A 57,671-nucleotide genomic window follows, 5' to 3' on the forward strand; every position below is an offset into this window, starting at 1 on the left:
AGACCCACACGGCGGCCACGAATGCGGCACCCACGGGGTTGCCTGCGGCGATCTGGATCCCGAGGATCACCGACTCCGGGACGCCGTCCACGACGGAGCCGACGACGATGCCCATCGCCTTGCCCTCGCCCTTGTCCCCGAACCGGCGTTCGACCAGGCGGTCGCCGACGAGGAAGATCACGACGCCGGCGGCCATCCCGAGCATGAGCTCGACGTTGCTCAGCGCATCGGCCTCCGGGACGAGGTCGAAGGCGATCGCGGCCGTCAGCGCTCCGGCTCCGAAGCCTGCCGCGAGACCGATGAAGCGCCGTGAGAACCGCACCCAGCACACCAGCACGCCGGCGATGATGAGCGAGGACTGGGCGAGGATGCCCACTGCGAAGGCGCCGAGCACCCCGTCCATGCGTCCCCCCTTGCCCGAGCGCGACCGCGGTGGCTCGTGCGAGCCAACGCCCCGTCTCGCCCATTGTGGCGCTCGCCCCGCGCGACCGCTAGGGCTCCGTCGTGACGCCGGGGCCGGGAGCAGCCGCGCCGCGCGTCGGTGACGCGCGCGGCGCGAGGTGCACGCGCATCGGCGCTCTACGTGGTGTGATGGCCTCATGGGAGGCGACCACGCCGCAGCGATGATGCTGACAGGTCCCGAGGCTGAGGGGATCCTGTCAGCCGCGCTGGCGACCTCGCACACGGAGCTGGAGAGCTGGAGCCTCGACGCCGTCAACGCCCGCCCGGGGGCCGAGACCTCCGCCGGCTTCGACGTCGTGGCGAGCGGCGAGCGCATGTACCTCGTGGCGAGTACCGTCAGCCTCACCGACGAGCAGCGAGCGGCGTGCAAGGCCGTGCGGCTGTCCTCGGAGGTGGGGGAGGTCCACGTGTGGCGCCACCCATCGGATCCCTACCTCCCGGGCCTCGCGGCGGCGTCCGTCCCGGACGAGCTCGCGCCGCGGCTGTCGGAGGCCACCGGGCGAGACATCGTCATCGACTCGCTCGACATGCTCGTGCTGCGGCCCATGCGGCGTGCGGTCCTGCGCGCCCAGACGACGGCGGAGGACGGGCGCAGGACCTGGTACGTGAAGGTCGTCCGACCGGACCGCGCCGAGGCGATGCTGCGCCGGCACCAGCTCACCGAGCTCGCGCCGCTCGCGGTCGACGCCGGGGACGGGATCGTCGTGGTCCAGGAGGCGTCGGGGGTGCCGATGACTCGCGCGCTCCACCGTCCCGACGGGTCCGATGCGGCGTCGATCGACCCCCGGATGATCCTCGAGGCCATGGACAACCTTCCGCATGACGCCCTCGCGCTGACGTCCCGGCCAGCTGTCGCGGACCGCGTGGCCGAGTACGCGGCCATGGCGATCGACGAGGGGCTCGACGGACCGCGGGTCACGGCCCTGTGCTCGCGCATCGAGGCGGTGCTCGCGAGCGTCCCGACGTCGCTGCCCGTGCCGACCCATGGCGACCTCCACCCGGCGAACGTCTACCTCGACAGCGCCAGCGACCCGAGCAGGGTGGTCGCGCTCATCGACCTCGACACCCTCGGACCCGGCCGCGCGATCGACGACTGCGCGTGCATGGTGGCGCACCTGCTCGTGCTGCCTGAGCTCGATCCGAAGGGCTACACGCACGTCCCGCGCGAGGCTGCCCGCATCTACGAGGCCTTCGCGGCGAGGCACGACGAGCGGGAGCTGCGTGCCCGCGTGGCGGCCAACGTGCTGTCCCTCGCGGCGGGCACGGACGACTCCGCCCACGCCCAGGCGTGGCTCGACGTGGCCGAGCGCGTGGCCGAGCGCCGGCTGCTCACCTGAGAGCGCATCGGCCCTCCGTCGTCCCCTCGCTGGAGTCTGGCTGAGCTCGTGCCTGAGGCCAGCGCAAGGGTTCCGCCTCGCTGGTGGAAGCCGGGGAATCGACGAGGACAGAGCACCGCGCGCGCGGCGTCGATGCGGTCGCGCCCGGCACGGGTCGGTAGCATCGTCGGGTGACCCGCGCGCGCGACGTGCGCGCTCCACCCACCACTGAAGGAGTCCACCGGTGCCCAGCATCAACCTGACCGTCGACGGCGACCAGCGACAGGTCGAGTCGACGACGACGGGCACCGACCTCTTCGGCGAGCGCCGCGAGGTGCTCGTCATGCGTGTCGACGGCGCGCTGTGGGACCTCGCCCGCACCCTCCCGGACGGTGCGAGCGTCGAGGCCGTGACCATCGACGAGCCGGACGGGCTCATGGTGCTGCGCCACTCGACCGCCCACGTGCTGGCGCAGGCGGTGCAGCAGGTGAACCCCGACGCGAAGCTTGGCGTGGGCCCGCCCATCGAGAACGGCTTCTACTACGACTTCGACGTCGCCGAGCCCTTCACCCCGCAGGACCTCAAGGCGCTCGAGAAGGCGATGCAGCGCATCGTCAAGGAGGGCCAGACCTTCGTGCGCCGTGAGGTGACCCGCGAGGAGGCGCTCGCCGAGCTCTCCCACGAGCCCTACAAGTGCGAGCTGCTGACCCACGACACCGCGGGTGCGGAGGGAGCCTCCGTCGAGATCGGCGAGGGCGACATCACCATCTACGACAACGTGCGCCGGAACGGCGACCGCGCCTGGGGCGACCTGTGCCGCGGCCCGCACGTGCCGTCCACCAAGGTCATCGCGAACGGCTGGTCGCTCATGCGCTCGGCCGCCGCGTACTGGAAGGGCTCCGAGAAGAACCCGCAGCTCCAGCGCGTGTACGGCACCGCGTGGCCCACCAAGGAGGAGCTGACCGCGTACAAGGAGCGCCTGGCCGAGGCCGAGCGCCGCGACCACCGCAAGCTCGGGTCCGAGCTCGACCTGTTCTCGTTCCCCGACGAGATCGGCTCGGGCCTCGCGGTCTTCCACCCCAAGGGCGGCATCATCCGCATGGAGATGGAGGAGTACTCGCGCAAGCGCCACGTCGAGGAGGGCTACGAGTTCGTCTACACGCCCCACGCGACCAAGGGGCAGCTGTTCGAGGTCTCGGGCCACCTCGACTGGTACCGCGACGGCATGTACCCGCCGATGCACCTCGACGAGGAGCGCGACGCGGACGGCAACGTCACCAAGCAGGGCCAGGACTACTACCTCAAGCCCATGAACTGCCCCATGCACAACCTCGTCTTCGACTCCCGAGGGCGGTCCTACCGCGAGCTGCCGCTGCGCCTGTTCGAGTTCGGCACCGTGTACCGCTACGAGAAGTCGGGCGTGGTCCACGGCATGACCCGCGCGCGCGGCTTCACGCAGGACGATGCCCACATCTACTGCAGCCGCGACCAGATGAAGGCGGAGCTCACCACCACGCTCGAGTTCGTGCTGGGCCTGCTCAAGGATTATGGCCTCGAGGACTTCTACCTCGAGCTGTCGACCCGCAACCCGGACAAGTCGGTGGGTTCGGACGAGATCTGGGAGGAGGCGACCGAGACCCTGCGCGAGGTGGCCGTGGACTCGGGGCTCGAGCTCGTGCCGGACCCGGGCGGCGCCGCGTTCTACGGACCCAAGATCTCCGTGCAGACGCGCGACGCGATCGGCCGCACCTGGCAGATGTCGACCATCCAGCTCGACTTCAACCTGCCCGAGCGCTTCGAGCTCGAGTACACGGCTCCCGACGGCTCGCGCCAGCGCCCGGTGATGATCCACCGCGCCCTGTTCGGCTCGATCGAGCGCTTCTTCGCGATCCTCACCGAGCACTACGCCGGCGCGTTCCCCGTGTGGCTCGCGCCGGTGCAGGTGCGCGCGATCCCCGTGGCCGAGGCGTTCAACGACTACCTCGACGACGTCGCCAGGCAGTTGAAGGCGCACGGGATCCGCGTCGAGGTCGACACCTCGGACGAGCGGTTCCCCAAGAAGATCCGCACCGCCTCGAAGGAGAAGATCCCCTTCGTGCTCATCGCCGGCGGCGAGGACGCGGACGCGGGCGCCGTCTCGTTCCGCTTCCGCGACGGCAGCCAGGACAACGCGGTTCCCGTCGAGGAGGCGGTCGCGCGCATCGTCGAGGCCGTGCGCACCAAGGCACAGGTCTGATGCCCGAGCAGGTCGACGGCGAGCTCATGGGCGGGGAGCCGGACGGCTTCGAGCGCCTGTGGACCCCGCACCGGATGGCGTACATCGAGGACGGCAAGGACCGCAAGACCTACGAGGGCGCGCACGACTGCCCGTTGTGCGCGAAGCTCGACATGCCCGACCGCGACGCGCTCGTGGTCCACCGCGGCGAGACCTGCTACGTGGTGCTCAACCTGTATCCGTACAACCCGGGCCACCTCATGGTGTGCCCGTACCGTCACATCGGCTGGTACACCGAGGCCACGGACGCGGAGCGCGACGAGATGGGCGTGCTGACCCAGCAGGCGATGCGCGTGCTGTCCGCCGTGTCGGGCACCCAGGGCTTCAACATCGGCATGAACCAGGGAGCGATCGGGGGAGCGGGCATATCCGAGCACCTCCACCAGCACGTCGTGCCGCGGTGGATGGGCGACTCGAACTTCCTGCCGATCATCGGCCGCACCAAGGCCCTGCCGGAGCTGCTCGACGACACGTGGTCGAAGGTGTCGAACGCCTGGGACGAGGTGCGCTGATGCTCGGCTGGCTGCGCCCGTTCATGGGCAAGCTGTGGGCGGCGCCCGCGAAGGGGCTGCTGCGCCTCGGCGTGCATCCGAACGCCGTGACCATCGTGGGCACCATCGGCGTCGTCTTCGGCGCGTGCTTCTTCTTCCCGCAGGGCGGGACGATGCTGTTCTGGGGCGTCATGGTCATCACGTTCTTCGTCGTGACGGACATGCTCGACGGCACCATGGCGCGCCTGTCGGGCAAGACCTCGCGGCTCGGCGCGTACCTGGACTCGACGCTCGACCGCGTGGCCGATGCGGCCATCTTCGGCGCGCTCGTGTGGACCTTCCGCGTGGACGACCCGGCCACGGCGATGGCCGCGCTGCTGTGCCTCACCTTCGGCTCGTTCGTTCCGTACGCCCGCGCGAAGGCGGAGTCGCTCGGCATCGACGCCAAGGGCGGCATCGCCGAGCGCTCGGACCGCCTCGTGATCGGGCTGACCGCCACCGGGTTCGTGGGACTGGGCCTGCCGCTGTGGGTGCTGACCGTGGTCCTCTACCTGCTCGCCGCGGCTGCCGCCTTCACCGTGGTGCAGCGCACCATGATCGTCGTGCGTGAGAACCGCAAGGACTTCGACCTCACCACCGACCACCGCCGCGACGCCGAGGACTTCGCGCACCACCCCGAGTCGCGCCCGGGGACCGCGGAGATCCCCGTCGTGGGAGGCGCCGATGCGGTCGCCGGGTCCGGGTCGGAGGCCGACGCCAGCACGGCACGCGCCGATGCGGTCGCCGGGTCCGGCTCGGAGGCCGCCCACGGCGGCACGGCACGCGCCGATGCGGTCTCCGGCTCGGGCGAGGAGGCGCGGCCGGGCGCTGGCTCTGCCGAGGTGGACGGCGCCGCCGTGCGCGCGGCGAGCGAGGACGACACGGCCACGCGATGAATGCGCTCCTGACCGCGTGGCGTGCCTCGCGACTGCTGCCGGTGGGCGCCGTGAGGGTGCTCGCCTCGGCGGGCGCATCGTTCGCGTGGCGGCGCCCCGGCAAGGCGGTGCGCCGGCTGGAGGACAACCTTCACCGCATCACGGGGCTCGAGGACGACGCGCTGCGTGCCCTCTCGAAGGAGTCGCTGCAGTCGGTGTCGCGCTACTACGCGGAGGCTCTCACGCTCGACCGCTTCAGCACCTCCCAGGTCGACGCTCGCGTGCGCATGGAGGGCTACGAGGGCGTGAAGGACCTGCTGTCGACGACGGACCGGGGCGTGGTCGCCGTCCTGTCCCACAGCGGCAACTGGGACCTCGTCGGCGCGTACGCGTCGCCGCGGATCATCCCGGTCACGGCCGTCGCGGAGATCCTCAAGCCGCGGGAGATGTACGAGCAGTTCGTCCAGATGCGCGAGGGCGTCGGGATCCACGTCCTCGGCCACGAGGGCGGCTCGACGTTCCGGGAGCTGATCCGCATCGCCAAGCGCGAGCGCACCCTCATCTGCCTGCTGTCGGACCGTGACCTGTCAGGCTCGGGCATCGAGGTGGAGATGTGGGGCCACGGGGTCAAGGTCGCGCCCGGCCCTGCCGCTCTTGCTCTCGCCGCCGACGTGCCGATCGTGCCCGTCTACACGCACTACGAGCGGCTCAGCGGGGAGCGACGCCGTGCGGCCGGGTCGCCGTGGGGAGTCGTGCTGCGCTTCGGCGAGGCCATCGAACCGGGCACCGTGGAGGGCGAGCGCGAGGACCGGGTCGGTCGCCTGAGCCAGCTCTGGGCGACGTGGATGGCGGACCAGATCTCGGGCCATCCCGAGGACTGGCACATGATGCAGCGCTTCGGATGGGTGTCGGAGGACGCTCGGGCGTCGGCGGGCGGGAGCTCATGAGGGTCGGCATCGTCTGCCCCTATTCGCTCGACCGGCCGGGCGGCGTCCAGCTCCATGTGATGGACCTGGCGGAGGCCCTGCAGTCTCGCGGTCACGAGGTCTCCGTGCTCGCGCCGGCGGCGCCCGCGACCGAGGTGCCGGACTACGTCACCACCGCGGGCCGCTCGATCCCGGTGCGCTACAACGGCTCGATCGCGCGCATCAAGTTCGGGATGGTCGCCGCGATGCGTGTGCGCAAGTGGCTGCGCGAAGGGGACTTCGACGTCGTGCACCTGCACGAGCCGGGAACGATGTCGCTGTCGGTCATCGCCATGTGGGCGCGGCTCGGTCCCACCGTCGCGACGTTCCACACCTCGAACGAGCACTCGCGCATCATGCGCAACGCGAAGCCCTTCATCAAGCCGGGCTACGAGGAGCTCGACGCGCGCATCGCCGTGTCGCCTTCTGCGGACCGCACCATCAAGCGCCACCTGCGCGTCGCCGCGACGCACATCATCCCCAACGGCGTCGACACGACGACCTTCGTCGAGGCCGAGCCCGTCGACGAGTGGCGGGGCACCAAGCACGTCCCGACCGTCGGGATCCTCGGGCGCATGGACGAGCCGCGCAAGGGCCTGGACGAGTTCCTGGGCGCGATCCCGTACGTGCGCCGGCAGCACCCCCGCGCGCGCTTCCTCGTCGCCGGACGGTTCTCCGACCGAATCGCCGCGAAGGCGGCGCGGGCCGGCGCCGAGGTGGTGGGCGAGCTCGACGAGGGGATGAAGGCGCGCTTCATGAGCTCGGTCGACGTGTACTGCGCGCCCAACCTCGGCGGCGAGAGCTTCGGCATCGTGCTGGTCGAGGCGATGGCGTCGGGCGCCGCGGTGGTCGCGAGCAGCCTCACGGCGTTCCGCGACGTGGCCACCGACTCGGACGGCGAGATGTGCGTCGCCCTCCACACCGTGGGCGACTCGGTCGAGCTGGCCGCTCGCGTCTCGACGCTGATCGACGACCCGCGCGCGCGCCGCGAGCTGGCCGCGCGAGGGCAGCGCCGCGCTGGCACCTTTGACTGGCGCCAGGTCGCTCCTCGCATCGAGGAGACCTACCGCGACGCGATTAGACTGGACGCAGAATTCCACCCCCATCCCGCAAAGGACACCCCCGCATGAGCGACACCCCTGAGAGCACCACCCCGCAGGTCGGCACCGACCTCGTCAAGCGCGGCATGGCCGAGATGCTCAAGGGCGGCGTGATCATGGACGTGGTCACCCCCGAGCAAGCGAAGATCGCCGAGGACGCCGGCGCGGTCGCGGTCATGGCGCTCGAGCGTGTGCCCGCGGACATCCGGGCGCAGGGCGGCGTGTCGCGCATGAGCGACCCGGACATGATCCAGGGCATCATCGAGGCCGTCTCCATCCCCGTGATGGCGAAGGCCCGCATCGGCCACTTCGTCGAGGCGCAGGTCCTCGAGAGCCTCGGCGTGGACTACATCGACGAGTCCGAGGTCCTCACGCCCGCCGACTACGCCCACCACATCGACAAGTGGAAGTTCACCGTTCCCTTCGTGTGCGGCGCGACCAACCTGGGCGAGGCGCTGCGCCGCATCTCCGAGGGCGCGGCCATGATCCGTTCCAAGGGCGAGGCCGGCACCGGCGACGTGTCGAACGCCACGACCCACATGCGCACGCTGCGCTCTGAGATCGCGCGCCTGACCTCGCTGCCCAAGGACGAGCTGTACGTGGCCGCCAAGGACCTCCAGGCGCCCCTGCCCCTGGTCCAGGAGGTCGCCGCGACCGGCAAGCTCCCCGTCGTGACGTTCACCGCCGGCGGCATCGCGACGCCTGCTGACGCCGCGATGATGATGCAGCTGGGTGCCGAGGGCGTGTTCGTCGGCTCCGGCATCTTCAAGTCGGGCGACCCGGCGGCGCGCGCCGCTGCGATCGTCAAGGCCACGACCTTCTACGACGACCCGAGCGTCATCGCCGAGGTCTCGCGCGGACTCGGTGAGGCGATGGTGGGCATCAACGTCGACGAGGTCCCCGAGCCGCACCGCCTCGCCGAGCGTGGCTGGTAGCCCAGCCACCCCTGACGACGGAACGGCCGATGCGCGGGTGACCACCGCATCGGCCGTCACCGACTCGTCCCTCGACGAGCGTCGCCCGGCCCCGCCCGCTTCGGCGCCTGCTGAGGGCGCCCCCGCGCTCGACGGGCGCGAGGTTCCCGAAGTCCTGCCGATCGCCCGAGAGGGCGCCCGGGTCCTCGTGGTCGACGCACAGGCACGGATGCTCGTCCTGCGCGGGCACGACCCCCATCAGACCGAGCGGTCGTGGTGGTTCACGCCGGGTGGAGGCATCGAGGCGGGGGAGAGCGCACGCGAGGCCGCCGTGCGCGAGCTCGCGGAGGAGACCGGTATCCGGTGTGCCCCCGAGGACCTCGTGGGGCCGGTGTGGGAGCGCACCGCGCTGTTCGACTTCATGAGCCGGCCCTACGTGCAGCACGAGGTGCTGTTCGTGCTCCGCGTGGAGGACGACGAGGTGTCGAGCGACGTGCGATGGACCTCCACGGAGGAGGAGACCATCGACGAGGTGACGTGGCTCACGCACGCGCAGCTCGCCGGCGCGGACATCGAGGTGTTCCCGGCGGAACTGCGCGGGGACTGGCAGACGTTCCTGAGGTGGGACGGACGAACGATCGACCTGGGAGAGGCGAACGAGTGACGACGGTTGGAGTGCTGGCGCTGCAGGGTGACGTGCGGGAGCACGCCGCCGCGATCACGCGCCTGGGGGCCGGGGTGACGCTCGTCAGGCGCCCGAGCGAGCTGGACGCGGTCGACGCGATCATCCTGCCAGGCGGGGAGTCGACCACGATCGACAAGCTCCTGCGCGCGTTCGAGCTGCGCCAGCCGCTGATCGACCGGATCGATGCGGGGCTGCCGGTGCTGGGCTCGTGTGCCGGGATGATCCTGCTCGCGACGGATCTCATCGACGGGATTGAAGGACAGCAGACGCTCGAGGCGATCCCCATGACGGTGCGTCGCAACGCGTTCGGCCGCCAGGTCGACTCGGCGGAGGCCTCGCTCACCTGGCTGCCGGACGGCTCGCCCATGAGCGCGACGTTCATCCGCGCCCCGTGGGTCGAGTCCTATGGTGCGGAAGTCGAGGTGCTCGCGACCGCCGTGGACGCCGAGGGCGCCGAGCACGCGGTCGCCGTGCAGCACGGTGCCCGGCTCGCCACCGCCTTCCACCCGGAGATCTCCGACGAGCTGCGCGTGCATCGGCGACTGCTCGACCTGACCTGACGCGACCTGGCCTGCGCACGCGCGAGGCCGCACACTGAACACGACACCAGAGAGTCGACGAGACCACCGAGTCGACGACACCACAGACAGAGGAGGCGAGGCGGATGGCGAGCATGGGACGCCGATCCGAGCGCCGCGCGGCGGCTCAGTCGCCGGCACCCCTGCTCATCCTCGCCGCGTGGGACCGCGAGGTCGCCGCGTTCTGGGAGGTGGCGTCGCGAGAGGAGCCCGACGCGGTGCTCGACGGTGCGCGCGCCCTCGCGGCCCAGCGTCCCGCGGGCGACGCGCCCGCCCTGTTCGAGCTGGCCTCCGCGCACGACTACGTGGGCGACGAGCTCGCCGCCGTGCCGCTGTACGAGCAGGCGCTCGACGCCGGGCTGAGCGGCCGAAGGCGCGACGAGGCCGTGATCCAGCTCGCGAGCTCGCTGCGCAACGTCGGACGGCCCGCCGATGCGCTGGCGCTGCTGGACTCGGTGGCGCCCGGCGCGGGAGACGAGCTCGGAGAGGACCTCGCACCGGCAGGTCAGGCCTTCCGAGCGCTGGTCCTGCGCGACCTCGGACGCGGGGACGAGGCGGTGACGGTCGCGCTCACGACGCTCGCCCCCACGCTTGCCCAATACGGCGGCGCCGTGGCTCGCTATGCCGCCGGCAGCGACCAGTAGCGCGCCGTGCGTCGCGGGCGCGAGGCGGTGTGCCGCGCCTGAGTAGACTGGACGGCAGTCTCAGTCGTCTGTCGAAGAGGGAGCACACGTGTCCGGTCACTCCAAGTGGGCCACCACCAAGCACAAGAAGGCGGTCATCGACGCCAAGCGAGGCAAGCTCTTCGCCAAGCTCATCAAGAACATCGAGGTCGCCGCGCGTACCGGCGGTGGCGACCCGGCCGGCAACCCCACGCTGTTCGACGCGATCCAGAAGGCCAAGAAGTCCTCGGTGCCGAACGACAACATCGACCGCGCCGTCAAGCGCGGCTCCGGCGAGGATGCCGGCGGCGCGCAGTACGAGACGATCATGTACGAGGGCTACGGGCCTAACGGCGTCGCGATGCTCATCGAGTGCCTCACCGACAACCGCAACCGCGCCGCGATGGAGGTCCGCACCGCGCTGACGCGCAACAACGGCACGCTCGCGGATCCGGGTTCGGTCGCCTACCTGTTCTCGCGCAAGGGCCAGGTCGTCGTCTCGAAGGAGTCCGGCGCGACGGAGGACGACCTCATGGAGGCGACCCTCGAGGCGGGCGCGGAGGAGATCGAGGACGCCGGCGAGGTGTTCGAGATCACGTCCGAGGCGACCGACGTTGTCGCGGTGCGCACCGCGCTGCAGGACGCTGGCATCGACTACGAGTCGGCCGAGGCGGCGTGGGTGCCGTCGATGAAGGTCGATCTCGACGTGGAGGGCGCGCGCAAGATGCTGCGCCTCATCGACGCCCTCGAGGACTGCGACGACGTCCAGAACGTCTTCGCGAACATGGACGCGTCGGACGAGGTGCTCGAGGCCGCCTCGGCCGAGTAGCGCGAGGCCCGCGTGAGGATCCTGGGCGTCGACCCTGGCCTGACGCGCTGCGGACTCGGTGTCATCGACGCCGCTGGCGCTCGCAAGGTCGCACTCGTCCACGTCGAGGCTGCCACGTCCGCGGCGGGGGACCCGACGCCGGCGCGCATCGCCCGCCTGGCGGCCGCGGTCGATGCCGTCCTCGACGAGCACCGGCCCGATGCCGTCGCGCTCGAGCGGGTGTTCGCGCAGCACAACGTGCGGACCGTCATGGGCACGGCGCAGATCTCGGGAGTGGTGATGCTCGCGGCCGAGCGTCGCGGTCTGCCCGTGGCGCTGTACACCCCGTCGGAGGTGAAGGCCGCCGTCACAGGGGACGGCCGCGCCGCGAAGCCGCAGGTGGGGTTCATGGTCGCGCGCATCCTCGGCCTTGCGGAGCCGCCGCGACCGGCCGACGCCGCGGACGCTCTCGCCATCGCGATCGCGCACGCCTGGCGCGGCGGAGCAGCACCGTCGGGCTCCGGCGCGTCCACGGACGCGCAGCGGCGCTGGGCCGAGGCCGAGCGCGCCGCGCGTCGGCGCGGCTGAGATATGGGTGCGCACGTCGACGGCCTCGTCTGGCGGTGGCGAGGTTCCACGTGTGCTGCAGTGCTCGCCGGGCCGTGACGAGTTCGAGGTGCGCGGCGGTGCTCGGCGCGCGGCGATGAGCCTCTCCGCGCCCTGAGGCGTTCGTGTGTCGGTGCCGAGGTCGAGGTCCGCTCCCTCCCGCGGCTGAGCGTGCGCTCCGACATGCTCGCGGTTCAGCGGGCAGGCTGGCAGGCCCGTGGCGCGGCGTGCACCAACGGGTCGCGCGCATCGGCGCGTCGGGAGGCTCGAGACCTCCGGGCGTCCCGTACGGTGTTCGTACACATGTTCGAAGGGAGCCCTCGGTGATCGCACAGCTGTCCGGCACGGTCCTGTCCGTGCGCGGCACCTCCACGGTGGTCGAGGTCGGGGGCGTCGGCATGCTGGTGCAGTCGACCCCGGCGACCCTCGCTGAGCTGCGCGTTCGCCAGGAGGTTCGCCTCCACACCACGCTCGTCGTGCGTGAGGAGTCCCTCACGCTGTTCGGCTTCCTCGCCGAGTCGGAGCGCGACGCGTTCGAGGCTCTGCAGTCGGTCCAGGGGGTGGGCCCGCGCCTTGCCCTCGCGATGCTGTCGGTGCACGCTCCCGAAGCGCTGTCGCGTGCCGTCGCCGACGGCGACCGCAAGGCGCTCGAGAATGTGCCCGGCATCGGCGCGAAGGTCGCCGCGCGTCTGCTGCTCGAGCTGGGCGGGAAGCTGTCGCTGCCCGACGCGGCCGCACCCGCCGGCACGACGGATGCGCGCGGCCAGGTCGAGGAGGCGCTCGTGGCACTCGGATGGAACGCGAAGGCGGCGGCGAGCGCGGTCGAGGCGGTCGCCACCGCGCCCATCGCCGAGTCCGAGGTGCCCGCGACCCTCAAGGCGGCGCTGCAGGCGATGGGAGCGTCGCGTGGCTGAGGACGATGCGATGCTCGATGAGGGCTCGTTCGAGCGCGTGGTCGATGCGGACGCCGACGCGATCGAGCGCTCGGCCGAGGCGGCGCTGCGGCCCGCATCGCTCGCCGAGTTCGTCGGCCAGCGGGTGGTGCGCGAGCAGCTCGACCTCGTGCTGAAGGCGGCGGCGAGCAGGGGAGCGGTCTCCGACCACGTCCTGCTCTCGGGACCACCCGGGCTGGGAAAGACGACGCTCGCGATGATCGTGGCGGCGGAGATGGGGGCGACTCTCCGCGTCACCTCGGGCCCCGCGATCCAGCACGCGGGCGACCTTGCGGCGATCCTCAGCTCGCTCGACGAGGGCGACGTGCTGTTCCTGGACGAGATCCACCGGCTGGCCCGTCCCGCCGAGGAGATGCTGTACCTCGCCATGGAGGACTTCCGCGTCGACGTCGTGGTCGGCAAGGGACCCGGCGCGACGTCGATCCCGCTCACCCTGCCCCCGTTCACCGTCGTGGGCGCGACCACGCGTGCTGGCCTGTTGCCGGCACCGCTGCGGGACCGGTTCGGCTTCACCGCGCACCTCGACTTCTACGAGCCCGACGAGCTCCAGGCGATCATCGAGCGCTCCGCGGGCAAGCTCGGCCTCGACGTCGCCGGGGACGCCGCCTCTGAGATCGCCGGCCGCTCGCGCGGCACTCCGCGCATCGCCAACCGCCTTCTGCGTCGCGTGCGCGATTGGGCTCAGGTGCACGGAGACGGAACGGCGGACCTGCACGCGGCTCGCGAGGCGCTGAGCGTGTACGAGGTCGACGAGCGCGGTCTCGACCGCCTGGACCGCGCAGTGCTGGGTGCGCTGTGCACCCGCTTCGGGGGAGGTCCGGTGGGCCTGTCCACGCTCGCCGTGTCCGTGGGCGAGGAGCCCGAGACGGTGGAGACCGTGGCGGAGCCGTTCCTCGTGCGCGAGGGCCTCATGAGCCGCAGCCCCCGGGGTCGTGTCGCGACCGCGGACGGGTGGCTGCACCTGGGGCTCACGCCCCCTGCGGAGGCCGCGGCGGGGGAGCAGGCGCGGCGCCTGTTCGACTGAGGCGGTTCGACCTGGGCGGCGATGCGCCCTAGAATCGCGGGGGCTCGTCTCGAGCTCCGTGAACAGCTAAGGGAATTCTGTGTCGAAAGTCACCAAGGGCGCGCGTCGGTCACTGATCTGGCTCGCCGCCATCCTCGTCGCGATCTACGGGCTGCTCGCCGTCGGCGTCCTGACGGGCAACGCGTCCTGGACGCCCGGCCTCGCGCTCGACCTCGCCGGCGGGCGTCAGATCATCCTGACGCCTGTGCTCGACGAGGGCGCCACGCAGGAGATCGACCAGTCCGACCTTGACCAGGCGGTGTCGGTGATCCGCCAGCGCGTCGACGCGTCCGGCGTCGCCGAGGCCGAGATCACCACCCAGGGCAACAACATCGTGGTCGCCCTGCCGGGAACGCCCGACGATGCGACCGTGGACCTCGTGGCGCAGGCCGCGCAGCTGCAGTTCCGGCCTGTGCTGCTCGTGGGCGACCCGTCGCCCACCACTACCGACGACGAGACGGTGACCGAGAGCGACGAGACGCCTGTCGCCGAACCGTCGGCGAGCGCATCGGCCACCCCCGAGCCCACCCCGAGCGCTTCTGAGGTCGCGAACCTGATCACGGACGCCGAGCCCGAGCCGAGCGCGAGCCCCAGCGCCGTGCTGCTCGACGCGGCGGTCCCCGAGGCGAGCCCGTCGCCGTCGGCCGAGACCACCGACGAAGCGGCCGCCGAGCCCGAGGACGCATCCTCGTTCGCCTGGCTCACCGAGGACGTCATGGCCGACTACGCCGCGCTCGACTGCCTCGACGTCGAGAACTACGGCGGCCGCACGATGGGCGACCCTGACGCCGGCTACGTGGCGTGCTCGTCTGCTGACTTCGCCAAGCTCGCCATGGGCCCCGTCGAGGTCACCGGTGACGACCTCGAGACCGCGTCGAGCGGCCCCGAGATGAGCCAGACCGGCTCGTTCACCGGCGGCTACGAGGTGCGCCTCCAGTTCAACAGCGAGGGCGCGGCGAAGTTCGCGGACGTCACGACGCGGCTCGTCGGCCTCGAGGACCCGCGCAACCAGTTCGCGATCGTGCTCGACGGCGTCGTCATCTCGCATCCGGTGGTCCAGTCGCGCATCACGAACGGCGAGGCGTCCATCTCCGGCAACTTCACCCAGGAGCAGGCCGAGCAGCTCGCCAACCAGCTGAAGTTCGGTGCGCTGCCGCTGAGCCTCGAGGTTCAGTCGAACCAGCAGATCTCGTCGACGCTCGGTGCCGACCAGCTCGAGAAGGGCCTCATCGCCGGCCTCATCGGCCTGGTGCTCGTCGCCCTGTACTCGCTGGTCCAGTACCGCGCGCTCGGCTTCGTGACGATCGCGTCCCTGATCATCGCGGGTGCGACGACGTTCGGCGTGATCTCGCTGCTCTCGTGGGGCTTGGGCTACCGCCTGTCGCTCGCGGGCATCGCCGGCCTCATCGTCGCGATCGGCATCACCGCGGACTCGTTCATCGTGTACTTCGAGCGCATCCGCGACGAGCTGCGCGAGGGCCGGTCGCTGAAGTCCGCGGTGGACCACGCGTGGACGCGTGCCCGCCGGACGATCCTGATCTCGGACGCGGTTTCGCTGCTCGCGGCCGTCACGCTGTACATCCTCGCGGTGGGCGGCGTGCGCGGCTTCGCGTTCACGCTGGGTCTGACGACCGTGATCGACGTCATCGTCGTGATGCTCTTCACCCACCCGGTGATGGTGCTGCTCGCGCGCACCAAGTTCTTCGGTGAGGGCCACAAGTGGTCCGGCCTCGACCCGCGCCAGCTGGGCCGAGACACGATGTACAAGGGCCGCGGCCGCGTTCGCACGGGTGCCGCCGCTCCGAAGGACGGCCTGACGCTTGCCGAGCGCCGGGCTGCCGAGCGCAAGGCCGCCGAGGGTGGCGCCGTCGCGGCCGACGAGGTGGGGGAGCCCACGGCCGCCGAGGTCGCCGCCGTCAACGACGCCGCCGAGGTGAGCGAGGCCGATGCCGACGACGCCCCGGCGAACGACAGGAAGGGCGACGTCTGATGCGCGCGAACCTTGGCACGTGGGGCAACAAGCTCCACTCCGGTGAGAAGACCTACCCGATCGTCGCGCAGCGTCGTCGCTGGTTCGCAATCTCGGGCGTGCTCATGGCGATCGCCATCATCCTGCTCCTCGTCAAGGGCCTGAACCCCGGCATCGACTTCACCGGTGGCACCCAGTACGTGGTGCCGGACGTCGCCAACCCGACCGCCGCACCCGCGGAGGAGGCCGTCGCGGAGATCGCCCCCGACCAGGAGCCCCGCATCACCGTCCTCGGCGAGGACGACATCCGCGTGCAGCTCGGCGTGCTCGACCAGGATGACCAGCGCGCGCTCAACGCCGCGCTTGCCGAGTCGTACGACGTCCCCGAGGACTCGATCAGCTTCGACCAGATCGGCCCGACGTGGGGCGCCTCGGTCGGACAGGCCGCGCTCCAGGGCCTCGTGATCTTCCTGCTGCTGGTGTTCGGCGTCATCGCGCTGTACTTCCGCGCCTGGCGCATGGCCGCCGCGGCGATCGTCGCGCTGCTGCATGACCTGCTGTTCACGGCAGGCATCTACGCGCTGTCGGGCTTCGAGGTCACGCCGGCCACCGTCATCGGCTTCCTTACGATCCTCGGCTACTCGCTGTACGACACCGTCGTGGTGTTCGACAAGGTGCGCGAGAACACCGCGAACCTGCAGTCGCAGCACCGCTACACCTACGCCGAGTTGGCCAACCTCGCCATCAACCAGACCCTCGTGCGGTCGATCAACACGTCTGTGGTGGCGCTGCTGCCGGTGGCGTCGATCCTCTTCATCGGGTCGTTCGTGCTGGGCGCGGGAACGCTCAAGGACATCGCTCTTGCGCTGTTCGTCGGCATGGCGGTGGGCACGTTCTCCTCGATCTTCGTCGCGACGCCGCTCGAGGTGTCGCTCCGTGGCTCGGAGAAGGCGATCCAGGAGCACACGGCCAAGGTGCTCGCGCTGCGCGAGCAGGGCGGCGCCGACGTGGCCGTGCGCGAGGACGGCACCGTCCGCGTGGGCGCGCTGCAGCCGGGTCAGCACCAGGGCGTGACGTCGCAGCCCAAGCGCAAGGGACGCAAGTAGCCGCCAGTAGACTGGTCCCCACCCCCAAGGGAAGGAGGACCGGCGTGACCGAGACGCGTTCGTCTGCGCCCTCCGGCCCCTTGGCGTTCCTCCGACGTCCCACCAAGGAGCCGACGGCCATCGATGGCCTGCTCGACACCTACCGGCGGATGTACCCGCGCGCCAAGACCACGCTCATCGAGCAGGCGTACAAGGTCGCGGACCGCGCGCACGAGGGACAGAAGCGCAAGAGCGGCGAACCGTACATCATCCATCCCATCGCGGTGGCGCAGATCATCGCGGACATGGGGCTGCCCGACAGCGTGATCGCAGCCGCGCTGCTCCATGACGTGGTCGAGGACACCGAGTACCCGCTGTCCCAGCTGCGCGAGGAGTTCGGCGACGAGGTGGCGTCCTTCGTCGACGGCGTCACGAAGCTCGACAAGGTCAGCTACGGGGACGCCGCACAGGCGGAGACCGTCCGCAAGATGGTCGTCGCGATGGCCAAGGACATCCGCGTCCTGGTCCTCAAGCTCGCGGACCGGCTGCACAACGCCCGCACCTGGAAGCACGTCTCGCCGGAGAGCGCCCGCCGCAAGGCGCAGGAGACGCTCGAGATCTACGCGCCGCTCGCGCATCGCATGGGGCTCAACGCCATCAAGTGGGAGCTCGAGGACCTGTCCTTCAAGACGCTCTACCCGAAGATCTATCAGGAGATCGTCGACGTCGTCGCTGAGCGCGCCCCCGAGCGTGAGCGCGTGCTGGCGGAGATCACGGCCGAGATCGACCGCGAGCTCAAGAACATCAAGATCCGCGGTGTCATCACCGGGCGGCCGAAGCACTACTACTCGGTGTATCAGAAGATGATCGTGCGCGGCCGCGACCTCAACGATATCTACGACCTCGTGGGGATCCGCATCCTCGTCGACTCGGTGCGCGACTGCTACGCCGTGCTCGGCGCGATGCACGCGAACTTCCAGCCGGTGCCCGGCCGGTTCAAGGACTACATCGCGATGCCCAAGTTCAACCTCTACCAGTCGCTGCACACGACGGTGATCGGGCCGCGCGGCAAGCCGGTGGAGCTGCAGATTCGCACGCACGAGATGCACCGCCGCGCGGAGTACGGGCTCGCGGCGCACTGGCGATACAAGGACCGCGGAGGGTCCGGCGGCGGCCAGGGCGAGATGGGCTGGCTGCGTCAGATCGCCGACTGGCAGCAGGAGACGGCCGACCCGACCGAGTTCCTCGACTCGCTGCGCGGGGAGATCTCGCGCGCCGAGGTGTACGTCTTCACACCGCGCGGCAAGCTCCTCGCTCTGCCGCAGGGCGCGACCCCCGTGGACTTCGCGTACGCGGTCCACACCGAGGTGGGTCACAAGACCATCGGCGCCAAGGTCAACGGCCGGCTCGTCCCGCTCGACTCGACGCTCGACAACGGCGACACCGTCGAGGTCCTCACCACCTCGGACCAGAACGCGCACCCCAAGCGGGACTGGCTCGACTTCGTCCAGTCGACGCGAGCGCGCAACAAGATCCGCCAATGGTTCACCCGCGAGCGGCGCGAGGAGTCGATCGAGACCGGCCGCGACATGCTCGCGCGCGCGATCCGCCGCCAGCACCTGCCGATGCAGCGCCTCATGTCCAAGTCGACGCTCCTCGCGCTCGCCAAGGAGATGCACTACGACGACGTGGACTCGCTCTACGCCGCGATCGGCGAGCACAAGGAGCAGCCGGGCGACGTCGTCGCCAGGATGGTCGAGGCCGTCGGCGGCACCGAGGGAGCCGACGAGGACGTCACCGAGATCACGCGGCCCGGCACGTCGGCGCAGCGCGCTCGACGCGGCGACCCCGGCATCTCGGTCCACGGCCTGTCCGACGTTGTCGTCAAGCTCGCGAAGTGCTGCACGCCGGTGCCGGGCGACGCGATCCGCGGCTTCGTGACTCGCGGCAACGGCGTCAGCGTGCACCGCGCCGACTGCCAGAACATGGCCTCGCTGGGCGGCCAGCAGGAGCGGTTCATCGACGTCCAGTGGACGGGCCAGTCGAATGCTGCGTTCCTCGTTCAGATCGAGGTCGAGGCGCTCGACCGCAACCGCCTCCTGAGCGACGTGGTGAAGGCGCTGTCGGACTATCACGTCAACATCCTCGGCGCGAACGTGTCGACCAGCCAGGACCGCGTCGCGCTCAACACGTTCACGTTCGAGATGGCGGACCCGTCGCACCTGGGTGCCGTGATGGCGGCGGTGCGCCGCATCGACGGCGTCTACGACGCCCGGCGCGTCACGGGAGCCAAGCGGCCTTAGGCCGTGAGGACGTGCCCTGGGACGGCGCGTTCGGCTGAGGTGGCTGGAGCGCCAGCGACCCGAGGTCCTGCAATCGCGCCGCGGCGCGGTGGTCCTCCGTCAGGCGGCAGGACCGCCAGCGGCCCGAGCTCGTGCAGTCGTGCCGCACCGCGGTGGTCCCACCTCAGGCGGCAGACTCGCGAGCGGCCTTGGGCGCAGCGCACGCCGCATCCGCGCCTCCGAGGGAGGGGGCCGCGCCGATGGCCCTGACCACATCACTCCACGCGGCGGAGAGTCCCTCGGGCACGCGGACCCTGCACGTCTCGTCGACGACGGCCTCCAAGCGCGCGAGGCTGGTGGCGCCTGAGGCGACGGCGGCGCGCACGGCGGTAAGCGCATCGGCCGTCCCCGACCACCGGAGCGCGTCGACGAGTGCCACCTCGAGCGGGGCGATGCGCGCGGGCGACCCGTCGTCAACGTGTGCCAGCCCGACCGCGTGCTGCTCAAGGGCCAGGGGGAGCCTGGCGGAGCGAACCCGCCGGCCAGCCGCGGTGCGCACCTGAAGCACCGTGGGGAGCGCTCCGCAACCGTGGGCCCACGCGGCGGCGAGGCCCGTGGCCTGCGCCCCGCACGGCACCAGCGTGGCGAGGAGCGTGCGACGCAGCGGGGGAGCGTCGATGACGTCGGCGGGTAGTGCCCGCCCCGGCAGCACCGATCTGATCACACCGTCGCGCGCCATCCGTCCGTAGGCGACGCGCCCAACAGCTTCCGGAGTGACGATGAGCATGGGTCTCACCGTGCCATCGCGTCCGCCGCCGCGCACAGGACGGCCCGGCGCGCTGTGGACAGCGGGCCGAGCCGGGAGCCTGGGGACGAGGTGACGAAGACGACGCCTTCTAGGACACCACGCCCTGGATCTGCTCGAGCCACGCGCGGCGCGCCTTGAGCGCCTCCTCGGCCTCCTTGATCTTGCGCTTGTCGCCCTTGTCCTTGGCCGCCTCGAGGTCGGCCTCAAGGTCGGCGATCGCGGACAGCAGCTGTGCGGCCGCACCGGTCGCACGCGCCTCGATCTCGGGGTTGCGCGAGTTCCACGCCTTGTCCTCGGCGTCGCGCACGGCCTGCTCGACCGCGCTCATGCGCTTGTTGAGGCGCGCGACGTCGCCTCGCGGGACCCGGCCGGCTGCCTCGAACTTGTCCTGGGCGGCGCGCAGGGCCTGCTTCGCGGCGTTGAGGTCGGTGATCGGGAGCACGGACTCGGCCTCCGCGATCGCCGCCTCTTTGGGCGCGACGTTCTCGGCGAGAGCCTCGTCCTCGGCGTCGGAGGCGGAGCGGCGAGCGTCGAAGAACGCGTCCTGCGCGGTCTGGAATCGCTTCCACAGCGCGTCGTCCACGCTGCGGCGCCCGCGGCCGGCCTGCTTCCACTCGCCCATGAGGTCGCGGAAGGCTCGCGCGGTGCGGTCCCAGTCGGTGGACTCGGCCAGGCGCTCGGCCTGGGCGACGAGGTCCTCCTTGCGACCGGCGACGTCCGCGTTGGACTTGTCGAGCTCGCTGAAGTGGTGCTTGCGCGCCTTCTCGAAGGACGAGCGCGCAGTGGTGAACCGCTTCCACATCGCCTTCTCCGCGTCCTTGGGGATGCGGGCGAGGCCCCGCTGGGCCTCCTTCCACTCATCCAGGAGGGCGCGCAGGGTCGCGGTGTCGTTCTTCCAGTGCACCGACGACTCGTCGCGCGCGGCGATCTCCTCCGCGCGAGCGACGATGGACTCGCGCTTCTCGACTGCCTCCGCGCGTGCGACGCGGCGCTCCTCCTGGAGACGCTCGCGAGCCTCGGTCGCCTCGGACTCCACCTTGGCGAACCGCTCGCGCAGCGCCGGCAGGTCGCCGACCACCTTCGGCTCGTTCAGCGCCGCGGTGAGCGTCGCGAGCGACTCGTCGATGTCCTTGGGCGACAGCTCTGCGGACTCGAGGCGTGCGTGGAAGCGGTCCACGGAGGCCTGGAGCTCGAAGTACGCCTTCACGTACGGCGCGAGCGGCTCGTCGCCGGTCGCAGGTCCGACCTCGTGCGTCGTGTCGCCGTCGGCGACCGTGACCACATCGTCCGCCACGGAGCCGAAGGCCTCCGCGGCCTTGAGGTCGGCCTCGGGCACGTCGGCCGCGACGGGGACCTTCACGGGGTGCGTGGCGTGGGCGGCGATCACCGCGGGGCTCGCTCCCTTGGGCGGGGCGGGCTTGGGGATCGGCTTGGGCTTGGGAGTGGACATGTCGAGTGCACCTCGTTCGCGGCGGGGGACGATGCCGGGGCGTCCGCCAGGGCTGGCCTCCAGGAGTCCGGCATGGGCAACGCCCCCAACAATACTCAGGCCAGGCGCTTCGCGTGAGTGCGGCCGTGCGTGATGCCTGCCAGCGCTGATGGAACAATGGGCGCATGGCACGTGTGCGACCCCTGTCCGGCTACCCCGAGTGGACCCCCGCGGAGCGCGTGGTCGAGGCCTCCGTCCTCGACGCGCTGAGGGAGGTCTTCCGCCTCCACGGCTTCGCCGAGATCGAGACGCGGGCGGTCGAGACCGTCGAGCGCTTGGCCGGCAAGTCCGAGGCCGCCAAGGAGATCTACACCCTCACGCGTTTGAATGCCGACGGCGACGCCGATGCGCGCCTGGGCCTCCACTTCGACCTCACCGTGCCCTTCGCCCGGTACGTCGAGGAGTTCCAGAACGACCTCGCGTTCCCCTTCAAGCGCTTCCAGATCCAGAAGGTCTGGCGGGGCGAGCGGCCGCAGGAGGGCCGGTACCGCGAGTTCTATCAGGCGGACATCGACGTCGTCGGGCGCCAGAACCTGCCGGCGCACCTCGACGTCGAGGTCGCCGTGGTGATGGCGAGGGCGCTTGCCGCGCTTCCGCTGCCCGGCGTGACGATGCGCGTCAACAACCGACGGCTCGTCGAGGGCTTCTACCGCGGCGTCGGGATCGACGACGTGGCGGGCGCGCTGCGCAGCGTGGACAAGCTCGACAAGATCGGGCCTGACGGCGTGCGAGCCGAGCTCGTGCAGCAGGACGTGCCCGAGACAGCGGCCGACGCGATCCTCGAGCTCGCGCGTATCAGCGCACCGGACGGCACCTTCGTCGGCGCGGTCGAGGACCTGTGGGCGACCACCACGACCGTCGCCGACGTCGCCGAGGCCCAGGCGCAGCTGCAGGACGGGCTGGCTCAGCTCGTGGCCCTCGTGGAGGGCGTCAACGCCGCGGTGCCGGGGACGGCCGTGGCCGACCTGCGCATCGCCCGCGGCCTGGACTACTACACCGGCTCGGTCTACGAGACGTTCCTCGACGGACATGAGGACCTGGGATCGATCTGCTCTGGCGGCCGGTACGACTCGCTCGTGGCTGGCGGAGGCTTCCCGGGCGTCGGCATGTCGATCGGTGTCAGCCGGCTCGTCAGCCGCCTGCTCGGCGCGGGTCTCGCGACGGCGTCGCGCGCGGTGCCGACCGCCGTGCTGGTCGCGGTGACGGACGAGGAGTCGCGGGGAGAGTCGTCCGCGGTGGCCGATGCGCTGCGTGCGCGCGGCATCGCCACGGAGGTCGCGCCCTCGGCGGCGAAGTTCGGCAAGCAGATCCAGCACGCGGACCGCCGTGGCATCCCCTTCGTGTGGTTCCCGGCATCCGAGGCGGGCTCGCCCGACGAGGTGAAGGACATCCGCTCCGGTGACCAGGTCCCGGCCGATGCCGCCACGTGGGAGGCCCCGGCCGAGGACCTTCACCCGCGCATCGTCCCTGCCGACTGAGGCCTACCGGGCACGCGCACCCACCTCGCGCGCGCATCTGCCCTGCGTACGGGACAGCACTGCGTACGTGACGGACATGTGGACGTGTCAACCCTGCACGCGGATCGGCGGTGCCCACGCGAGGGCTCTGGGCGTGCACCCACCCAGCACGCGCATCGGCGCTCCGCGACGGGCGAGGCGACGAGCGTACGGTCGGTGCCCGTGACTGAAACCCACGACCTCCCACGCGGCTAGAATTGGTCGCGACACCCCTATCCGGCGCGCCCGTCTAGCGCGCCCAAGAAAGGCTTGAACGTGCTCCGCACCCACCTCGCAGGAAACCTCCGCGCTGCCGACGCCGGCACCACCGTCACCCTCGCCGGATGGGTCGGGCGCCGCCGCGACCACGGTGGCGTGGCCTTCATCGATCTGCGCGACGCCTCGGGCTACGCCCAGGTCGTCATCCGCGAGGACGTCGCCCACTCCCTGCGCAACGAGTACGTCATCCAGGTCACCGGAGAGGTGCGCGATCGCCCCGAGGGGTCGTCGAACCCCAACCTGCCGAGCGGCGAGATCGAGGTCGTCGTCTCCGACGTGACGATCCTCAACGAGTCCGCGCCGCTGCCCATGCCGGTCGACGAGCACGTCACCGTCGGCGAGGAGGCGCGCCTCAAGCACCGCTACATCGACCTGCGTCGCCCGCAGCCGCGCGCGAACATCGTGCTGCGCTCGAAGGCCAACCAGGCCGCGCGCCGCGTGCTCGACCGCCACGAGTTCCTCGAGATCGAGACCCCCACGCTGACGCGCTCGACCCCCGAGGGCGCGCGCGACTTCCTGGTGCCGGCACGCCTGGCGCCGGGCTCCTGGTACGCGCTGCCGCAGTCGCCGCAGCTGTTCAAGCAGCTGCTCATGGTCGCCGGCATGGAGCGGTACTACCAGATCGCCCGGTGCTACCGCGATGAGGACTTCCGCGCGGACCGCCAGCCCGAGTTCACCCAGCTCGACATCGAGATGAGCTTCGTCGACCAGGACGACGTCATCGCGCTCGGCGAGGAGATCGTGCGCGAGCTGTGGTCGCTGATCGGCGTCGAGATCTCGACGCCGATCCCGCGCATCACGTACGCCGACGCGATGGCGCGGTTCGGCTCCGACAAGCCCGACCTGCGGTTCGGCCTCGAGCTCACCGAGCTGACCGACTACTTCAAGGACACACCATTCCGCGTGTTCCAGTCGGACTACGTGGGTGCTGTGGTGATGCCCGGCGGCGCCGACCAGCCGCGTCGCACGCTCGACGCCTGGCAGGACTGGGCGAAGCAGCGCGGCGCGCGCGGCCTCGCCTACGTGCTCATCCAGGAGGACGGCGAGCTCGCCGGACCCGTCGCCAAGAACCTCTCCGACGAGGAGCGCGCCGGTCTCGCCGAGGCCGTCGGCGCCCAGCCCGGAGACTGCGTGTTCTTCGCCGCAGGCAAGCCGGAAGCGTCGCGCGCGCTCCTGGGTGCGGCGCGCCTCGAGATCGGCCGCCGCGTCGGCCTGATCGACGAGGACCGCTTCGAGTTCGTGTGGGTGGTCGACGCGCCGCTGTTCAAGGCCGTCGACTCCGACGATGACGATGTCGCCGTCGGCTCCGGCGCCTGGACCGCCGTCCACCACGCCTTCACCTCGCCCAAGCCCGAATACCTCGACACTTTCGAGGACGTCCCGGGTGAGGCGCTTGCTTACGCCTACGACATCGTGTGCAACGGCAACGAGATCGGCGGCGGCTCGATCCGAATCCACCGCCAGGACGTGCAGGAGCGCGTGTTCAAGGTGATGGGCATCGGTGAGGAGGAGGCCCAGGAGAAGTTCGGGTTCCTGCTCGAGGCGTTCTCCTTCGGCGCGCCGCCCCACGGCGGCATCGCGTTCGGTTGGGACCGCATCGTGGCGCTGCTGGCGAAGGCGGACTCGATCCGCGACGTCATCGCGTTCCCCAAGTCCGGTGGTGGGTACGACCCTCTGACGGCGGCGCCGGCACCTATCACCGCGGAGCAGCGCGCCGAGGCCGGCGTGGACTTCGTGGCGGAGGACGAGGACGCGGACGCGGAGGCGCCTGCCAGCGCCTGAACGCCCTCTGGGGACCCGGAGGGCGGCGACCTTGCCATGGCAGGGCGGGCGGAATCCCCCTAGGTTGGCACCATGGGAGCGAAGGGGCTGGTCGCCGGGGGAGTGCTGACGGTTCTCGTGGTGAGCGCGCTCGCCATGAGTGCTCTGACGGTGACCGCGGCTCCGGCTGCGGCGGCCGAGCCCAATCCCACCATCGCCGACCAGTGCGGCTTCGACACGACGCTCGTGCTGGATGCCTCGGGATCGATCAACAGCGCGGGAGCGACCGAGTCGGTGCGCGGGGCCGCCACCGCGTTCCTTCAGGCGATGTCCGGCACGGACTCGACGGCACGGGTGGTGGACTTCGCGACGTTCGCTCGTGAGAGCGCGCCGTCCACGCTGGTGACGGCCGACACTCTCGCGCCCGGGGGTGTGCACGCCAGGGCCTTGCACGCGTACTACCACCCCAAGCCCCCGGCGCAGCCTGGAGTGAACCCGCATCAGTTCACCCGAGGTGCCGTCGGCTCCGAGAGCAGCTACCGCACCCCGAGAGGTGACTCCACCCAGTACACGAACTGGGATGCGGCGTTGCACCTCACACGCGATGCGCCGCCCGAGCTGGTCGTGTTCGTCACGGACGGCGACCCGACCGCGGTCGATTCGGACCAGCCCGGCGACCCGTTCTACACGGGCGCGTCCGACCCGGATGTGCGCATGAACATGATGGATGGTGACGCGCAAGCGCTCGCTCTGTCGCGTGCGGTCGCGGAGGCCGATGCGCTCAAGCTCGCCGGGTCGCGAGTGCTCGTCATCGGCGTTGGTGGCGCGTTCTCGGGATCGGATTCGGCGACACGCCTCAAGGCGATCTCGGGCGAGGTGGTCGTCAACGATGCCACCGTCGGAACGGTATCGACACTCAACGACTTCGACGTCGCCTTGGTCCGGAACTTCGACACGCTGACCTCGGTGCTGCGCAGCGTGGTGACGCAGCTGTGCTCGCCCTCGCTCACCATTCGCAAGCTCGCGCAGTCCGGCGCGTCCGACGCCTACGCTCCCGCGACAGGCTGGGACTTCACGGCGACGCCCGCTGTTCCGGGAGGGACCTACTCGTGGATCCAGCCCTCTGGCGCTGCCGTCGGGCCGCAGACGGTGACGACCAACGCCAACGGCAACGCGCAGTTCCAGTGGGAGCCTGCGCCGTCGTCGGCCTCCTCCACCGTGACCGTCCAGGAGACGGCGCAGTCCGACTTCACGAGTGACAGATACCGCTGCGAGATCCGCGGCAGCGACGGCTCCGTGACGGTCGACGAGGGGCCCATCGCGACAGGCGGGTTCGATCTCGCTCTCGAGTCCGACAGCATCGTCGCGTGCGAGGTGTGGAACTCGTACGACTACACGCCCGGCGTCACGCTGACCAAGACGGATGCTCCAGCAGTCGTGCGCGGCGACGGGGCGGGCACCGCGGTGACGTCGAGCTTCACCGTGACCAACGACGGCAACACCGACCTGCAGATGGCGGACATCGTCGACGACCTGTGCACACCTGTCACCTACAGCGACGCGGACGGCACGCTCTCGCCGGGAGAGACGTGGAACGCGACGTGCACGCGTACCGTGCAGCATCCCGTCACCAGCGATCCGGTCTCCGTCACCAACACCGCCACCGTGCGCGGCACCGACCCTCGGGGGACCGAGGTTCCCGGAACGGCGACAGGCACCGTCGAGGTCCACACACCCGCGATCGCCGTCGACAAGGTCGGCTCGGTGGCCACGGTCGACGGGTCAGGCGACGTCACCTACACCTACGCCGTCACGAACCCGGGCAACGTGCCGCTCGCGGTCGCCATCACGGATGACATGTGCGCGCCGGTGACGGGCCCGCTCGCTGGCGGCGACACCGACACCGATGGCCTGCTCGACCCCGCCGAGACGTGGGAGTACTCGTGCACGGCCACGATCACGGAGGACACCCACAACACCGTGGAGGTCACCGGCACGCCGCCCCTCGGGCCGCCCGTCACCGCGACCGACACGTGGCTGGTCTCGGTGGTCCACCCCGGGCTCGACCTGACGAAGAGCGCGAGCCGTCACACGGTCCTTGCCGGCGCCACCGTGACGTACTCGTACACGGTCACCACGGGCGGCGGCGACCAGCCCATCACCCCCGCTACGCCCGCGACGCGCGACACGTGGGTGACCGACACCCATTGCGGCCCGGTGGAGTTCGTCGACGGTGACGGCAACGGCGACGGGATCCTGCAGCCCACGGAGACGTGGACCTACAGCTGCGACCAGGTGCTGACCGCGGACACCCTCAACCGCGCGCAGGTCCAGGGGACGCCACCCGGCGGGGGCATCCTCACCGACATCGCGACCGACGTCGTGCGCGTCCTGACGCCCGGGGTCGCCGTGGAGAAGGTCGCGCTGCTCGACACCGTCGAGAGCGGCGGCGAGGCGGGATACCTCTACGCCGTGCAGAACACCGGCGAGGTCGGCCTCACCGGCATCGCGGAGTCCGTCGACGATGACCTGTGCACGCCGCTCGAGGAGCTGTACGTCGATCCCGCGGGCACCGGCGTGCTTCCGCCCGGTGAGGTCTGGCTCTTCGGATGCGTCACGACGCTGGAGAAGGGGCCGGGGAGCGAACCCGCGACGCCGTTCTCCGTCCAGAACACGTTCACCATCACGGCCGTGCCCACCATCCCAGGCATCCCTGGCGAGCCGGGGGTCACCGGACCCCCACTCACGCCCACCGCGACGGCGACGGTGGACGTGGTCCAGCCCGGGATCAACATCGTCAAGTCCGTCTCGGACGACTACGTCCCGGTGGGCTCGGCCGTCGAGTGGACGGCCCGCGTGACCAACACGGGAGACGTGCCGCTGTCCTCGATCGATGTGAGCGACGACAACTGCTCTCCCATGACCTATCAGAGCGGCGACGCGAACGGCGACCAGCTCCTGGACCTCACCGAGGAGTGGGTGTTCACCTGCGGCGACAGCGTGCCGACGGCGATCCTCAACACCGCGACCGTGGTCGGCCACAGCCCGACGGGGACCTCCGTGACGGCTATCGACACGGCACAGGTCGACGTGTACGACGCCCAGATCACGCTCACCAAGGTCGTCGACCGCGAGATCGTGCCGACCGGCACCACCGTCACGTGGACGCTCGAGGCGACGAACCCGGGGTCTGACCCGGTCTCCGCGGTCGCCTTCGAGGACACGCTCTGCGACGGCGTTGTGGGACCCACGGGTGACACGAACACCGACGGGAACCTGGATCCGACGGAGACCTGGGGGTACACGTGCACGAGCGTCATCACGGATCCGCACATCAACGTGGCGCTGATCGGTGGACGCGACCCCGGATCGCAGATCCTGCTCGCCGCGGCGGCGGCCGGCTCGATGCCCTACGACGCGGGGATCGAGGTCGTGAAGACCGCTGACCGCTCGCAGGCGCGGGCCGGCGACGAGGTGACCTACACGTACACCGTCACCAACACGGGCGAGGTGCCACTCGCGGACGTGAGGGACCTCATCGTCGACGACCGGTGCGCGAGCGTGGCCTATGTGTCGGGCGACCTCGACGAGAACGGCCTCCTCACCGGCAGCGGCGACATCTTCGAGACGGGGCCGCCGGAGACCTGGGAGTTCACCTGCGCGGCCGTGCTGACGGCCACCACCACCAACGTCGTGACCGTCACCGGCACCCCGGTGAACCCGCAGTCGCCCACGCCCAGCACGCCGCTGGGCCCGCCGGTCACGCACCAGGGCACGGTGACGGTGGTGGTGCCCGCGGGCGGCACGACCCCGCCGGACCCGGGACAGACGCCGACCACGCCCACCGAGAACCCCCCGACGAGCGGGCTGTCGAACACGGGCGCGTCGGGGCTGCTGTGGCTGTGGGTGGCGGCGACGGCGGTCGCGCTCGGGTTCGGGATTATCGCTGCCGCGACGCGCCGGCGCACCGCCTGAGCCGGCGCGGGGCGGGCTCACGCGCCCGTGCCGGTGACGCCGCCGGAGGGTTCCGCCCTCGCGGAGCGCCGATGCGCGTGCACGGGGTGGTCTCCCGTCTCACCTGGTCTCGGGGCTAGTCTGACTCCACCGTCGCGCGAGTGTCGCGACGCTGGGGGGGAGATGCGGCGTGCACAGTGCGGGCGTGGTGGAGACGAGGCGTTTGCGCGTCGGTGTGTCTCGCGTGGTCGCGGTGCTCGCCATGGCGGTCGTGGCCGTCACCAGCATCGTGGCCGCAGCCGCACCGTCATCCGCCGCCACCGAGGGCTTTCGCGACGTCACGGGCAAGCACCAGTTCTACCGCGAGATCTCGTGGCTGTCGTCGAGCGGGATCACGACGGGATACGCGGACAACAGCTTCCGGCCCGCGAACAAGGTGTCTCGCGAGGCCTTCGCCGCGTACCTCTACCGGCTCGCAGGCAAGCCCCCCGTGAGGCTCCCGTCCCGCTCACCCTTCCGAGACGTGGGCGTCTCGGCGCTGTTCTATCGGGAGATCGTGTGGCTGGCGCAGCAGGGCATCACGACAGGATGGGCCGACGGCTCGTTCCGCCCCAAGGAGCCGATCACGCGGGATGCGATGGCGGCGTTTCTCTACCGCTTCGAAGGTCGTCCGTCGTTCGCTGCACCCGCGCGCTCGCCCTTCAAGGACGTGACGCGCGCGACGAAGTTCTACAAGGAGATCACCTGGATGCGCGCGAGCGGGCGCTCGACGGGATGGTCCGACGGCACGTACCGGCCCTATGCCAGCACCACCCGTGAGGCGACGGCGGCGTTCCTGTTCCGCGGGTACGGTCCGCGGGGCTACACGGCTCCTGCGTACGCGCCACCGACGACGTGGGACCCGGACCGGGACGTCAGCCGGATGCTCAGCGACCCCGAGTCCGTGCTCGTCGTGGTCAACAAGCGGCGACCGCTCGACCCCATCCGCTACGTGCCGCCGGACCTCGTGTCCGTCTCCGGCGTGCCGGGAGGGTCGAACCACCGCCTCCGGCGCGAGGCCGCTCAGCAGCTCACGGCGATGTCGCGCGCGGCCAAGAGCAACGGACTGAGCTTCTCGGTGAGCTCCTCGTACCGCTCGTACAGCTACCAGGCGGGGCTGTTCCGCAACTACTCGAACCGCTTTGGCGTCGCGTCGGCCGAGCGCTTCAGCGCCCGGCCCGGGCACTCGGAGCATCAGACAGGGCTCGGGGTGGACGTGTCGAGCACCGGCTGCACCATCAGCGGATGCTTTGGCACGTCGGCTGTGGGCCGTTGGGTCGCCCGTCATGCTCATGAATACGGCTACATCGTCCGATATCCAGAGGGCAAGACTCACGTGACCGGGTACATCTACGAACCGTGGCACCTGCGCTACGTGGGGGTGGAGCTCGCGAGCGAGATGCGTGCGCGGGGCGTCACCACGCTCGAGGAGTTCTTCGGGTTGGGCAGCGCGCCGACGTACCGCTGACGGTTCGCGGGCGCCGCGACACGCTCGACAGTGGTCTGTCACACACCTGAGAGATCCTTCTGCCGTTCTCAGAACGTGAAGGTTACGGTGGCGTGAAGTCGAGGGCGTCCGCGGGCCTGAACCGGTCGCGGCGCCCACCGGAGGAGGAGCACGATGGTGGCAACGCAGGTGGCCGGAGCCCAGGCGTCGCGAGCGCATGGCGCGATGAGGCGGACGATCGTGGCGGCGGTCCTCGCGCTGCTGGCGGCGGTCGCGGTGGTCCCGGCGACATCGGCGCCGTCGCAGGCGGCGACCACGGGCTTCCGCGACGTCACGAACCACTACCAGTTCTATCGCGAGATCTCCTGGCTCACGGAGAAGGGGATCACCACCGGCTACGCCGGCAACTGGTTCCGTCCCGAGTGGGAGGTCTCGCGCGAGGCATTCGCCGCGTTCCTCTACCGCCTCGCGGGCCGTCCCGGCGTCTCGATGTCGTCTCGCTCGCCCTTCAAGGACGTGCCCAAGAGCCACCAGTTCTACAAGGAGATCGTCTGGCTCGACAAGCAGGGGATCACCACCGGCTGGTCGGACGGCACGTTTCGGCCCGACCAGGCGATCGACCGCAACGCCATGGCGGCATTCCTCTACCGCTACGAGGGCAAGCCGAGCTTCTCCCCGCCGTCGAGGTCGCCCTTCAAGGACCTCAACCGCAGCTCCAAGTTCTACAAGGAGATCACGTGGCTGCGCACGACGGGGATCACCACCGGCTTCGCCGACGGCACCTTCCGTCCCTACGCGAGCACGTCTCGTGCGGCGACGGCGGCGTTCCTGTTCCGCGGCTTCGGCAGCGGCTCCTACAAGGCGCCCACCTACGTGGCGCCGCGCACGCCGTTCAAGGCCAGCGAGGTCCTCTCGGTCGCGCGCTCCCAGGTGGGCTACAAGGAGCCGAGCTTCCGCAAGAACAAGTACAACGACTGGATCGGCGGCAGCAGCGCCTGGTGCCAGGTGTACGTCGGGTGGGTGTTCGAGAAGGCCGGATACCCCGGCTACGTGCCGCGCGAGGCGTACTACGACCAGGACTTCAACCCGCCTGCCGGTCGCTCGACCTTCGTGGGACGCCTGCAGTCCGCAGGTGTCCTCGACTGGAACGTCAGCCTGTCCGACCTCGACCCCGGAGACGTCGTGCTCATCAACTGGGGCACCGGCCAGGGCGTGAGCCACGCGGCGATCGTCGACCGCGTGTCGGGCAACGGCGCGTGGTTCTACGAGGGCAACACCACGTCGGGCACGGGTTCGTCGGCTCGCGGCGTGTTCCACCGCTGGCGTTCGCTCAGCGTCGTCGACGCGGTGTTCACCCCGCAGGCGTACTACGACGCCACGCACTAGGGACATCGTTGGCGTGAGCCGGGTCGCCAGGTCCGGTCGCTGACCCGCGCAGGCAGGCTCGGCTCACGACGACGGCTGGTCGGCAGCCGGGTAGCGCACCATGGCGAGCGCCGATGCGCCCACGACGGCGGCGGCCACGCCCAGGGCGGCGGGGATCGAGGTGGCCTGAGCGAGCGCTCCCACGCTCGCCGCGGTCACGAGCCCCGTGGTCTGGAGCGCCATCGACTCGATCGAGAGCAGGGTCGCGCGCTCCTTCCGCGTGACCGCGCGGTGCAGCAGATCCTCCGAGACGGGGCCGGCGATGCCGATCGCGAAGAAGAATCCTAGGTACGCGACCGCCGCAAGGATCGCGACAGGCACCCCGACCGCGGCGAGGGCAGCCGCGCCAGTGACGAACGCCAGGCCGATGGTGAGCGGCCGCGCACGTTCGGAGACCGCCTTGGCTGCGTCGTGACGACCCAGTGACATGACGCGCGTGGCCACGGGGCTCAGGGCTGCGCCCAGCGCGGAGGCCGCGAAGCCTGCCGTGACGAGCACGGCGTAGGGGCCAGCGGCGGCGTCCGAGCCACCCAGCAGCTCCGAGGCGCGCGTGGGCGCGAGCAGCTCGATGCCCGAGAGCCCGACGCCGAGTCCGGCCGTGAGCAGCAGCAGCCGGCGGATCCTGGGGCTGCCTGCCGCGAGGGCGAGGCCTCGGCGGATCGTCGGTCCCACGCCACGGACTGCCTCGCGCACCGGCACGCGGTCGACGTCCGCGTCGCGCACCCACACCGCGACGAGTGTGGCGTGCACGACGGTGAGCGCGGCTGAGGCGAGGAAGGGCGTCGACAACGCGATGAGGCCAGAGCCGTCGGCGGGGAAGGGCGACAGCGCCACGAGCGGCGCGGCGGCGAGCGCGCCCGCCGCCAGGCCAAGGGACTCGGCAACGCCGCCGCGGGACAGTCCCGGTGCCAGGTCGGCATTCGAATCCGCGTCGAGGGTCGCGTCCACGAACCAGGCCTTGAGCGGACCGGAGTCGAGGGCACGGGCGCACCCGAGCAGGACATAACCCGTGGCGAGCGCCGCCACGCCGCTGCCGAACGCGAGGATCAGCACCGCCACGCCGCCCGTGAGCGCCGCGCCGATGATGATGGGGCGCCGTCCGAGCGCGTCGGCGAGCCCGCCTGTCGGCAGCTCGAGAAGCAGCGTCGCGAGGCTGAACAGCGCCGTGAGCAGCCCGATCGTGGCCAGCGACAGGCCGCGCTGCTCGAGGATGAGGACGAGCACGGGGATCGCGAGGCCGGTCGGCAGCCACCGCAGCGCCGTGAGGATGACAAACCGTCGGCGGATCGCGGCGGGGTCCATGGGCGTGGCTCCTTCTTCTCGTGCGGCCCTCCCGTGCAGCACGGTGATGCAGCCCTCTCGTGCAGCACTGGCGTGCTGCTCTCATGGGGCTCTGTCATGCCGCGCAGCGCCGCGGTAGGGAGAGCCCGCGGCAACGGTACTCGGGCAACGGGCTGGTTGCTTGCACGGACACATGCACTCGACAGGGGGCACACGGCGTGAACCAGGAGAGCGAACCGAGTGCCGGCACCCGACGCTTGGGCCCTGCAATCGATGTCTCCCGGGCCGCCTAGAGTTGGCGGCATGGACCTCTTCGAGTCGACCGAGCGCTCGGGCACGGGCGTCCCGGAGCCGGGACCGAACGCGCCGCTCGCGGTGCGCATGCGGCCGCGCGCGCTCGACGAGGTCGTGGGACAGGCTCATCTGCTGACGGACGGCTCTCCGCTGCGCCGGCTCGTCGGGGAGGACGCGCCGGCGACCTCGGTGATCCTCTGGGGGCCGCCGGGCACGGGCAAGACCACGCTGGCGTACCTCGTCGCGGGCGCGCGGCGGTTCGTCGAGCTGTCGGCGGTGACCGCTGGCATCAAGGACGTGCGCGCGGTCATCGACGACTCGCGCCGCCGCATCGCGACCGGCGACCGGGAGACGGTGCTCTTCGTCGACGAGATCCATCGCTTCACGCGCACCCAGCAGGACGCGCTGCTGCCCGCCGTCGAGAACCGGTGGGTGACGCTCATCGGCGCGACGACGGAGAACCCGAGCTTCTCCGTCGTGGGGCCCTTGCTGTCGCGCTCGCTGCTGCTGACGCTGCAGCCGCTGGCGTCCTCCGACCTCGGGACGCTGCTGGACCGCGCCGTCGCCGAGGAGCGCGGACTGGGCGGCGACGTGTCGCTCGCGCCGGAGGCGCGTGAGCACATCCTCCGGGTCGCCGGGGCCGATGCGCGCAAGGCGCTCACGCTCCTCGAGGCGGTCGCCGACGCCGCCGGCAGCGGGGGAGAGATCACCTCCGAGCTCACCGAGCGCACCATGGACGCGGCGCTGGTCGCCTACGACAAGTCGGGAGACCAGCACTACGACGTCATCAGCGCGTTCATCAAGTCGGTGCGCGGCTCCGACGTCGACGCGGCGCTGCACTATCTGGCGCGCATGGTCGTGGCCGGGGAGGACCCGCGCTTCATCGCTCGACGTCTCGTCATCCTCGCGGCCGAGGACGTGGGCCTCGCAGACCCTCAGGGACTGGTCATCGCCCAGGCGGCCGCGGACGCCGTCACGTTCATCGGCATGCCCGAGGGCCGGATTCCCCTGGCGGAGGCGACCGCGTATCTCGCGACCGCGCCCAAGTCGAACCGGGCGTACCGGGCGATCGACGCGGCCATCGCCGACGTGCGCGCCGGCAAGGCTGGCGTGGTGCCCGCGCATCTGCGGGACGCCCACTACTCGGGCGCCGAGCGCATCGGCCACGGCGAGGGGTACCGCTACTCCCACGACGAGCCCGGCGGCGTGGCGCACCAGGAGTACCTGCCGGAGGCGCTGCGCGGCAGCCGCTACTACACGCCCACCGAGTTCGGCTTCGAGCGCACGCTCTCGGACCGGCTCACGCGCATCCGCGAGATGCTCGGCCGCACGACCTGAGGCTGGCGAGCCCTCGAGGACCGCGTCGCCGGCCGCTCGGCCATCGCCTGCGGGGTCGAACGACGGGCGACGGTTTAGCGCGCGGGCGCGGGTGTGGTGCGCGGGCGTGGGTGTGACGCACGGGCGAGGACAGCGCTGCGCTGCGTGTTCCTCCTGGGGCTCCCGTGGAGTGTGCGGGTGGCTGAATGTTGGCTGGTCAGGGTGTGGTGATGAGTTCGCGGGTGTCGGTGGCGTGTTGGGTGGCGTCCCACTCGGCGATGATCTCGGCGAGCTGGTCGTCGGTGATGAGGTCAGGCTCCGCCCCTTGGTGCGGGAGGCTGCGGATGAAGGCTTCGTCCTCGGGGGGGACGGGTGGGTCGATGAACTGGTTGAGGGTGTGGATGCCGGTGAGGTCGACGTCGAACACGCTCTCGCCACCGGGGTGAGGCGTGCGGTCGGGGTCGAGGTTCGATGGTGGTGTGAAGGTGACGTGTCTACCGTTGATGGTGATGCGCCAGCCCAGGCGGTGGATGTCGTGGTGACATCGGGTGCACAACATGACGCCGTTGTCGAGGTCCGTTAGGCCGCCGTCTTCCCAGAATTGGATGTGGTGGGCTTCGCAGTACTCCGGCGGGGCATGACACTTCGCGCACCCGCCGTCACGTTCAAGCATCGCCAAACGCTGTGCGGCGCTGAATCGGCGTTGGGTGCGGCCAAGCTCCAGCACGGTGCCGTCGCCGGCGAGGACTTCGGGGATGAAACCGGCGTCTCCTGCCAGGCGCCGTGCCTCACGCACCGACACCGGGGTGGTGATCCCGTCGATCTTCGCCAGCCCCACCCCGCCCATCAGGTCTGCCAGGCTCATCCGCACCACGATGGTGGTGCGCACCCCCGACCGATGGGTGTTCGAACATCCCAGGGCGTGGCGGGCGAGGTCGTGCAGTGCGTCGGCGCGGATCTGACCGATGGTGCGGTGCTCGACCGGCTCACCCGTGCACCCCTCACAGTGCCCTTCCAAACAAGCGCCAGGCCCGTCGCAGTCGTGGCGCGCGTGGTTGACCTGACAGCCACACACCTCGGTGATCGCACCGGTGTCGGGGTCGACCTGTCCTGGGGTTCCCGGTCGGGACTGCTTACGGACCTGCAGCGTCGTCATCTGCTCAAGAACGGTCAGGATCGGTGCCGCGGTGACGGCATCGAGCTCGCCATGGAAGACGACCATCCCGGTGTGGTCCTGCTTCCACCACACATACCGCTTGTCGTGGTTGACCCTCTCACGCTCCTGATGCTCCTCCACATCGATCCGCGCGATCGCGCGGGCCACCATGCGCTTGACCAGGTTCACCTGCATACCGCGGGCCTTGTTCACGAACCTGGTCTCCAGCTCCACCAGCGTCTCGGCCGACACCCGTCCGGCCAGCTGGTTCAGACCATTGACGATCGCAGCAGCCGCCTCCACCGCCAGATCACCCGCCACCTGAGCACCCGCCACCAGCGGATACTTGTTACGGGTCCGCTTTACCGGCGGCACCGGCACAGGGGGCTCGGCTTCGAGACCCGGCAGCACCCCAGGCTCCCCAGCAGCCTCAGTGTCAGAACCGGGCTGCACGCCCGGCTCACCAGGCGCCGGCTCCGGAGAGTCGTCCTCGACGGGCGTGAACGCGTCTCCGGCATCGACCGACCAGCGTGCCCGCCCCACCGAGCCACCCTGGATCTTGGAGAACATCGTCGGCGCATCCCCATGACCCTCGACACGGGCCAGACCACCACCGGGCAAGTCCGGATCCGTGCGCCGCGCGATCTCACCGGCATAGCGGGCCTCCAGTGCACCGACCGTGCGCGAGATCTGCCCTACCGTCTCCAACCGGTCCAACAACTCGGCCTTCGCCAACGCCGACACATCCTCACGGGCAGCACCAGCCAGCAGCTCGTGAAGCTGCTTCCAGTCCGCCTCGGTGAAGGTCATGACAACACTCCATCACGAGCCACTGACATCACCGGCACGCCATCCACAGCCACCACCACAGCGGCACCGAGACACACGCGAGAGAAGTCCATGAGCTCATCTCACCACGCGGGTCTGACATCGCTAGAGACGCCCACTTACCAGGCCGAACACCACCACGAACCCAGCAAGCGCATCGGCCCTCCGCAGGATGATCTGGCTAGGATCGTGCACGCATCCGAACCAGGGGAGACCCATGACCACCGCCGCCGCGATCCTCTTCACCGCCATCATCGGCCTCTTGGCGATCTTCCAGCTCGCGCTCGCCGCGGGCGCGCCGCTCGGACGCTTCGCCTTCGGCGGCCAGCACGACGGCGCTCTCCCACGCCACCTGAGGATCGCCTCGGCGCTCACCGTGCCCGTCTACGCCTTCATGGCGATCACGGTGCTGGACAACGCGGGCCTCACGGACCTGCTCGGCGACGGCTTCGAGCGCATCGCGCTGTGGGTGATCATCGCCTTCCTCGCGCTCAACACCGTCCCGAACGCCATCAGCCGCTCGCGTGCGGAGCGGTTCACGATGACGCCTACGCTGGTGGTGCTGACCGCGTGCGCGCTCATCGTGGCACTCACGAGCTAGGTGCCGCCACGCGCACCCACGACAGCCTCCACAAGCGGCCCGCAACCTGGTAACATAGTTCAGCCCTCGCGGACGGTTGGCTGCTGTCGCCGCGAATCAAGCAATCACGAACTTCTCCGTGCGCTTCCGCGCGCGCGGACCAGTGAAGGAAATCATGACCTCTGTTCAGAAGGCACGCCGCCAGGTGCGGCTGTCCCGCGCCCTGGGCCTCGCTCTGACGCCCAAGGCCGTCAAGCACTTCGAGAAGCGCCCGTACCCGCCCGGCGAGCACGGTCGTACCGCTCGCCGCAAGGAGAGCGACTACGCCGTTCGTCTGCGCGAGAAGCAGCGTCTTCGCGCGCAGTACGGTCTCCGCGAGAAGCAGATGACCCGCGTCTTCGCCGAGGCTCGCAAGGAGTCCGGCCTGACCGGTGAGGCGTTCGTCGAGCTCCTCGAGATGCGTCTCGACGCGCTCGTGCTGCGCTCGGGCTTCGCCCGCACCATCCTGCAGGCGCGCCAGGCCGTTCTGCACCGCCACATCCTCGTGGACGGTCAGATCGTCGACCGCCCCTCGTTCCGCGTGAAGCCGGGCCAGACCATCCAGGTCAAGCCCAAGGCCGTCACCATGGAGCCCTACATGGCCGCCGCCGCCGGTGCACACCGCGACGTGCTGCCCGAGGTTCCGGACTACCTGGACGTCCAGCTCGAGAAGCTGACGACCAAGCTCGTCCGTCGCCCCAAGCGCGCCGAGGTCCCCGTGACCTGCGAGGTGCAGCTGGTCGTCGAGTACTACGCCCGCTAAGCGAGCAGGTCGAACACAGACACGCGAAGCCGCTGGGTCCGCTCGGACCCAGCGGCTTTGTCATACTTGGGGGTCGGTGCCCCCCGGCACTCACAAGGGTCACCCCCGACAGCAGCGCCGATGCGCTGGCAGACTTGGCATGACACGCCCACTTCCCATGGAGGACAGGATGCGCACCGCGGACATCCGACAGCGCTGGATCGTCTACTTCGCGTCGAAGGACCACCACATCCAGCCGAGCGCATCTCTGGTGTCGCCCGACCCGAGCCTGCTGTTCACCGTGGCCGGCATGGTGCCCTTCATCCCGTACATCATCGGGACCGAAGACTCGCCCCACCCGCGCATCGCGTCGGTCCAGAAGTGCATCCGCACCAAGGACATCGAGGAGGTCGGCAAGACCACTCGGCACGGCACGTTCTTCCAGATGCTGGGCAACTTCTCGTTCGGCGACTACTTCAAGGAAGGCGCGATCGACTTCGCGTGGGACCTGCTCACCGGGTCCGAGGACGAGGGCAAGTACGGGCTCGACCCCGAGCGCCTGTGGGTGACCACCTGGATCGAGGACCACGAGGCGCACTCGGCGCTGCGCAACATCGGCGTGCCCGACGAGCACATCGTGAAGCTGCTGCGCGAGGAGAACTTCTGGGACACCGGCCAGCCCGGCCCCGCGGGCCCGTGCGCCGAGTGGCATTACGACCGCGGCCCCGAGTTCGGTCCTGAGGCCGTGGGCGGCACCGTCGACCCCGGCGGCGACCGCTACCTCGAGATCTGGAACCTCGTGTTCGACCAGTTCCTGCGCGGCCCCGGCTCGGGCAAGGACTACCCGCTCATCAAGGAGCTCGACCAGAAGGCCATCGACACCGGCGCCGGACTCGAGCGCATCGCGTACCTCAAGCAGGGCGTGGGCAACATGTACGAGATCGACGAGGTCTTCCCGGTCATCGCGAAGGCACAGGAGCTCTCGGGCAAGGAGTACAAGGCCGACGAGGGCGACGACGTCCGCATGCGCGTGGTCGCGGACCACGTGCGCAGCGCGATGATGCTCATGCACGACGGGATCGTCCCCGGCAACGAGGGCCGCGGATACGTGCTGCGCCGCCTCATGCGCCGCACGGTGCGGTCGATGCGCCTGCTGGGCGTGGAGGACCCGAGCCTGCCCACCCTCATCGAGACCTCGTACGAGGCGATGAAGGCGTCCTACCCCGAGCTCGGCGACAGCTTCGCCAAGGTCCAGGGCATCGCGGCCGCCGAGGAGGACGCGTTCCGCCGCACCCTCACACAGGGCACGACGATCCTCGACACGGCGGTGGCGAAGGCGAAGTCCTCCGGCTCGACCACGCTCGGCGGCGCCGACGCGTTCCAGCTCCACGACACGTACGGCTTCCCGATCGACCTCACCCTCGAGATGGCGGCCGAGCAGGGCGTCACGGTAGACGAGGCGGGCTTCCGCTCCCTCATGACCGAGCAGAAGGAGCGTGCGCGCGCCGATGCGAAGGCCAAGAAGGGCGGCCACGCGGACGTCAGCGTCTACCACGCGGTGGGCGAGAAGACCCCGACGGCGTTCCGCGGCTACGACGAGCTGTCGCTGACCAGCACGGTCGCGGCCGTGATCAAGGACGGCGTGTCCGTTCCCGTCGCGACCGCGGGCGACACCGTCGAGGTCATCCTCGCGGAGACGCCGTTCTACCCGGAGTCGGGCGGCCAGGACGCCGACTCGGGCGAGATCCGCTCCGGCAACGCGACGCTCAACGTCATCGACGTCCAGCGCCCGGTGACGGACGTCATCGTCCACACGGTCACGGTCGAGGAGGGCGAGATCGCCGCGGGCGACCAGGTGTCCGCAGAGGTGGACGCGGTCAACCGCCGCCTGGCGAGCAAGGCGCACTCCGCGACCCACCTGATCCATTCGGCGCTCCACGAGGTGCTCGGCGACGACGCGACGCAGGCCGGCTCGTTCAACAAGCCCGGCTACATGCGCCTGGACTTCGCGTGGCGCCAGGGCATCTCGCTCACCGCACGCGAGGAGATCGAGGGCATCGCCAACCGCGCGATCCGCGAGGAGCTGCCCGTCAGCACCCAGGTGATGAGCCTCGACGAGGCGCGCAACCTGGGCGCCATGGCGCTGTTCGGCGAGAAGTACGGCGACCGCGTGCGCGTGGTCGAGATCGGCGGACCGTTCTCGCGCGAGCTGTGCGCGGGCACCCACGTCGACAACTCGGGCCAGATCGGGCTGCTGTCGGTCACGTCGGAGGGCTCCGTCGGCTCGGGAGCGCGCCGCATCGAGGCGCTCGTCGGCGCGGACGCGTTCCAGTCCCTCGCGGCGGAGCGCGCGATCGTCAACGAGCTCACCACCACGCTGAAGGCGCGGCCCGAGGAGCTCAGCGACCGCATCGGCGCGCTGCTGGCCCGCCTGTCGGAGACCGAGAAGCAGCTCACCTCGTACCGCCAGCAGGCGATGCAGCAGGTGGCTGGGCAGCTCGTCGAGACCGCGACTGAGGTGAACGGTGTCCGCGTGGTCGCCCACGAGTCGGTCAACGCTGCCGACGGCGACGACCTGCGCACCCTCGTCACGGACGTCCGTGCGCGCCTCGGCGAGGGCGAGCCCGTCGTCGTGGCCGCATCGGCCGCGTTCAATGGCCGCCCCCAGATCGTCATCGCGACCAACCAGGGCGCGCGTGACAAGGGGCTGCGCGCCGGAGACCTCGTCAAGACCGCATCGGCCGTGCTCGGCGGAGGTGGCGGGGGCAAGCCGGACCTCGCCCAGGGCGGCGGTCAGGACGCGGGTCGTATCGCCGATGCGCTCGTCGCCGTTCGCGACGCCGTCGCCTCGGCGTAGTTTGGCACGACAGAGTTCGGCACGGCGGAAGACCACACGGAGCGAGGGAGACGGCTTGGACAGGGGAGTGCGCCTGAGCGTCGACGTGGGCACGGTCCGCATCGGCGTCGCGGCGTCCGATCCTGACGGACTCATGGCGTTCCCCGTCACCACCGTCCCGCGCGGCGAGGGCGACGTGGCCCAGGTGGCCGCGATCGTCGCCGAGCGGGGTGCCATCCGGGTGTTCGTCGGGCTACCGCGTAAACTGTCCGGGAAGGATGGCGACAGCGCGGCACTCGCGCACCGATTCGCCGCGGAGCTGTCGGAACGATGCGACGCGGTGGTTCGTTTGGTGGACGAGCGTTTCTCGACCGCATCGGCGCAGCATGCCATGAGGCAGGCAGGACGCAGCGCCAAGCAGCAGCGACAGGTGATCGACCAGGCTGCCGCTGTGGTCATCCTGGAGAACGCATTGGACATTGAACGACAGGGGAACCTCGATAGGGTGACCTACGAGCCGGATCCCAAGGGGAATGATGACTGACCTTTTTGAGGCTGAGGTGACGACGACGACGTCGCTCGACATGCGACGTCTACAGCGTCAGAAGCGCCGCGCCGCCCGTCGCCGCTGGACGCTCGTCGTCGCGGCCGTGGCGCTGGTGCTGGTCGCTATCGGCGGCTCGATCGCGTGGAACTTCGTGAAGTCCTTCGAGTCCGCGGAGTCCAACGTGGCGGCGGACTACGAGACCGCCGGCCAGGGCCTCGTGCAGGTCGTCGTGGAGCAGGGCGACACCGGCGCGGACATCGCGCAGACGCTGTACGACGCTGGCGTGGTCGCCTCGACCGAGGCGTTCATCACCGAGGCTCGCAACAACCCCGAGTCGGCGTCGATCACGCCGGGCTACTACTACATGCAGCGCGAGATGAAGGCGGAGTACGCGCTCCTCACGCTGCTCGACCCGAACAGCCGCAACGAGCTGTCCCTCACCATCCCCGAGGGCAAGACGGTCGACGACTACTACCAGCGCATCGCGAACCTCACCAACGCGTCCCTGGAGGAGGTCCAGGCGGTCGCGGAGAACCCCGAGGCGCTGGGCCTGCCCGAGGAGGCCGACGGCAACCTCGAGGGCTGGCTGTTCCCGTCGACCTACCGGTTCAACCCCGACGTGCAGCCGGCGGACATCCTCGCGGAGATGATCGAGCAGACCATCACCGTGCTGGACCGCAACGGCGTCGCCGAGGAGGACCGCGAGGACGTGCTCACGATCGCGTCGATCATCGAGCGCGAGTCGCGCCTCGAGGAGGACCGCCCGATGGTGTCGGGCGTCATCCACAACCGCCTCGACATCGACATGCGCCTCGAGATGGACTCGACGGTGAAGTACCTCAGCCCGTCGGACGGCGTGTACACCTCGGACGAGGAGCGCGCGATCGACAGCCCGTACAACACCTACCTGTACGCGGGTCTGCCCCCGGGGCCGATCGCCGCGCCGGGAGAGGCATCCATAAAGGCCGCCATCGCTCCCGCCGAGCACGACTACCTGTTCTTCGTGACCGTCAACACGGACACCGGCGAGACGCTCTACGCCGAGACCTTCGACGAGCACCAGAAGAACGTCATCATCGGCCAGGAGTGGGCGCGCGAGAAGGCCGCCGAGGCTGAAGACGAGATCACGGACTAGCGCGGGCAGATGAGCAGTCGCCGCGCCGGCGTGCTCGGCAGCCCCATCGCGCACTCGCTGTCCCCGTCGCTGCACCGCGCAGCGTACGCCCACCTGGGGCTCGACTGGGAGTACGAGTCGTACGAGGTCGACGCCGAGGCTCTGCCGGGGTTCGTCGAGGCGCTCGACGGGTCCTGGGCGGGGCTGTCGTTGACGATGCCGCTCAAGGTCACGGCGCTGCCGCTGGTCGACTTCGTCGAGCCGATGGCGAAGCTCGTGGGCGCGATCAACACCATCGTCGTGCAGCCGGTCACCGACCACCTGCAGCTCGTGGGCGCCAACACGGACGTCCACGGCGTGGTCGCCGCCCTCGCCGAGGGCGGTGTGACGCGCGCCACGCGGGGTGTCGTGGTGGGCGGGGGAGCGACGGCGACGTCCGCTCTCGCCGCCCTCGGGCGCATCGGCGTGACCCGGCCCGTCGTCGTCGTGCGCAGTCGCGGGCGGGCCGGCGGACTCCTGCGCGCCGCGACCAAGATGGGCATCGAGCCGCGCTTCGTCTCGTTCGACGAGGCGCCCGGACTGATGGCCGATGCGCAGGCAGTGGTCTCCACCGTTCCCGTGGTGGTGGGAGAGACGCTCGCGGGTGGTTTGGGTGGGTCTGTCCCCGCTGGCTCGGTGCTGCTCGATGCGGTGTATGACCCCCTTGTCACGCCCCTCGGCGCCGCGTGGCGGGACGCTGGAGGCACGTTCGTGCCGGGCACCCGAATGCTCCTGCATCAGGCCGCTGAACAGGTACGACTCATGACGGGAAGGACCGTTCCGGTGGCGGTTCTGGAGGACGCGCTGCCCCCTCAGTGAAGTGAGTCACACTTATCTGTGAGACCTCTCAGACGCGTGCTAGTTTGCCCGGCATGCGCTAAATGCGCTGGTGCCTTGGAGGGGGACTGGTGAAGCAGCTGGGGTCGATCCTGCTGGACGATGGTGTGCTCTCGGAAGAGCAGCTCATGGAGGCCATCGACGAGCAGACGGAGAGCGGGCAGTCCTTGGGACGCACGCTTGTCGAGCTCGGCATGATCAGCGAGGGCCAGCTCGTGCGGGCGCTCGCCTCGCAGGTCGGCATGGAGTTCGTCGAGCTCGCCGAGTACCCCGTGGACCGCTCCGCCGTGTCTCTCGTGCCCGGCGCCGTGTGCCGCCGCCACAACGCGCTGCCGATCGGCATCTCCGACGGCATCATCCGCGTCGCGATGTCGAACCCCGGCAACGTGGTCGCCGTCGACGACTTCCGCACCATCACCGGCCTCGAGGTCGTGCCGGTCGTCGCGACGCACGACGACGTCATCTCGGCCATCGACCGCTACTGCCGTTCCGACGCCGAGCTCGGCCACCTGCAGGAGGAGCTGTCCGAGACGGAGGTGTCGGTCGACGAGGACCCGCTGTCCGCCGGCGTGGGCGAGGACGACGCGCCCATCGTGCGCTTCGTGAACCTGCTCATCTCGCAGGCCGTCCAGGACCGCGCCTCGGACATCCACATCGAGCCCGGCGAGAAGGAGCTGCGCGTCCGGTACCGCATCGACGGCGTGCTCCACGAGATGCAGACCGCGCCCAAGTCGATCGCCAACGGCGTCACCAGCCGCCTGAAGATCATGGCCGACATCGACATCGCCGAGCGCCGCAAGCCGCAGGACGGTCGCCTGTCGGTCAACCACCAGGGCCGCAAGGTCGACCTGCGTGTCGCGACCCTTCCCACGGTGTGGGGCGAGAAGGTCGTCATGCGTATCCTCGACAACTCGACCGCGACGCTCGCGCTCGAGGACCTGGGCATCCGCGAGTCCAACTACACGGCCTATTCGCAGACGTTCACGAAGCCGTACGGCATGATCCTCGTCACCGGCCCCACGGGTTCGGGAAAGTCGACGACGCTGTACGCGACGCTCAACCAGATCACCCGGCCGGAGATCAACGTCATCACCGTCGAGGACCCGGTCGAGTACCGCATCCCCGGCATCAACCAGGTGCAGGTCAACCCCAAGGCGGGCCTGACGTTCGCGTCGGCTCTGCGTTCGATCCTGCGTGCCGACCCCGACGTCGTGCTCCTCGGTGAGATCCGTGACCACGAGACCGCGCAGATCGCCATCGAGGCGGCGCTCACCGGTCACCTCGTGCTGTCCACGCTGCACACCAACGACGCGCCGTCCGCGCTGACGCGACTCATCGAGATGGACATCGAGCCGTTCCTCGTGGGATCCGCGATCGACTGCGTCGTGGCGCAGCGCCTCGCGCGCCGCCTGTGCAACCACTGCGCGGTCGAGTACCAGCTCGAGGCGGACGAGATCCCCGAGAGCATCGAGTGGGACTCGTCGCAAAAGCCGCCGGTGGTGTTCCGGCCCGAGGGCTGCCAGCGCTGCTCGAACACGGGCTATCGCGGCCGCGTTGCGCTGCACGAGGTCATGGTCGTGAACGAGGACCTCGAGCGGCTCGCCGTCGCCCGCGCCTCGTCGGCCGAGATCGCTCGCACCGCGAAGGCCAACGGCATGGAGACGCTGCTCATGGATGGCTGGGCGAAGGTGCTCGAGGGCACCACGTCGGTGGAGGAGCTGTTCCGTGTGGCGAAGTGATGACCGCGTGACGGTGCGTGAGGCGATGGTGCTTGAGTACCAGGGTCTTCGCGCCGATAGGGAGTGCAGCAACCAGCCGGCACGGGTGAGCGCCCGGGCCGCAGGGGAGGATTCATGACCAGCTTCATGCCTGAGGGTCAGGCGGGAGGGCCCGGCGTTCCCGCCGCTCCGCAGCCGATGGCCTCGCAGCCTGGATTCTCGCCTCAGCCGCCGGCGGGGCAGCAGCCCGTGCCGCCGCAGGGCGCGCCGCAGCCTGGTGTTACGCAGCGTCAGCCCATGTCGGCGCCGCAGCCGACCTCTGGCCAGATCCCGCAGGGCCACTTCGCACCGGCTCAGCCCGCTCAGCCGCCGGCGCCGCAGCAGCCCGTCCGTCAGCCGATGTCTCAGGTGCCCGCCCAGGCGGCGTCGCCGGTGGCGTCGGCGACGCCCGCTCAGACCGCATCGGCCGCTGGTGCCGCGGGTGCAGGTGCGGCGGCCCCCGCCGCCCACAAGCGCATCGGCATGAGCCAGGACGCCCACGAGGGCGATCTCGACATCTCGATGGCGCTGCGCGCGATGCTTCAGGCGAAGGCCTCGGACCTCCACGTCACCACGGGCGCGCCGCCCATGGTGCGCGTCGACGGCGGCCTGCGTCCCATCGAGGGCTTCCCGCGGCTGGAGAAGGAGGGCCTCCAGCGGGCGCTCTACCAGATCCTGACGCAGGCGCAGCGAGAGAAGTTCGAGGAGGAGCTCGAGCTCGACTTCTCCTACGCGCTGGTGGGCGAGGCTCGCTTCCGCGTCAACATGTACAAGCAGCGCGAGTCGGTCGGTGCGGCCTTCCGTCTGATCCCGTACGAGATCAAGCCGCTCGAGGCGCTCGGCGTCCCTGAGGTGGTGGCGAACTTCGCCTCGCTGCCGCGTGGTCTGGTCCTCGTGACGGGCCCCACGGGTTCGGGCAAGTCGACGACGCTCGCGTCGCTCGTGGACCTGGCGAACCGCGCGCGCCGCGCGCACATCATGACGGTCGAGGATCCCATCGAGTTCCTCCACCGTCACAAGCGCTCGCTGGTGAACCAGCGCGAGGTGGGTGCGGACACCAAGTCCTTCCAGCGGGCGCTCAAGCACGTGCTGCGCCAGGACCCGGACATCATCCTCATCGGCGAGATGCGTGACCTCGAGACCATCTCGGTCGCGCTCACCGCGGCCGAGACCGGTCACCTCGTCTTCGCGACGCTGCACACGCAGGACGCGGCGCAGACCATCGACCGTGTGATCGACGTGTTCCCGGCGGAGCAGCAGGGCCAGGTGCGCGTGCAGCTCGCGACCGCGATCCAGGGTGTCGTCTGCCAGACGCTGCTGCCGCGCTCGGACACGAGCGGCCGTGCGGTCGCCGTCGAGGTCATGGTCGCGACGCCGGCCATCCGCAACCTCATCCGCGAAGGCAAGACGCACCAGATCTACACCGCGCTTCAGGCCGGCGCCGCGCTCGGTATGCAGTCCATGGACCAGCACCTCGCGGACCTCGTGAAGTCGTCGGTGGTCGCCTACGACGATGCACTCGAGATGTGCCAGTCCTACGAGGAGTTCAACAGGCTCTGTGGCCGGCACGGGAGGGTGGAGTAGGTCATGGCGAATACGTTCAGCTACGTCGCTGTCGACGCGTCGGGCAAGAAGGTCAAGGACACGGTCGAGGGGACGTCGTCGCAGGCCGTCGCCGCGCAACTTCGCGCCAAGGGCCTGACGCCGCTGTCGGTCGAAGACGGCATGGCGACTGGCCTCAACCGCGACATCAAGATCCCGGGCTTGAGCGACAAGATCGGGCTCAAGGACATCGCCGTGATGTCCCGCCAGCTCGCGACGATGATCGACTCAGGGCTGTCGCTACTCCGCGCCCTCATCATCCTCGTCGAGCAGACCGAGAACAAAGCGCTGGCCAACGTGCTCAGCGACGTCCGCAACGACGTCGAGGTTGGTCGGTCGTTGTCGGCGGCACTTGCCAAGCACCCGCAGGTGTTCCCGCCGCTCATGGTCAACATGGTCAAGGCCGGCGAGGTTGGCGGTTTCCTCGACGAGACCCTGGTGGCTCTCGCCGAGAACTTCGAAGACGAGGTCAAGCTTCGCTCCAAGGTGAAGTCGGCGATGACGTACCCCGTCGTCGTGCTGTGCATCGCCATCATCGCAGCTACGGCAATGCTCCTGTTCATCATCCCAGTCTTCGCCGACATGTTCTCTGGTCTTGGCGCAGAGTTGCCCCTGCCGACGCAGATCATGATCACGCTGTCGGACTGGCTCAAGGTCGCGATCATTCCGATCATCGTCCTTGTGTTCGTGTTCTTGTGGTGGTGGGGCCGTCACAAGAACGACCGCTGGCTGCGGGAGAAGCTCGACCCGCTCAAGCTCAAGGCGCCGGTCTTCGGTGCGCTCGTCAAGAAGATCGCGCTTGCGCGCTTCTCAAGGAATCTCTCAGCCATGCTCAAGGCCGGCGTGCCTATCCTCCAGGCGCTGAGCATCGTCGGAGAGGCGAGCGGCAACACCGTGGTCGAGAAGGCCACCCTCGATCTTCAGGATGCTGTGCGGAAGGGTCAGTCCATCACATCCAACATGGCGGGCAGCGCGGTCTTCCCGCCCATGGTTGCCCAGATGATGGCGGTCGGAGAGGATACGGGCGCGCTCGACACCATGCTGACCAAGGTCGCGGATTTCTACGACCAGGAGGTCGAGTCCACGACCGAACAACTGACGAGCCTTATCGAGCCGCTTTTGATCATGTTCGTCGGCATCATCGTCGGTGGAATGGTCATCACGATGTATCTGCCCATGTTCTCGATCTACGATCAGATCCAGTAGACATGCCAAGTGGAATGTGTCACAGAGTACTAGGTGACCCCAGGCAGATCCGGTAGAAAAGTGTCATCGAGGGAAACGGAAATCTCTCGACAAACCGTGCCAGAAGGGCAGTAGTCCTGGCTAGTTGAGGGTAATCACTGGTCGGCACCTGAATGCCACGCCGTGGTATTTGAAATCGAAGAAGAAAACTGGAGGGGACGAGCATGATCGCTCGCATTCAGCAGTCCATGAAGGAGAAGGACCAGGGCTTCACCCTGATCGAGCTCCTCGTCGTCATCATCATCATCGGCATCCTCGCGGCCATCGCGATCCCGGTGTTCCTTAACCAGCGCGAGCGCGCGGTCGACTCGGGTGTCGAGTCCGACCTGCGAAACATCGCCACCAACGTGGAGACGTTCTTCGTCGACAACCAGCGCTACCCCACTACGGCCGAGGTTCCGGAGGGTACGGGTTCGATCACGATCGCCGCGACGGATGACTCCGAGGCCAACACGATTCAGTTCTCGGCCAACGAGACGACGGTTACCTACACGGCGATCGACGGAGGCTTCCAGCTCCTCGGCACCAACGCCAATGGTGACGATGCTGACCCGGCCGACGACGGCGGAATCAGCTACGACAGCACCACGGGCGGTCTGGGCTAATTCAGGCGGCTCAGATCTGGTGAGCGCCTAGATTCAGCGCGGCACCGGTCAGCCAACGGTCGGTGGGAGAGGATGCGAGTCCTCTCCCACCGACCCGCAGCAGTTTTCACCCACGGCGCGACGATCGTCGTCAGCAATCCGCACATCGTCAACGAGGTCGAGAATCAGCTGAGGGGAGCGCGGAACGTGGCTAAGCCAAACGCAGAGCGACAGCGCGACTTCGACGCGCCCGAACACGACGCAGGCTTCACCCTCGTCGAGGTGATGGCGGCTCTCTTCATTCTGAGCCTGGTCTCCCTCGCCTTCCTTGCCCTGTTCCTCAGCGGCGTCAGCAAGACTTCCGACCTCCAGCGCCAGCAGGCTGCGGTGGGCATCGCCAACTCGGCCATGGACTCAGTCCGCTCCGTTGCTGGCGGGGCCGTAAATGCCACCGGGACCGCCGGCATCGTGAAGGGCCGTTCGTACTCCGCGGTCCAGACGGTGTGGGACGCGGCCGACCCGGCCGACACCGTCGACATGAACCCTGTGTCCGACCCTGATCCTGGCCTTGAGCAGTGGGTTCCGGTGCGCGACACCGCTTTCGTCGACGGTCAGGAGTACACCATCGACACGCTGATCGGCTCGTGCTACCGCCTGCGCGCCGCTTCGACGATCTCCCAGGACTGTGTCAAGGCAAACCCCGGCGGCACCAACTACATCCAGATGTACCGTGTGCGCGTCGTCGTCAGCTGGGACACGGGGAGCGGAGAGCAGTCGTACCGGCTCACCTCGCTGGTCGACCCGAGCGGCGATCCGACATGGAACACCGTTGTGGGTCCCTTCGCCTACGACGATGAGTTCAGCGTCGACGCGAACGCCACTCCTTCGTTCCATGCGATCGTCTCGAACGACACGGTCGAGTACGACGAGACCGGTTCCAGCAGCCCGATTCGGGGACTCTCGTCGGTGTCACCCGGTGGCTTCGGCGCCTCGGTGGGGGTGCAGACTGCGCGCGGCATCGACGGCGTCGTCTTCGACCCGCCGAACGACCACTCGGGAACGATGACCTTCACCTACGGCGTGCGGAGTTCGGCGGGAGAGGAGTCGGCCGTGCCGGCGACCGTCACCGTCCGCGTCCTGCCGAACCCTGATGCGGATGCGCTCTTCGTCGAGCCCAGCACCACCACCGTCATCAACGACGAACTTCTCGACGGTGACCGCGGCGTCAACACGATGAGCGCGGGCGAGTCGATCCGCATCGTGCCAGTACTCGATACCAGCGTAGACATGTTCGGGCTCGAGCCCGAACCTGAGACTGTCGCTGCGCGCGAGCAGGATGCTCAGGATCTCCGCGACATCGGCGTCAGCGTCGATGGGGCCGGCAACGTGTCCTTCGCGGCTCCCGACACCGAGAATGTCACAACCCGCTTCTACTACTACTTGGTCAACGAGTCTGCGGACAACGTGCTCCCCAGCCGTACTCCGGTCGAGGTGACGCTCACCACGCAGGTTCGTCCTTTGGAAGTCAACGACTTCGAGCTTGAGTTCGACGCCGCCACCGGCGATGTCTGGCATCCCATCGACTGGCGGGACGAGACCGGCAACGAAGATGACATCCGCATTCGCATCCTGAACGCGGATGACGCTGACCTCGCAGGACTGCTCGACCTCGATGGATCCGCACCCGGGACGGGGTCGGACCCTGCGCCTGGCGAGGAACTTGAGTTCCTGGCGGCGGCCTCGACGATCGGTACCTACGAGATCGAGTACGAGGTGGTGTCGCCGGGCGACCGCGCGAGCGACGACACCGCGACGATCACGATCCGTGTCGTGCCCACGGCATCCAACGTCACTCATCCGGAGGTCCGCAGGTCGACCACGACCGATATGCGGCTCTCCAACGTGGGGGTGCCCGCGAGCGGCATGCGCGTGGTGGTCGCGGGCCAGCCGACATCACAGTGCGGGTCGGCAACTGCGGTGTCCAATGACTTCGTCCGGTACCAGGCACCGTATTGGAATGGCGGCTCGCAGACGCGCAACTGCAGCTTCACGTATCGATTGGTGTCGTTGACGGACCCCACCCTCGTCTCAGATGAAGCAACGGTGAGCGTGAGGGTTCGCAGGTGATGACGGCCGCGCTGAACAGGGGCGTGGCGCTTCGCCGCCGGGTTCGCGCTGCGCGTGAGGGCGCGGATGACGGGTTCACAGTCATCGAGCTCATGGTGTCGATGATCATCTTCACCATCGTGATGATCGTGATCATGGCTGCGGTGTCCAGCATGACGGCGACCGCGGTGCGCACTCAGGCCGTCTCTGACAACACCACGCAGTTCCGCACGGTCTTCCAGCGCCTGGACAAGGAAGTGCGCTACGCGAGCGACATCAACGTGCCGGCGCGCGTGAACGGCAACTGGTACGTGGAGTACCTCATCCCTGCCAACACGGCGTCCGGAGACGCTGAGTGCGTCCAATGGAGGGTTCGGGGCACCACGGCCGAACTGCAGCGGCGTTCATGGGATCCCGAGGCTCCGAGTTCCGTGTCGGGATGGATCACTGTGGCGACTCAGCTCCGCAATGACCTCACGGACTCTTCCGACCAGCCCTTCACGATGCTGCGGGCTGGCCAAGCACGCGCAGACGCTCCCAATTACGTGAACCAGCGGCTTGCTGTGTATCTCGACGCCGGCATCGGCGAGTCACGCGACGCGTCAGGCGGGCAGCTGGACGTGACACTGGTGGCGCGCAACTCGTCAACAAGTTCGGTCACGAACGGCACGCCAGCTGAGACTGTGTGCCTCGGAGGGGGAGTCGACCGGCCATGAAGATCCTCGATCGTGCCCTGATGCGTCGTGACGACGGCGTCGCGATGCTGTCCGTCCTGATGCTGATGATGGTGCTCACCGTGCTCGCGATCCTCGTGCTCGGTGCTGTGCTGACTCAGGTAAACCCCACACTGTTCAGCGACAAGAACAGCCGGACACTTGCCGCGGCACAGGCGGGCTTGGACGTCACAGCTGCACAGGTGCGGAATGCCACGGCGCCTGATGGCACCGGAGCCATCATGGGCGATATCCACAGACTGCCGTGCATCGTCGAGGGGACCGTCGACAATTCGGGGGACACCACCTATCGGGCGACAGTCGAGTACTACAAGGACGACCCGACCACCAGGGACGAGACGTGGCGTGCGGCCAACCAGCTACGTTGCTACACCGGTACTGGCCTCAACGGCGGCGTCAGAGACGTCCCTCGCTTCGCAGTCATCGAGTCTGAGGGCTTCGACGTGACGGCGACGGCACAAGTCGACCGAGCGGATCGCGTCGTCGAGGCGACCTACCAGTTCCAGTTGACGACCATGAAGGTGAGCGGTGGTCAGATCTACGACGACGACCTCCAGTACTGCCTGGTCGCGGACCATGCCGGCGAGGGAGCGAACATCCGCTACCGGCCGGCTGGGCACAGCGACTGCAACGAGAAGACGGCTCTGAACTCGTGGACGTGGGACGAGGACTACATGCTCCACCTCGCGTCCTCTGACCTCCCGGGTGTGATCCCGATGTGCATCTCGGGCCGGCCATGGTCGAACGGCTCCGCACGTGCGGTCACCTTGCAGGAGTGCGCACTCGGAACCCGTGACGACCTCGGTCAGCGGTTCTCGTGGACCGGCTCGCACACGTGGCGGGGACAGAACTCCGCGAACACGGCATACGCCGACAGCTACCTCGTGAATCAGGACTCGCGAGTCGACGCGAACGACGCCTTGTCCGCCGCGAATTCGGCGACCAACAAGTCGGTCACACCTGAGCCTGCCGTGGGCAAGGGCAACGCGTCCTACGCGACCAATCAGGTGGTGAACTTCCACGAGTTCGGTCGTTGCCTCGACGTGACCGATGAGGACATCAACAAGTCCTACATGATCGCCTACCCCTGCAAGCAGGACCCGAGTGGCTTCGGCAGCTTCAAGTGGAACCACAAGTGGTTCTACGCCGAGCCGACCGACACAGAGTCTGTGACGACGACGATTCACGTCCTGGTCGACAACCGAACTGACCGCAAGTACTGCCTGTACACGCCCTCGGGCTCGGTGTATCCGCGGTTTGGCACCACCTGCACCGGAGATAGCCGCACCTGGACTCGATACGGACAGACAGGTGACGAGGACGCATACACCATCCAGGACAGCGCCGGGCGCTGCCTGACGGTGGGTGGCAGCGAGTACCCGCTGCATGGCTCGCAGTGGAGCCGGATCGTCGTCGCGACCTGCGAGGGCAAGGAGACGCAGCAGTGGAACGTGCCGACCGACCCGGTGGATGCGACGCTCGGTGAGTTCTCTGAGCTGACAGGACGAGCGGGATAGATCGACATGACAACCCTTGAGCTCGAGCACACTGGCGCCCTGTGGTGGGCGACGGTGTTCCTCGTCGCGCTGCTGGGGCTCGGGATCGGCTCCTTCCTCAACGTCGTGGCGTGGCGCGTCCCTCGAGGCGAGTCCGTGACGCACCCACGCAGCGCGTGCCCGGGGTGCGGGCATCCTGTGCGAGCGCGCGACAACGTGCCCGTCGTGTCGTGGATGGTGCTCAGGGGAAAGTGCCGCGACTGCGGCGAGCCGATCTCCGTGCGTTATCCGCTGATCGAGGCCGCTACGGCTCTGTTGTTCGTCCTCGTCCTCTGGCACTTCGGTCTCGGGATCGAGTTCGTCGCCTACGCCTACCTCGCTGCTCTCGGCGTGGCGTTGACGAGCATCGACCTCTCGGTTCATCGCCTACCCAACGCCTTGGTTCTCCCTGCCTACGGGGTTCTCGCTGTGCTGTTCGCCGCACAGTCGTTCATCACTGGCGATTGGTGGCCGTTCGCACGCGCGGTGATCGGAGGCGCGGCGCTCTTTGCGCTGTACTTCGGTGCTGCGATCGTCTACCCGGGTGGCATGGGCTTCGGAGATGTGAAGCTCGCCGGCGTCATCGGCGCCGCGCTCGGCTGGCTGGGTTGGGGACCGCTCGTCGTGGGCGCGTTCTCCGCGTTCCTGCTCGGCGCGATCGCCGGGGTGGTCATCATCGCCACGAAGAAGAGTGGGCGGCGCACAAGGATTCCGTTTGGCCCGTGGATGATCGCGGGCGCGGCAGTGGGAGTCGCATGGGGCGACTCGGTATGGGACGCGTACACGGGGACGTGGGCGTGATGTCTCTTTCAAGGTCTGGATGGAGGAAGCCGATGATGACACCAGCATCGGTGATGACAATGGTCGGCTCTCGGGAGGGGCGGTAGCCATGGCAAAGACACAAGCAATCGGGCTCGACATCGGCGCGAAGTCGCTGCGAGCCGCGGAGGTCTCGTCAGCAGGTGGAGGACGCGTCGAGCTCGTCCGCTATGCCGAGGAGCCGGTTCCTGCGGGCGCGGTCCGCGACGGAGAGGTCGTTGACCAGCCTGCGGTGGCACAGGCTCTGAAGCAGCTGTGGTCCAAGGGCGGCTTCGGTTCCAAGGAGGTCATCCTCGGTATCGGCAACCAGCGTGTGACGGTACGCACGATGCAGTTGCCGAAGATGCCGATGGCCGACATCCGGTCCTCGCTCCCGTTCCAGGTCGAGGACTCGCTGCCGATCCCGGTGGATGAGGCCGTGCTCGACTTCTACCCGACCGTCGAGCTCGCTGGTCCGAGCGGCACGGTGTACGAGGGGCTGGTCGTCGCGGCTGCACGCGAGACGGTGATGTCGAACGTGAACGCGGCGGAGGCCGCAGGGCTCAAGCCCCTGTCGGTCGACCTTTCCGCGTTCGCGCTGCTTCGCGTCATGGCCCGCGGCGAGCTGGGCCACGGAACCGTGGCGCTCGTTGACATCGGCGCGCGCATCACCACCATCGTCGTGGCAACGGACGGCGCACCGCGCTTCGTGCGCACGCTTCCCGTAGGCACTCAGGGTCTTGCGGACATCCTCGCGAGGGCGAAGACGGTGTCGCAGGCGGAAGCCGAGCACCAGGTGATCACACGCGGTCTGCAGGCGTCGAGCGCGCCGGAGAACCAGATCTCCGCCGACCAGTACAACGACACCGCGAGGAACCTGGTCGAGGGCATTCGCAACTCGATCGGCTTCTACGCGTCGAACAACCGCCAGGCTCCGGTTTCCTACGTGGTGCTGACAGGCGGGGGCTCGACCGTACCTGGACTCGGTCAGGCGATCGCCTCCGAGACCCGTACGCAGACGCTGTTGGGCAACCCGCTGGAGGGCGTGACGCTCGGCAAGCGCATCAACGGACTCGAGGGCCTCAAGGGCCGCGAAGCCACCATGGCGATGTCCATGGGCCTGGGAATGGGGGTGGCGGCATGACCACCGTCGCGCACGACAACGTTCAAGCTCCGGGCACTGCGCCTGGTCCGCAGCCGACGATTCCGGCGAAGGGAGGCAAGTTCGGAGTTCCCGACCTGCCTCAGGTGAGCCTGCTTCCCCCGGAGGTCGGACACCGCCGCCAGGTCGCTGCCGCTCAGCGACGGATGATCTGGGGCATTATCGCGACCCTCGTCGTGATCGCCGTGGGCTTCGGCGGCGCGTACCTCGTTCAGGTCGACGCCACGATCAAGCAGGACGAGGCCCTCGCCACCGCTGATCAGCTGCTTGCGCAGAAGCGCGAGTACTCGCCGGTGGTCCAGGTGATCAACGACATCGACTCGACCACCGAGGCACGCACGTTCGTCCTGGAGACCGAGGTCAACTGGCCTTCCTACATCTACGCGATCGCCGCCGTGCTCCCGGAGGACGTGGTCATCGAGTCTGTAGCGATCACCGCCGCTGCTGCCGGCGAGGAGCTCGTGGAAGGCGCGGATCCGCTGACGACCAACGCCGTCGGCGTCGTGACGTTCTCGGCCTTCTCGCCCACGCTGCCGGTGGCCTCGGACTGGATCGACGCGCTTGAGTCCATTCCGGGCCTCGACGACGCCAACCTTCAGAGCTCCGAGCTCCAGAACTCGGAGGGCGACACCGAGTACCAGGTCGCTGCCACGATCCAGGTGACGACCGACGCGCTCCAGAACCGCCAGTTCTCGGACCAGGCGGACGACGGTGACGGGGCGCTCGATGGCGCCGAGGCAGAGAGCGCTGACACCGAGGGTGGTGAGTGAGCATGAAGCAGCCCACCGGAACCGCAAGGTCCTGGGGAATCGCGACGATCCTCGTCGCCGTCCTCCTTCTTGTCGCCGCTTGGTTCCTGCTGATCTCACCAGTCCTCGCATCAGCGGCTGAGACGCGCGAGGACACTGAGGCGCAGGAGGCTCAGAACGAGATCTCGCGGCAGGAGGTAGAGGTTCTCAAGGCCGAGTTCGCGAGGATGCCTGAGTACGAGCTCCAGCTCGCCGCTCTTCAGGAGCAGATCACGACGACTCAGCGGTACGCGGACCTGCAGCGTCTGGTTGCCGCGATCGCCGACGAGCACGAGGTCGTCGTCACGAGCTTGTCCTTCGGCACCGCCGAGGAGGTCGAGCAGCCTGTTCCGCCCGCTCCGGCCGAGCCCGTCGAGGGTGAGGAGACCGACGAGGAGGCCACGGACGAGGAACCCGCGCCCGCTGAGCCTGTCGCCACTGGGATCTCCGGCTTGTTCTCGATCGCCGTCTCCATCGAGTTCGACGGTGAGTACACCGACGTGCTGGCCGCGGTCAGGGACCTCCAGACGGGCGAGAACCGGATCGTCCTGATCAATGTCGTGAACCTGACGTCTGCCGCGAACGGCGAATCCGGTGACGACGCGACTGTGGCCACGCTCGAGGGGCAGACGTTCGTGCTGGCCGATGTCGAGGAGCTCGCCGCCGAGGACGCGCCCACGACGGAGCCGGAGGAGGAGCCGTCGGCTGAGCCGACGCCGCTCCCGCAGTCCTCCGAGAACCCGCTGGTCGCGAACTAGCCATCGCACACGACGCCCCCACGACTCGAGTCGTGGGGGCGTTGTGCTGCGTCACGCCAGGCAGGAGAGGTCTGGAAGAATGACAGCCATGCTCAGATGGCTCACCGCAGGAGAATCGCACGGCCCGGCGCTCGTCGGCACCCTCGAAGGCCTCCCCGCTGGGGTCGAGGTCACGAGCTCAGAGATCCAGGCGGCGCTCGCACGCCGCCGGCTCGGCTATGGCCGCGGCGCGCGCATGAGCTTTGAGCAGGACAAGGTGACGGTGCTCGGTGGCATCCGCCACGGGGTCAGCCAAGGCGGCCCCGTCGCGATCCAGGTGGGCAACACCGAGTGGCCCAAGTGGGAGACCGTGATGAGCGCGGACCCGGTCGACCCGGCCGAGCTCTCGGGCGCCCGCGCCGCTGCGCTCACGCGCCCGCGTCCCGGGCACGCCGACCTGGTCGGCATGACCAAGTACGGCTTCGACGACGCGCGCCCCGTGCTGGAGCGCGCCTCGGCACGCGAGACAGCCGCGCGTGTCGCGCTCGGCCAGGTCGCCGAGAGCTTCCTCGAGCAGGCCGCAGGGGTGCGCCTCGTGTCGCACACCGTCCAGGTGGGCCCCATTCGCGTGCCCGACGACGCCCCGCTGCCTCCCGCGGACGCGACGCCCGCGCTCGACGAGGACCCCATTCGCTGCTTCCACGCCGAGACCTCGGCAGCGATGATCGTGGAGATCGACCAGTGCCAGAAGGACGGCGACACCCTGGGCGGCGTCGTCGAGGTCGTGGCCTACGGCCTGCCTGTGGGCCTCGGCAGCCACGTGCACGGCGACCGGCGCCTCGACGCGCGCCTCGCAGCCGCGCTCATGGGCATCCAGGCCATCAAGGGCGTCGAGCTGGGCGACGGGTTCCGCACCGCTGCGCGCCGTGGCTCGCAGGCCCACGACGAGATCGAGTACCAGGACGGCGGCGTCACGCGCCGCACCAACCGCGCGGGCGGCGTCGAGGGCGGCATGACCAACGGCGAGCCGCTGCGCGTCTCCGCCGCCATGAAGCCGATCAGCACCGTGCCTCGCGCGCTCGACACGATCGACACGGCGACCGGCGAGGCCGCGAAGGCCATCCACCAGCGCTCGGACGTGTGCGCGGTGGCGCCTGCGGCGGTCGTGGCCCAGGCCATGGTTGCGC

46 protein-coding genes (2 of these 46 only partly in view) are annotated in these 57,671 nt (G+C 69.4%); 41 read left to right on the top strand and 5 right to left on the bottom strand.

The features are described 5' to 3' along the window. Positions 1–403, bottom strand: the 5' portion of a protein-coding gene (locus B7K25_RS01615; RefSeq protein WP_084103595.1) for a ZIP family metal transporter. Its footprint begins 299 nt before the window's first position; the window shows 403 of its 702 coding nt (coding positions 1–403); the start codon lies at positions 401–403; its stop codon lies beyond the left edge, outside the window. 196 nt (positions 404–599) lie between these two features. Here B7K25_RS01615 and B7K25_RS01620 point away from each other — a divergent pair, with 196 nt between their 5' ends. The 17 genes from B7K25_RS01620 to B7K25_RS01700 all read left to right on the top strand — a co-directional run bounded on the left by B7K25_RS01620 (position 600) and on the right by B7K25_RS01700 (position 19,149). After that, positions 600–1,799, top strand: coding sequence for a phosphotransferase (locus B7K25_RS01620; protein WP_084103597.1), 1,200 nt, complete (start codon positions 600–602; stop codon positions 1,797–1,799). 223 nt (positions 1,800–2,022) lie between these two features. After that, entirely contained in the window at positions 2,023–4,014 is a 1,992-nt protein-coding gene (gene thrS / locus B7K25_RS01625; protein WP_084103599.1) for a threonine--tRNA ligase, read from the top strand. After that, positions 4,014–4,565 carry an HIT domain-containing protein gene (locus tag B7K25_RS01630; protein ID WP_084103601.1) on the top strand — a complete coding sequence of 184 codons (552 nt, stop codon included), beginning with the start codon at positions 4,014–4,016 and terminating at the stop codon, positions 4,563–4,565. The genes thrS and B7K25_RS01630 overlap by 1 nt, the downstream gene beginning before the upstream one ends. Further along, complete coding sequence (gene pgsA, locus B7K25_RS14005) at positions 4,565–5,479, top strand: phosphatidylinositol phosphate synthase (RefSeq protein WP_084103603.1); 915 nt, start codon at positions 4,565–4,567, stop codon at positions 5,477–5,479. Before B7K25_RS01630 ends, pgsA begins: the two co-directional genes overlap by 1 nt. After that, positions 5,476–6,405 carry a phosphatidylinositol mannoside acyltransferase gene (locus B7K25_RS01640; protein ID WP_084103605.1) on the top strand — a complete coding sequence of 310 codons (930 nt, stop codon included), beginning with the start codon at positions 5,476–5,478 and terminating at the stop codon, positions 6,403–6,405. The genes pgsA and B7K25_RS01640 overlap by 4 nt, the downstream gene beginning before the upstream one ends. Continuing rightward, on the top strand, positions 6,402–7,553 hold the full coding sequence (locus B7K25_RS01645) for a glycosyltransferase family 4 protein (protein ID WP_159450083.1): 1,152 nt from the start codon (positions 6,402–6,404) through the stop codon (positions 7,551–7,553). The genes B7K25_RS01640 and B7K25_RS01645 overlap by 4 nt, the downstream gene beginning before the upstream one ends. Next, entirely contained in the window at positions 7,550–8,458 is a 909-nt protein-coding gene (gene pdxS, locus B7K25_RS01650) for a pyridoxal 5'-phosphate synthase lyase subunit PdxS (RefSeq protein ID WP_084103609.1), read from the top strand. Before B7K25_RS01645 ends, pdxS begins: the two co-directional genes overlap by 4 nt. Further along, on the top strand, positions 8,448–9,101 hold the full coding sequence (locus tag B7K25_RS01655) for an NUDIX hydrolase (protein WP_234988030.1): 654 nt from the start codon (positions 8,448–8,450) through the stop codon (positions 9,099–9,101). Before pdxS ends, B7K25_RS01655 begins: the two co-directional genes overlap by 11 nt. After that, entirely contained in the window at positions 9,098–9,682 is a 585-nt protein-coding gene (gene pdxT / locus B7K25_RS01660; RefSeq protein ID WP_084103613.1) for a pyridoxal 5'-phosphate synthase glutaminase subunit PdxT, read from the top strand. Before B7K25_RS01655 ends, pdxT begins: the two co-directional genes overlap by 4 nt. 113 nt (positions 9,683–9,795) lie before the next feature. Next, the gene (locus tag B7K25_RS01665; protein WP_084104492.1) at positions 9,796–10,344 is read left to right on the top strand and encodes a tetratricopeptide repeat protein; all 549 of its coding nucleotides are present in this window, start codon (positions 9,796–9,798) and stop codon (positions 10,342–10,344) included. Positions 10,345–10,432: 88 nt separating this feature from the next. Continuing rightward, positions 10,433–11,191, top strand: coding sequence for a YebC/PmpR family DNA-binding transcriptional regulator (locus tag B7K25_RS01670; RefSeq protein WP_084103615.1), 759 nt, complete (start codon positions 10,433–10,435; stop codon positions 11,189–11,191). Positions 11,192–11,203: 12 nt separating this feature from the next. Then, positions 11,204–11,758: a crossover junction endodeoxyribonuclease RuvC gene (ruvC, locus tag B7K25_RS01675; protein WP_084103617.1), complete on the top strand. Its 555-nt coding sequence runs from the start codon at positions 11,204–11,206 to the stop codon at positions 11,756–11,758. Between the two features lie 341 nt (positions 11,759–12,099). Further along, positions 12,100–12,690: a Holliday junction branch migration protein RuvA gene (gene ruvA / locus B7K25_RS01680; RefSeq protein ID WP_084103619.1), complete on the top strand. Its 591-nt coding sequence runs from the start codon at positions 12,100–12,102 to the stop codon at positions 12,688–12,690. 10 nt (positions 12,691–12,700) lie between these two features. Next, the gene (gene ruvB, locus B7K25_RS01685) at positions 12,701–13,753 is read left to right on the top strand and encodes a Holliday junction branch migration DNA helicase RuvB (protein WP_084104493.1); all 1,053 of its coding nucleotides are present in this window, start codon (positions 12,701–12,703) and stop codon (positions 13,751–13,753) included. 79 nt (positions 13,754–13,832) lie between these two features. Continuing rightward, positions 13,833–15,782, top strand: coding sequence for a protein translocase subunit SecD (gene secD, locus B7K25_RS01690; RefSeq protein ID WP_084103621.1), 1,950 nt, complete (start codon positions 13,833–13,835; stop codon positions 15,780–15,782). Then, positions 15,782–16,867, top strand: coding sequence for a protein translocase subunit SecF (gene secF / locus B7K25_RS01695; protein WP_084103623.1), 1,086 nt, complete (start codon positions 15,782–15,784; stop codon positions 16,865–16,867). Before secD ends, secF begins: the two co-directional genes overlap by 1 nt. 44 nt (positions 16,868–16,911) lie before the next feature. Continuing rightward, positions 16,912–19,149 carry a bifunctional (p)ppGpp synthetase/guanosine-3',5'-bis(diphosphate) 3'-pyrophosphohydrolase gene (locus tag B7K25_RS01700; protein WP_371328272.1) on the top strand — a complete coding sequence of 746 codons (2,238 nt, stop codon included), beginning with the start codon at positions 16,912–16,914 and terminating at the stop codon, positions 19,147–19,149. A 163-nt stretch (positions 19,150–19,312) separates the two neighbouring features. Here the strand turns inward: B7K25_RS01700 and B7K25_RS01705 are convergent, their stop codons facing one another. Both B7K25_RS01705 and B7K25_RS01710 read right to left on the bottom strand, forming a co-directional pair. Continuing rightward, positions 19,313–19,915: a hypothetical protein gene (locus B7K25_RS01705; RefSeq protein WP_084103625.1), complete on the bottom strand. Its 603-nt coding sequence runs from the start codon at positions 19,913–19,915 to the stop codon at positions 19,313–19,315. 109 nt (positions 19,916–20,024) lie between these two features. Next, positions 20,025–21,386 carry a DUF349 domain-containing protein gene (locus B7K25_RS01710; RefSeq protein ID WP_084103627.1) on the bottom strand — a complete coding sequence of 454 codons (1,362 nt, stop codon included), beginning with the start codon at positions 21,384–21,386 and terminating at the stop codon, positions 20,025–20,027. A 164-nt stretch (positions 21,387–21,550) separates the two neighbouring features. Between B7K25_RS01710 and hisS the strand changes: the two genes are divergently transcribed. The 5 genes from hisS (at position 21,551) to B7K25_RS01735 (ending at position 31,787) form a co-directional block, all read left to right on the top strand. After that, entirely contained in the window at positions 21,551–22,903 is a 1,353-nt protein-coding gene (gene hisS / locus B7K25_RS01715) for a histidine--tRNA ligase (protein WP_084103629.1), read from the top strand. Positions 22,904–23,197: 294 nt separating this feature from the next. After that, positions 23,198–24,982, top strand: coding sequence for an aspartate--tRNA ligase (aspS, locus tag B7K25_RS01720; protein ID WP_084103631.1), 1,785 nt, complete (start codon positions 23,198–23,200; stop codon positions 24,980–24,982). A gap of 72 nt (positions 24,983–25,054) precedes the next feature. Then, positions 25,055–28,936 (top strand): DUF11 domain-containing protein, encoded by a 3,882-nt coding sequence (locus tag B7K25_RS01725; RefSeq protein WP_084103633.1) that lies wholly within the window; start codon positions 25,055–25,057, stop codon positions 28,934–28,936. A 184-nt stretch (positions 28,937–29,120) separates the two neighbouring features. After that, entirely contained in the window at positions 29,121–30,422 is a 1,302-nt protein-coding gene (locus B7K25_RS01730; protein ID WP_144018804.1) for a D-alanyl-D-alanine carboxypeptidase family protein, read from the top strand. A gap of 204 nt (positions 30,423–30,626) precedes the next feature. Beyond that, positions 30,627–31,787, top strand: coding sequence for an S-layer homology domain-containing protein (locus B7K25_RS01735; protein ID WP_234988031.1), 1,161 nt, complete (start codon positions 30,627–30,629; stop codon positions 31,785–31,787). A 63-nt stretch (positions 31,788–31,850) separates the two neighbouring features. Here the strand turns inward: B7K25_RS01735 and B7K25_RS01740 are convergent, their stop codons facing one another. After that, on the bottom strand, positions 31,851–33,128 hold the full coding sequence (locus B7K25_RS01740; RefSeq protein WP_084103639.1) for an MFS transporter: 1,278 nt from the start codon (positions 33,126–33,128) through the stop codon (positions 31,851–31,853). Between the two features lie 282 nt (positions 33,129–33,410). On the opposite strand from B7K25_RS01740, the gene B7K25_RS01745 reads away from it, so the two are divergent. Continuing rightward, positions 33,411–34,739, top strand: a complete 1,329-nt coding sequence (locus B7K25_RS01745; protein ID WP_084103641.1) for a replication-associated recombination protein A — start codon at positions 33,411–33,413, stop codon at positions 34,737–34,739. Between the two features lie 196 nt (positions 34,740–34,935). On the opposite strand, the gene B7K25_RS01750 is transcribed toward B7K25_RS01745, so the two are convergent. Further along, positions 34,936–36,684 carry an HNH endonuclease signature motif containing protein gene (locus tag B7K25_RS01750; protein WP_084103643.1) on the bottom strand — a complete coding sequence of 583 codons (1,749 nt, stop codon included), beginning with the start codon at positions 36,682–36,684 and terminating at the stop codon, positions 34,936–34,938. A gap of 235 nt (positions 36,685–36,919) precedes the next feature. Here B7K25_RS01750 and B7K25_RS01755 point away from each other — a divergent pair, with 235 nt between their 5' ends. The 18 genes from B7K25_RS01755 to aroC form a co-directional block, all read left to right on the top strand. After that, complete coding sequence (locus B7K25_RS01755) at positions 36,920–37,303, top strand: hypothetical protein (RefSeq protein ID WP_084103645.1); 384 nt, start codon at positions 36,920–36,922, stop codon at positions 37,301–37,303. 154 nt (positions 37,304–37,457) lie between these two features. After that, positions 37,458–38,084: a 30S ribosomal protein S4 gene (gene rpsD, locus B7K25_RS01760; RefSeq protein ID WP_084103647.1), complete on the top strand. Its 627-nt coding sequence runs from the start codon at positions 37,458–37,460 to the stop codon at positions 38,082–38,084. Positions 38,085–38,253: 169 nt separating this feature from the next. Then, the gene (alaS, locus tag B7K25_RS01765) at positions 38,254–40,920 is read left to right on the top strand and encodes an alanine--tRNA ligase (RefSeq protein WP_084103649.1); all 2,667 of its coding nucleotides are present in this window, start codon (positions 38,254–38,256) and stop codon (positions 40,918–40,920) included. Between the two features lie 55 nt (positions 40,921–40,975). Beyond that, on the top strand, positions 40,976–41,443 hold the full coding sequence (ruvX, locus tag B7K25_RS01770; protein WP_234988032.1) for a Holliday junction resolvase RuvX: 468 nt from the start codon (positions 40,976–40,978) through the stop codon (positions 41,441–41,443). Beyond that, positions 41,436–42,581 carry an endolytic transglycosylase MltG gene (gene mltG / locus B7K25_RS01775; RefSeq protein ID WP_159450084.1) on the top strand — a complete coding sequence of 382 codons (1,146 nt, stop codon included), beginning with the start codon at positions 41,436–41,438 and terminating at the stop codon, positions 42,579–42,581. Before ruvX ends, mltG begins: the two co-directional genes overlap by 8 nt. A 9-nt stretch (positions 42,582–42,590) precedes the next feature. Continuing rightward, positions 42,591–43,418 (top strand): shikimate dehydrogenase, encoded by an 828-nt coding sequence (locus B7K25_RS01780; protein ID WP_084103655.1) that lies wholly within the window; start codon positions 42,591–42,593, stop codon positions 43,416–43,418. Positions 43,419–43,507: 89 nt separating this feature from the next. Then, positions 43,508–45,175 carry a GspE/PulE family protein gene (locus B7K25_RS01785; RefSeq protein WP_084103657.1) on the top strand — a complete coding sequence of 556 codons (1,668 nt, stop codon included), beginning with the start codon at positions 43,508–43,510 and terminating at the stop codon, positions 45,173–45,175. A 114-nt stretch (positions 45,176–45,289) separates the two neighbouring features. Further along, positions 45,290–46,777, top strand: a complete 1,488-nt coding sequence (locus B7K25_RS01790; protein ID WP_304441512.1) for a type IV pilus twitching motility protein PilT — start codon at positions 45,290–45,292, stop codon at positions 46,775–46,777. A 3-nt stretch (positions 46,778–46,780) separates the two neighbouring features. Beyond that, entirely contained in the window at positions 46,781–48,001 is a 1,221-nt protein-coding gene (locus B7K25_RS01795; protein WP_084103659.1) for a type II secretion system F family protein, read from the top strand. A 203-nt stretch (positions 48,002–48,204) separates the two neighbouring features. Next, positions 48,205–48,645, top strand: coding sequence for a prepilin-type N-terminal cleavage/methylation domain-containing protein (locus B7K25_RS14010; protein ID WP_084103661.1), 441 nt, complete (start codon positions 48,205–48,207; stop codon positions 48,643–48,645). A 72-nt stretch (positions 48,646–48,717) separates the two neighbouring features. Then, positions 48,718–50,751 carry a prepilin-type N-terminal cleavage/methylation domain-containing protein gene (locus B7K25_RS01805; RefSeq protein ID WP_084103663.1) on the top strand — a complete coding sequence of 678 codons (2,034 nt, stop codon included), beginning with the start codon at positions 48,718–48,720 and terminating at the stop codon, positions 50,749–50,751. After that, a complete protein-coding gene (locus tag B7K25_RS01810) occupies positions 50,751–51,446 on the top strand; it encodes a type II secretion system protein J (protein WP_084103665.1) in 696 nt (231 codons plus the stop codon). The genes B7K25_RS01805 and B7K25_RS01810 overlap by 1 nt, the downstream gene beginning before the upstream one ends. Further along, on the top strand, positions 51,443–52,981 hold the full coding sequence (locus tag B7K25_RS01815) for a hypothetical protein (RefSeq protein WP_084103667.1): 1,539 nt from the start codon (positions 51,443–51,445) through the stop codon (positions 52,979–52,981). The genes B7K25_RS01810 and B7K25_RS01815 overlap by 4 nt, the downstream gene beginning before the upstream one ends. A 6-nt stretch (positions 52,982–52,987) precedes the next feature. Beyond that, a complete protein-coding gene (locus tag B7K25_RS01820) occupies positions 52,988–53,800 on the top strand; it encodes an A24 family peptidase (protein WP_084103669.1) in 813 nt (270 codons plus the stop codon). A gap of 19 nt (positions 53,801–53,819) precedes the next feature. Next, positions 53,820–54,941, top strand: coding sequence for a type IV pilus assembly protein PilM (pilM, locus tag B7K25_RS01825; protein WP_234988033.1), 1,122 nt, complete (start codon positions 53,820–53,822; stop codon positions 54,939–54,941). Further along, positions 54,938–55,729, top strand: coding sequence for a PilN domain-containing protein (locus tag B7K25_RS01830; protein WP_084103673.1), 792 nt, complete (start codon positions 54,938–54,940; stop codon positions 55,727–55,729). Before pilM ends, B7K25_RS01830 begins: the two co-directional genes overlap by 4 nt. Positions 55,730–55,731: 2 nt before the next feature. Continuing rightward, positions 55,732–56,505, top strand: coding sequence for a hypothetical protein (locus B7K25_RS01835; protein ID WP_084103675.1), 774 nt, complete (start codon positions 55,732–55,734; stop codon positions 56,503–56,505). A gap of 88 nt (positions 56,506–56,593) precedes the next feature. After that, positions 56,594–57,671, top strand: the 5' portion of a protein-coding gene (gene aroC / locus B7K25_RS01840) for a chorismate synthase (RefSeq protein ID WP_084103677.1). 107 nt of this gene lie beyond the right edge of the window; the window shows 1,078 of its 1,185 coding nt (coding positions 1–1,078); its start codon is at positions 56,594–56,596; the stop codon falls past the right edge of the window.

Origin of the sequence: Demequina sp. NBRC 110056, assembly GCF_002090155.1 — a bacterium.
Lineage (GTDB): Bacteria > Actinomycetota > Actinomycetes > Actinomycetales > Demequinaceae > Demequina.

Excerpts from the sequence above, each read along its gene's own strand:
- B7K25_RS01620 (WP_084103597.1), top strand. The coding sequence starts at position 600 with ATGGGAGGCGACCACGCCGCAGCGATGATGCTGACAGGTCCCGAGGCT.
- B7K25_RS01630 (WP_084103601.1), top strand. The coding sequence starts at position 4,014 with ATGCCCGAGCAGGTCGACGGCGAGCTCATGGGCGGGGAGCCGGACGGC.
- pgsA (WP_084103603.1), top strand. The coding sequence starts at position 4,565 with ATGCTCGGCTGGCTGCGCCCGTTCATGGGCAAGCTGTGGGCGGCGCCC.
- B7K25_RS01640 (WP_084103605.1), top strand. The coding sequence starts at position 5,476 with ATGAATGCGCTCCTGACCGCGTGGCGTGCCTCGCGACTGCTGCCGGTG.
- B7K25_RS01645 (WP_159450083.1), top strand. The coding sequence starts at position 6,402 with ATGAGGGTCGGCATCGTCTGCCCCTATTCGCTCGACCGGCCGGGCGGC.
- pdxS (WP_084103609.1), top strand. The coding sequence starts at position 7,550 with ATGAGCGACACCCCTGAGAGCACCACCCCGCAGGTCGGCACCGACCTC.
- B7K25_RS01665 (WP_084104492.1), top strand. The coding sequence starts at position 9,796 with ATGGGACGCCGATCCGAGCGCCGCGCGGCGGCTCAGTCGCCGGCACCC.
- ruvB (WP_084104493.1), top strand. The coding sequence starts at position 12,701 with ATGCTCGATGAGGGCTCGTTCGAGCGCGTGGTCGATGCGGACGCCGAC.
- secF (WP_084103623.1), top strand. The coding sequence starts at position 15,782 with ATGCGCGCGAACCTTGGCACGTGGGGCAACAAGCTCCACTCCGGTGAG.
- B7K25_RS01705 (WP_084103625.1), bottom strand. The coding sequence starts at position 19,915 with ATGCTCATCGTCACTCCGGAAGCTGTTGGGCGCGTCGCCTACGGACGG.
- B7K25_RS01710 (WP_084103627.1), bottom strand. The coding sequence starts at position 21,386 with ATGTCCACTCCCAAGCCCAAGCCGATCCCCAAGCCCGCCCCGCCCAAG.
- hisS (WP_084103629.1), top strand. The coding sequence starts at position 21,551 with ATGGCACGTGTGCGACCCCTGTCCGGCTACCCCGAGTGGACCCCCGCG.
- B7K25_RS01725 (WP_084103633.1), top strand. The coding sequence starts at position 25,055 with ATGGGAGCGAAGGGGCTGGTCGCCGGGGGAGTGCTGACGGTTCTCGTG.
- B7K25_RS01735 (WP_234988031.1), top strand. The coding sequence starts at position 30,627 with ATGAGGCGGACGATCGTGGCGGCGGTCCTCGCGCTGCTGGCGGCGGTC.
- B7K25_RS01740 (WP_084103639.1), bottom strand. The coding sequence starts at position 33,128 with ATGGACCCCGCCGCGATCCGCCGACGGTTTGTCATCCTCACGGCGCTG.
- B7K25_RS01745 (WP_084103641.1), top strand. The coding sequence starts at position 33,411 with ATGGACCTCTTCGAGTCGACCGAGCGCTCGGGCACGGGCGTCCCGGAG.
- B7K25_RS01750 (WP_084103643.1), bottom strand. The coding sequence starts at position 36,684 with ATGACCTTCACCGAGGCGGACTGGAAGCAGCTTCACGAGCTGCTGGCT.
- B7K25_RS01755 (WP_084103645.1), top strand. The coding sequence starts at position 36,920 with ATGACCACCGCCGCCGCGATCCTCTTCACCGCCATCATCGGCCTCTTG.
- rpsD (WP_084103647.1), top strand. The coding sequence starts at position 37,458 with ATGACCTCTGTTCAGAAGGCACGCCGCCAGGTGCGGCTGTCCCGCGCC.
- alaS (WP_084103649.1), top strand. The coding sequence starts at position 38,254 with ATGCGCACCGCGGACATCCGACAGCGCTGGATCGTCTACTTCGCGTCG.
- mltG (WP_159450084.1), top strand. The coding sequence starts at position 41,436 with ATGACTGACCTTTTTGAGGCTGAGGTGACGACGACGACGTCGCTCGAC.
- B7K25_RS01780 (WP_084103655.1), top strand. The coding sequence starts at position 42,591 with ATGAGCAGTCGCCGCGCCGGCGTGCTCGGCAGCCCCATCGCGCACTCG.
- B7K25_RS01790 (WP_304441512.1), top strand. The coding sequence starts at position 45,290 with ATGACCAGCTTCATGCCTGAGGGTCAGGCGGGAGGGCCCGGCGTTCCC.
- B7K25_RS01795 (WP_084103659.1), top strand. The coding sequence starts at position 46,781 with ATGGCGAATACGTTCAGCTACGTCGCTGTCGACGCGTCGGGCAAGAAG.
- B7K25_RS14010 (WP_084103661.1), top strand. The coding sequence starts at position 48,205 with ATGATCGCTCGCATTCAGCAGTCCATGAAGGAGAAGGACCAGGGCTTC.
- B7K25_RS01805 (WP_084103663.1), top strand. The coding sequence starts at position 48,718 with ATGCGAGTCCTCTCCCACCGACCCGCAGCAGTTTTCACCCACGGCGCG.
- B7K25_RS01810 (WP_084103665.1), top strand. The coding sequence starts at position 50,751 with ATGACGGCCGCGCTGAACAGGGGCGTGGCGCTTCGCCGCCGGGTTCGC.
- B7K25_RS01815 (WP_084103667.1), top strand. The coding sequence starts at position 51,443 with ATGAAGATCCTCGATCGTGCCCTGATGCGTCGTGACGACGGCGTCGCG.
- B7K25_RS01820 (WP_084103669.1), top strand. The coding sequence starts at position 52,988 with ATGACAACCCTTGAGCTCGAGCACACTGGCGCCCTGTGGTGGGCGACG.
- pilM (WP_234988033.1), top strand. The coding sequence starts at position 53,820 with ATGGAGGAAGCCGATGATGACACCAGCATCGGTGATGACAATGGTCGG.
- B7K25_RS01830 (WP_084103673.1), top strand. The coding sequence starts at position 54,938 with ATGACCACCGTCGCGCACGACAACGTTCAAGCTCCGGGCACTGCGCCT.
- B7K25_RS01835 (WP_084103675.1), top strand. The coding sequence starts at position 55,732 with ATGAAGCAGCCCACCGGAACCGCAAGGTCCTGGGGAATCGCGACGATC.